The sequence below is a fragment of the Rhodococcus sp. NPDC019647 genome (genome assembly GCF_044389235.1).
GTDB classification, from domain to species: Bacteria; Actinomycetota; Actinomycetes; order Mycobacteriales; family Mycobacteriaceae; genus Rhodococcus_F; species Rhodococcus_F oxybenzonivorans.
The window spans coordinates 1-57,671 of sequence record NZ_JBIRXS010000015.1; the positions used below are offsets into that span (position 1 = coordinate 1).

The 57,671-nt window shown below is 65.3% G+C and carries 51 protein-coding genes and 5 pseudogenes (1 of these 56 running past the window's edge); 21 read left to right on the plus strand and 35 right to left on the minus strand.

What is annotated here, in order from left to right:
• Positions 1–296: 296 nt before the first annotated feature.
• Genes ACH49N_RS23660 through ACH49N_RS23670 form a run of 3 tightly spaced genes read right to left on the minus strand, consistent with a single transcriptional unit; the run spans position 297 to position 4,809 of the window.
• Entirely contained in the window at positions 297–1,028 is a 732-nt protein-coding gene (locus ACH49N_RS23660) for a patatin-like phospholipase family protein (RefSeq protein ID WP_358274857.1), read from the minus strand.
• Positions 1,025–3,505: a ThiF family adenylyltransferase gene (locus ACH49N_RS23665; protein WP_358274859.1), complete on the minus strand. Its 2,481-nt coding sequence runs from the start codon at positions 3,503–3,505 to the stop codon at positions 1,025–1,027. Before ACH49N_RS23665 ends, ACH49N_RS23660 begins: the two co-directional genes overlap by 4 nt.
• Positions 3,502–4,809 (minus strand): hypothetical protein, encoded by a 1,308-nt coding sequence (locus ACH49N_RS23670; RefSeq protein ID WP_317768963.1) that lies wholly within the window; start codon positions 4,807–4,809, stop codon positions 3,502–3,504. The genes ACH49N_RS23665 and ACH49N_RS23670 overlap by 4 nt, the downstream gene beginning before the upstream one ends.
• A gap of 843 nt (positions 4,810–5,652) precedes the next feature.
• Between ACH49N_RS23670 and ACH49N_RS23675 the strand changes: the two genes are divergently transcribed.
• Together ACH49N_RS23675 and ACH49N_RS23680 are read left to right on the plus strand one after the other, a co-directional pair.
• A complete protein-coding gene (locus ACH49N_RS23675; RefSeq protein WP_358274861.1) occupies positions 5,653–6,693 on the plus strand; it encodes an MBL fold metallo-hydrolase in 1,041 nt (346 codons plus the stop codon).
• A gap of 28 nt (positions 6,694–6,721) precedes the next feature.
• On the plus strand, positions 6,722–7,459 hold the full coding sequence (locus ACH49N_RS23680) for a hypothetical protein (RefSeq protein WP_358274862.1): 738 nt from the start codon (positions 6,722–6,724) through the stop codon (positions 7,457–7,459).
• Positions 7,460–7,605: 146 nt separating this feature from the next.
• Here the strand turns inward: ACH49N_RS23680 and ACH49N_RS23685 are convergent, their stop codons facing one another.
• Positions 7,606–8,058: a hypothetical protein gene (locus ACH49N_RS23685; protein ID WP_397504780.1), complete on the minus strand. Its 453-nt coding sequence runs from the start codon at positions 8,056–8,058 to the stop codon at positions 7,606–7,608.
• 154 nt (positions 8,059–8,212) lie between these two features.
• Between ACH49N_RS23685 and ACH49N_RS23690 the strand changes: the two are divergent.
• The 5 genes and pseudogenes from ACH49N_RS23690 to ACH49N_RS23710 form a co-directional block, all read left to right on the plus strand.
• Positions 8,213–8,941: pseudogene (locus ACH49N_RS23690) on the plus strand (IS256 family transposase); the annotation flags it as partial.
• A gap of 143 nt (positions 8,942–9,084) precedes the next feature.
• Entirely contained in the window at positions 9,085–10,137 is a 1,053-nt protein-coding gene (locus ACH49N_RS23695) for a site-specific integrase (protein WP_250776714.1), read from the plus strand.
• 2 nt (positions 10,138–10,139) lie between these two features.
• Positions 10,140–10,457, plus strand: a complete 318-nt coding sequence (locus ACH49N_RS23700; protein ID WP_358274866.1) for a helix-turn-helix transcriptional regulator — start codon at positions 10,140–10,142, stop codon at positions 10,455–10,457.
• Positions 10,458–10,762: 305 nt separating this feature from the next.
• Positions 10,763–12,070 (plus strand): hypothetical protein, encoded by a 1,308-nt coding sequence (locus ACH49N_RS23705; RefSeq protein ID WP_358274868.1) that lies wholly within the window; start codon positions 10,763–10,765, stop codon positions 12,068–12,070.
• 48 nt (positions 12,071–12,118) lie between these two features.
• Positions 12,119–12,781 (plus strand): annotated as a pseudogene (locus tag ACH49N_RS23710) (IS256 family transposase); the annotation flags it as partial.
• A gap of 40 nt (positions 12,782–12,821) precedes the next feature.
• Here ACH49N_RS23710 and fgd read toward each other — a convergent pair.
• The 19 genes and pseudogenes from fgd to ACH49N_RS23805 all read right to left on the minus strand — a co-directional run.
• Positions 12,822–13,717: pseudogene (gene fgd / locus ACH49N_RS23715) on the minus strand (glucose-6-phosphate dehydrogenase (coenzyme-F420)); the annotation flags it as partial.
• Positions 13,717–14,646 carry an LLM class flavin-dependent oxidoreductase gene (locus ACH49N_RS23720; RefSeq protein ID WP_358274870.1) on the minus strand — a complete coding sequence of 310 codons (930 nt, stop codon included), beginning with the start codon at positions 14,644–14,646 and terminating at the stop codon, positions 13,717–13,719. The gene ACH49N_RS23720 and the pseudogene fgd, both read right to left, overlap by 1 nt.
• Positions 14,643–15,290: a PaaI family thioesterase gene (locus ACH49N_RS23725; protein ID WP_358274872.1), complete on the minus strand. Its 648-nt coding sequence runs from the start codon at positions 15,288–15,290 to the stop codon at positions 14,643–14,645. The genes ACH49N_RS23720 and ACH49N_RS23725 overlap by 4 nt, the downstream gene beginning before the upstream one ends.
• A gap of 104 nt (positions 15,291–15,394) precedes the next feature.
• Positions 15,395–16,312, minus strand: coding sequence for an LLM class F420-dependent oxidoreductase (locus ACH49N_RS23730; protein WP_358274874.1), 918 nt, complete (start codon positions 16,310–16,312; stop codon positions 15,395–15,397).
• 16 nt (positions 16,313–16,328) lie between these two features.
• The gene (locus ACH49N_RS23735; protein WP_358274876.1) at positions 16,329–17,504 is read right to left on the minus strand and encodes an acyl-CoA dehydrogenase family protein; all 1,176 of its coding nucleotides are present in this window, start codon (positions 17,502–17,504) and stop codon (positions 16,329–16,331) included.
• Positions 17,505–17,513: 9 nt separating this feature from the next.
• On the minus strand, positions 17,514–18,098 hold the full coding sequence (locus ACH49N_RS23740; RefSeq protein ID WP_358274878.1) for a flavin reductase family protein: 585 nt from the start codon (positions 18,096–18,098) through the stop codon (positions 17,514–17,516).
• A 63-nt stretch (positions 18,099–18,161) separates the two neighbouring features.
• The gene (locus tag ACH49N_RS23745) at positions 18,162–19,235 is read right to left on the minus strand and encodes a 2-oxoacid:ferredoxin oxidoreductase subunit beta (RefSeq protein ID WP_358274880.1); all 1,074 of its coding nucleotides are present in this window, start codon (positions 19,233–19,235) and stop codon (positions 18,162–18,164) included.
• Positions 19,236–19,271: 36 nt separating this feature from the next.
• A complete protein-coding gene (locus tag ACH49N_RS23750) occupies positions 19,272–21,200 on the minus strand; it encodes a 2-oxoacid:acceptor oxidoreductase subunit alpha (protein ID WP_358274882.1) in 1,929 nt (642 codons plus the stop codon).
• Between the two features lie 3 nt (positions 21,201–21,203).
• Positions 21,204–22,148, minus strand: a complete 945-nt coding sequence (locus ACH49N_RS23755; protein ID WP_358274884.1) for an alpha/beta hydrolase — start codon at positions 22,146–22,148, stop codon at positions 21,204–21,206.
• Between the two features lie 133 nt (positions 22,149–22,281).
• On the minus strand, positions 22,282–23,487 hold the full coding sequence (locus ACH49N_RS23760) for a thiolase family protein (RefSeq protein WP_358274886.1): 1,206 nt from the start codon (positions 23,485–23,487) through the stop codon (positions 22,282–22,284).
• A gap of 32 nt (positions 23,488–23,519) precedes the next feature.
• Positions 23,520–24,986 (minus strand): aldehyde dehydrogenase, encoded by a 1,467-nt coding sequence (locus tag ACH49N_RS23765; RefSeq protein ID WP_358275046.1) that lies wholly within the window; start codon positions 24,984–24,986, stop codon positions 23,520–23,522.
• A 55-nt stretch (positions 24,987–25,041) separates the two neighbouring features.
• A complete protein-coding gene (locus tag ACH49N_RS23770) occupies positions 25,042–25,824 on the minus strand; it encodes an enoyl-CoA hydratase/isomerase family protein (RefSeq protein WP_358275048.1) in 783 nt (260 codons plus the stop codon).
• Between the two features lie 99 nt (positions 25,825–25,923).
• Positions 25,924–27,441, minus strand: a pseudogene (locus ACH49N_RS23775) (AMP-binding protein); the annotation flags it as partial.
• Positions 27,442–27,453: 12 nt separating this feature from the next.
• Complete coding sequence (locus ACH49N_RS23780) at positions 27,454–28,995, minus strand: AMP-binding protein (RefSeq protein ID WP_358274888.1); 1,542 nt, start codon at positions 28,993–28,995, stop codon at positions 27,454–27,456.
• 84 nt (positions 28,996–29,079) lie between these two features.
• Positions 29,080–29,601: an aromatic-ring-hydroxylating dioxygenase subunit beta gene (locus tag ACH49N_RS23785; protein WP_358274890.1), complete on the minus strand. Its 522-nt coding sequence runs from the start codon at positions 29,599–29,601 to the stop codon at positions 29,080–29,082.
• Between the two features lie 2 nt (positions 29,602–29,603).
• Entirely contained in the window at positions 29,604–30,899 is a 1,296-nt protein-coding gene (locus ACH49N_RS23790; protein ID WP_358274892.1) for an aromatic ring-hydroxylating dioxygenase subunit alpha, read from the minus strand.
• Positions 30,896–31,408 (minus strand): Zn-ribbon domain-containing OB-fold protein, encoded by a 513-nt coding sequence (locus ACH49N_RS23795; RefSeq protein WP_005573260.1) that lies wholly within the window; start codon positions 31,406–31,408, stop codon positions 30,896–30,898. The genes ACH49N_RS23790 and ACH49N_RS23795 overlap by 4 nt, the downstream gene beginning before the upstream one ends.
• Positions 31,405–32,553: a thiolase family protein gene (locus tag ACH49N_RS23800; RefSeq protein ID WP_358274894.1), complete on the minus strand. Its 1,149-nt coding sequence runs from the start codon at positions 32,551–32,553 to the stop codon at positions 31,405–31,407. Before ACH49N_RS23800 ends, ACH49N_RS23795 begins: the two co-directional genes overlap by 4 nt.
• Entirely contained in the window at positions 32,550–32,849 is a 300-nt protein-coding gene (locus tag ACH49N_RS23805) for a hypothetical protein (protein WP_358274896.1), read from the minus strand. The genes ACH49N_RS23800 and ACH49N_RS23805 overlap by 4 nt, the downstream gene beginning before the upstream one ends.
• A 304-nt stretch (positions 32,850–33,153) precedes the next feature.
• On the opposite strand from ACH49N_RS23805, the gene ACH49N_RS23810 reads away from it, so the two are divergent.
• The 9 genes from ACH49N_RS23810 (at position 33,154) to ACH49N_RS23850 (ending at position 41,691) form a co-directional block, all read left to right on the plus strand.
• On the plus strand, positions 33,154–34,050 hold the full coding sequence (locus tag ACH49N_RS23810) for an alpha/beta hydrolase (RefSeq protein ID WP_358274898.1): 897 nt from the start codon (positions 33,154–33,156) through the stop codon (positions 34,048–34,050).
• Positions 34,051–34,059: 9 nt separating this feature from the next.
• A complete protein-coding gene (gene hpaH / locus ACH49N_RS23815; RefSeq protein WP_358274900.1) occupies positions 34,060–34,890 on the plus strand; it encodes a 2-oxo-hept-4-ene-1,7-dioate hydratase in 831 nt (276 codons plus the stop codon).
• Positions 34,890–35,654, plus strand: coding sequence for an aldolase/citrate lyase family protein (locus ACH49N_RS23820; protein ID WP_358274901.1), 765 nt, complete (start codon positions 34,890–34,892; stop codon positions 35,652–35,654). The genes hpaH and ACH49N_RS23820 overlap by 1 nt, the downstream gene beginning before the upstream one ends.
• A 97-nt stretch (positions 35,655–35,751) precedes the next feature.
• Entirely contained in the window at positions 35,752–36,924 is a 1,173-nt protein-coding gene (locus tag ACH49N_RS23825; RefSeq protein WP_358274903.1) for an acyl-CoA dehydrogenase family protein, read from the plus strand.
• Between the two features lie 15 nt (positions 36,925–36,939).
• Positions 36,940–37,968, plus strand: a complete 1,029-nt coding sequence (locus ACH49N_RS23830) for an acyl-CoA dehydrogenase family protein (RefSeq protein ID WP_358274905.1) — start codon at positions 36,940–36,942, stop codon at positions 37,966–37,968.
• Positions 37,965–39,116 (plus strand): acetyl-CoA acetyltransferase, encoded by a 1,152-nt coding sequence (locus ACH49N_RS23835; RefSeq protein ID WP_358274906.1) that lies wholly within the window; start codon positions 37,965–37,967, stop codon positions 39,114–39,116. Before ACH49N_RS23830 ends, ACH49N_RS23835 begins: the two co-directional genes overlap by 4 nt.
• Positions 39,113–40,708: a class I adenylate-forming enzyme family protein gene (locus ACH49N_RS23840; RefSeq protein WP_358274908.1), complete on the plus strand. Its 1,596-nt coding sequence runs from the start codon at positions 39,113–39,115 to the stop codon at positions 40,706–40,708. Before ACH49N_RS23835 ends, ACH49N_RS23840 begins: the two co-directional genes overlap by 4 nt.
• A complete protein-coding gene (locus tag ACH49N_RS23845; RefSeq protein ID WP_358274910.1) occupies positions 40,705–41,436 on the plus strand; it encodes a tyrosine-protein phosphatase in 732 nt (243 codons plus the stop codon). Before ACH49N_RS23840 ends, ACH49N_RS23845 begins: the two co-directional genes overlap by 4 nt.
• Before the next feature lie 60 nt (positions 41,437–41,496).
• A complete protein-coding gene (locus tag ACH49N_RS23850; protein ID WP_005575118.1) occupies positions 41,497–41,691 on the plus strand; it encodes a ferredoxin in 195 nt (64 codons plus the stop codon).
• A 12-nt stretch (positions 41,692–41,703) separates the two neighbouring features.
• Here the strand turns inward: ACH49N_RS23850 and ACH49N_RS23855 are convergent, their stop codons facing one another.
• The 3 genes from ACH49N_RS23855 to ACH49N_RS23865 are packed head-to-tail and all read right to left on the minus strand — an operon-like array spanning position 41,704 to position 44,375.
• On the minus strand, positions 41,704–42,288 hold the full coding sequence (locus ACH49N_RS23855; RefSeq protein ID WP_358274912.1) for a nuclear transport factor 2 family protein: 585 nt from the start codon (positions 42,286–42,288) through the stop codon (positions 41,704–41,706).
• A 10-nt stretch (positions 42,289–42,298) separates the two neighbouring features.
• The gene (locus ACH49N_RS23860) at positions 42,299–43,327 is read right to left on the minus strand and encodes a DUF2889 domain-containing protein (protein WP_358274914.1); all 1,029 of its coding nucleotides are present in this window, start codon (positions 43,325–43,327) and stop codon (positions 42,299–42,301) included.
• Complete coding sequence (locus ACH49N_RS23865; protein WP_358274916.1) at positions 43,320–44,375, minus strand: TIGR03617 family F420-dependent LLM class oxidoreductase; 1,056 nt, start codon at positions 44,373–44,375, stop codon at positions 43,320–43,322. Before ACH49N_RS23865 ends, ACH49N_RS23860 begins: the two co-directional genes overlap by 8 nt.
• A 141-nt stretch (positions 44,376–44,516) precedes the next feature.
• On the opposite strand from ACH49N_RS23865, the gene ACH49N_RS23870 reads away from it, so the two are divergent.
• The 3 genes and pseudogenes from ACH49N_RS23870 (at position 44,517) to ACH49N_RS23880 (ending at position 48,247) form a co-directional block, all read left to right on the plus strand.
• Positions 44,517–45,278, plus strand: a complete 762-nt coding sequence (locus ACH49N_RS23870; RefSeq protein ID WP_358274918.1) for an FCD domain-containing protein — start codon at positions 44,517–44,519, stop codon at positions 45,276–45,278.
• On the plus strand, positions 45,265–46,089 hold the full coding sequence (locus tag ACH49N_RS23875) for an enoyl-CoA hydratase (RefSeq protein ID WP_358274920.1): 825 nt from the start codon (positions 45,265–45,267) through the stop codon (positions 46,087–46,089). Before ACH49N_RS23870 ends, ACH49N_RS23875 begins: the two co-directional genes overlap by 14 nt.
• Before the next feature lie 27 nt (positions 46,090–46,116).
• A pseudogene (locus tag ACH49N_RS23880) lies at positions 46,117–48,247 on the plus strand (acyl-CoA dehydrogenase).
• Between the two features lie 60 nt (positions 48,248–48,307).
• Here ACH49N_RS23880 and ACH49N_RS23885 read toward each other — a convergent pair.
• Genes ACH49N_RS23885 through ACH49N_RS23900 form a run of 4 tightly spaced genes read right to left on the minus strand, consistent with a single transcriptional unit; the run spans position 48,308 to position 51,818 of the window.
• Positions 48,308–49,231 (minus strand): SDR family NAD(P)-dependent oxidoreductase, encoded by a 924-nt coding sequence (locus tag ACH49N_RS23885; protein WP_358274922.1) that lies wholly within the window; start codon positions 49,229–49,231, stop codon positions 48,308–48,310.
• Between the two features lie 39 nt (positions 49,232–49,270).
• Complete coding sequence (locus ACH49N_RS23890) at positions 49,271–49,711, minus strand: Zn-ribbon domain-containing OB-fold protein (RefSeq protein WP_051033619.1); 441 nt, start codon at positions 49,709–49,711, stop codon at positions 49,271–49,273.
• A 5-nt stretch (positions 49,712–49,716) separates the two neighbouring features.
• Positions 49,717–50,541 carry an enoyl-CoA hydratase-related protein gene (locus tag ACH49N_RS23895; protein WP_358274924.1) on the minus strand — a complete coding sequence of 275 codons (825 nt, stop codon included), beginning with the start codon at positions 50,539–50,541 and terminating at the stop codon, positions 49,717–49,719.
• 23 nt (positions 50,542–50,564) lie between these two features.
• Complete coding sequence (locus tag ACH49N_RS23900; protein WP_358274926.1) at positions 50,565–51,818, minus strand: cytochrome P450; 1,254 nt, start codon at positions 51,816–51,818, stop codon at positions 50,565–50,567.
• A gap of 250 nt (positions 51,819–52,068) precedes the next feature.
• Here ACH49N_RS23900 and ACH49N_RS23905 point away from each other — a divergent pair, with 250 nt between their 5' ends.
• Entirely contained in the window at positions 52,069–52,707 is a 639-nt protein-coding gene (locus ACH49N_RS23905; protein WP_358274928.1) for a cysteine hydrolase, read from the plus strand.
• Positions 52,708–52,725: 18 nt separating this feature from the next.
• On the opposite strand, the gene ACH49N_RS23910 is transcribed toward ACH49N_RS23905, so the two are convergent.
• The 5 genes from ACH49N_RS23910 to ACH49N_RS23930 form a co-directional block, all read right to left on the minus strand.
• On the minus strand, positions 52,726–53,520 hold the full coding sequence (locus ACH49N_RS23910; protein WP_358274930.1) for an SDR family NAD(P)-dependent oxidoreductase: 795 nt from the start codon (positions 53,518–53,520) through the stop codon (positions 52,726–52,728).
• Positions 53,521–53,623: 103 nt separating this feature from the next.
• The gene (locus tag ACH49N_RS23915; protein ID WP_005569386.1) at positions 53,624–53,842 is read right to left on the minus strand and encodes a hypothetical protein; all 219 of its coding nucleotides are present in this window, start codon (positions 53,840–53,842) and stop codon (positions 53,624–53,626) included.
• Positions 53,843–53,854: 12 nt separating this feature from the next.
• Positions 53,855–55,081, minus strand: coding sequence for an amidohydrolase family protein (locus ACH49N_RS23920; RefSeq protein WP_358274931.1), 1,227 nt, complete (start codon positions 55,079–55,081; stop codon positions 53,855–53,857).
• Between the two features lie 221 nt (positions 55,082–55,302).
• On the minus strand, positions 55,303–56,118 hold the full coding sequence (locus ACH49N_RS23925) for an SDR family NAD(P)-dependent oxidoreductase (RefSeq protein ID WP_358274933.1): 816 nt from the start codon (positions 56,116–56,118) through the stop codon (positions 55,303–55,305).
• 173 nt (positions 56,119–56,291) lie between these two features.
• Entirely contained in the window at positions 56,292–56,957 is a 666-nt protein-coding gene (locus ACH49N_RS23930) for a TetR/AcrR family transcriptional regulator (protein WP_009472436.1), read from the minus strand.
• Between the two features lie 45 nt (positions 56,958–57,002).
• Here ACH49N_RS23930 and ACH49N_RS23935 point away from each other — a divergent pair, with 45 nt between their 5' ends.
• Positions 57,003–57,671: the 5' portion of an SDR family oxidoreductase gene (locus tag ACH49N_RS23935; protein ID WP_358275050.1), read on the plus strand. It continues 126 nt past the right edge of the window; only the first 669 of its 795 coding nucleotides appear in the window; the start codon lies at positions 57,003–57,005; its stop codon lies off the right edge, out of view.

Genomic DNA, 57,671 nt, shown 5'->3' on the forward strand with positions numbered 1-57,671 from the left:
CGGACCTGCACCGACACCTCGAACGACTCGACCACCACGACCGAACCCGACAAGCGGCATGACCCCCGACGAATTTATGAACCCAACCACTAAGTATGACGGCAGATTTGCGTCCGCCATGCCCAGATAGCTGTGGACGAAGCCGCGGAGTTGCCCCGTGCGCCCTGCTTCATGGATGCGTGATCGGCCAGCGTTCTGTGCTTTCTCGTAGGTGATGTCGAAACTTCGCGGGAGCCTGCGGACGATGTATCCCGACGAAGACTTGATGGTCCGTCCACGTCCGGCATCGGATGAGATCAGATAGTCAATTCGTATACGTGGTCGGTGTGGTACACCGACCTCCCGGGGAACAGAGGTGACAACCCGAGGTTTTCGTAGACACCACCGTCGGTGAGCACGACCCGCTGCCGATGATTCTCGCCGCCTTGACCCGCGAATGTGAAGGTCCTCGAAATCGGGGGGAAGGCGAGAGGGAATGCCGCTGAAGCGGAGACGGCGTCAGCAACCGTGATGGGGTCGGTGATCCGGCCGTACTTAGAACATGAGCTGACTGCGCTGCCAAAACGGACGGCGTTAGTGGTCTCAAGGTCGGTGGCAGAGATTACGGTGGCCAGGCCCGAGTGTGTGACTTCTTCGATCCGTTTGCGGCCGAAATCTCTCGCTTCGAGTGCCGCGTGCAGGCCGTTGGTCCGGGTGTAGTGCCGCGGACGCCACGTGGCAAGAGAACGCGTGGTGCTTGCTGCGCTCCGGACCAGGCTGATGGGATTCCCCGCTCGCCGTGCGAGTTCCAACTGCAGTCCTTGGTGGAGCAGTTCGGTGACGGAGTCGTCGAACTCGGCGAACGATTCGGGACCGTAGGCCCACATTGCGGCAAGCAGACTTCCGCCACTGATCCCGGAAACCACACGGACGTGGCGGAGCAGGTCGCGGTCGTGCAGGGCGCGCAGGCACCCGAGTCCGAATGCCGTGGCGCGGAAGCCCCCTCCGGACAGGGCCAGTCCGATGCGTGGTTTTGTCCCGGAGCTCATCGACGCCGTCCCAGTAGTCGGTACAAAACACGATGGGATGGATCTGGTGCCGGCATACCGTAGCCCCCTGGAAAGTACTGTGCCGCTGGTGGAATCGGGGGTACCGCAGCGGGACCATCACCGACGAGACGGCGGTGGACGATGCGGGCGTAGATAGTTGGCGGGGTTCCGCGGTCGCGCCACTCGAGCCACGTAGGTTCGTCACCTCCGAGGATCAGCATCAAGGCGCGTCGCCCTGTACCGTCCGGGGCTACGAGGGAGGCCATGCCGGCTTCGTCCGTGGCACTCGGGCATGCCGGACCGAAGGGGTGGGTATGCCACATGCCGGCGAAGCCGACACGGTTGGTGGTCGCCGCGCGGTGGAGGTCGATGATGGCCTGGCTCCCTTCGGTTCCGTGGTCGAAGTGCAGTGCTGACAATCTGCTGTCGGGGGTCGGTCCGGTCGCTACATCAATGGAGAGCGTGCCGGTCGCGTCGTCGAAGAAACCGAGCAACATGCCGCCCGTTTCGATGTGGTCCCCGCGGAGCCGGGCACCTCGACGTACCTCGGCACGCATCTCGGCCAGGGCGCGCTGCGAGATCCGCACCTCGACACCGTCCTCGACCTCGGTGACGATCTGATCGTCGGACCAGGTCAGTCGATCGACGGTGTTCCTGCCCGTCGCCACACTTGGCAATCTTATGACGCTGGCGGCCATAGGACGCCGATCGGACCCGTCGCGGTGATCGGCGAGGATGGTCAGAGCTTCGACGAATAGCATGGACGCGAGCGCCACCACCTGTGCTGACGAACCGATAAACGTCGGGGCCGAACATCCCGGCTCCGGGAAGAACATCTCCGTGCGAGGTGGATCGGGGAAGAAGTCCTCTGCCACATCCGACCACGCCCCCGCGGCCGACCCGAGGATCTCGACTGCCGTGCGGCGAAGGATGTCATGGCCGGCACCAGTCGCACCCGGCATTGCGACGGTGACTAGCCCACGGTTGGCGTCGTGGCCGAACAGTGCGGTGACCACTGGTGGCCAGCCGTTGCGCTGGCGCGCGCGGACATGTTCGAGTGCCGCTCGGACGCCGCCGTCGGCGGTTGCATCGACGACGAGGTCGAACGGGGGCAGATCCGCCTCACCGCTCAGGTAGGTCGTCACGACGTCATCATTGGTGTACTGCACCGACAGGTCATCTCGGATTTCACTGAGTCGGTTGGCCAGTACAAACGACTTGGCATAACCGATGTCGGCGTCGGTGTAGGGCTGGCGGACCAGGATGCCCGGCGATACGGCACTCTTGTCGGCGACCGTTAGAGCGGATACGCCGGCGCGTACGCAATGCTCGGCAATCGGGGCACCGAGTGCGCCGCAACCGAGGACAAGGACCCGTCTCCCATGCAACCAGGTCGCCGCGGTATCTGTGTCACGCCGACGGGTGACCTCGGGGCGGTCTTCGAAAACAACCATCCACATTGCCTTTGCGAAGCTGAGCCAGCTGGTCGCGAGATCGGCGACCTTGCCTTTCAGGGGCTCGGATGAGAGGAGTTCGACGTCGCCGAGCAGTTCGGTGATGTTGGTTCCGAGCTCGTCGAATTTCCACGCCACCAGATGCGCCAGTCGCCCTGTGCCCTCGACCCGCCGGGCCGGGGTACCGAGGATCAGCGCGGCCGGCGCCTTGTGATCCGATCCGGCTCGGTTCGCAACATGAGCGGTGATGAGGGCTGCGATGGTGATCGCGTGCAGCAACTCTTCTCGACTGATTCCGGCCCCGTCGAGGTGCTCGGCGAGAGCTGCTGCTTTGGCCGGGTACTCGAAGCCCAGCTCGTCGCTGATCAAGAACGCCGGTGTCACAAAGTACGGGCGCCCCGACGCGTCGACGGCCTCAAGTTCGTCGGCGAGGACACGGTCACGCACCTGGCCAAGGGTCAGCCATTCCACGACATCGATCCGTTTACCGTGACGGCCGCACCACGCGTACAGGGTGCTGGTGCGCTCCGAACCACCGGCCGCCCATGGGACGCGGGCGCCAAGGTCAGGGTGGATCACGATCCACCCATTGTCGTAGGTCGAGTACGCCACCGGGGGATGTAGCGGCTGACCGTCGGGGTCGAGTGTTCCCTCCGCAGCTCGTTGCAGCCACAGCATCAGTCGAGCGATGAGCCCGCGCATTCCGTCGGCCGGATTCCATTCCACCGACGGTGCGGCGTAGATGCAGAGCTGCGAACTCCATTGGACGTGCGGGGTGCCTGCCCAGCGGGTGTGGGGAACCCGCACGATGGGGGGCTTGTACGGAAAGGTGTCCGGCACGACGAACTCGAACCGCTCACGCGCGCGAATTCGTATCTGCCCGTTGCTGGTCTCGATGCCGTGGGTGTCCAGGGAGACGGTGAACGTCGTCGCACGGGAGCCACGGGACTGGTCGATCAGTTCGATCGCACCGTCACTTGCGGCAGCGAGGGCCGTCAGCTGCGCCGCAGCGAGATCGCTCAACGACCGAATCCAACGGGAGAGTCGGGGGCACTAGCGCCACCCCGGTCGGCGGCGATCGCATCCTGCACTCGTTCCGGCCCGGTCGGCTGCGTCGCCGCGCTGGTCGTTTCCGGCAGTGCCTGCGCCACGGCCACCGCGGCAGCGGTCACAGCGCCCAGACGGCGTCGGCTGGCAGTGTCGGCGGACTTGGCGAACCCGGCGCTGGCTGTGAGTGCGGAGACTGACTCCCGCACAATTCGGGCTCCGGACGCGTCGACACCGAATATGACGGGCGAGGGAGCTTGCTCGTCGCCCCAGGCCATCGTGCAGATAAGCTCGGCGATCTCCTGGTACCGGTCGCGGGCCTTCCGATGCGGCGGGTTCATCCCCGGCTCATCCTTGGGACGGAACGTGTCGCTGCTGCTGACGATAACGACGTCGTCGTGACGGGCGTTGGCGGAGAAGGCGTCTAGCACGTCCTCCTGCAGGACATCCTCACCGTCGACCGGGATGTACATGACCTTCTTCGAGCAGTGGTGCGGCGCGAGCAATAGATCCCACTCCAGCCGCTCCGGGCGCCCTTTGGCGGTGCTGTAGTTGAAGATCTTCATGATGGTGTCGTGCGCGAGGTCGCCGAACAGCAGCATCTTGCCGTTGACACCGCTGTCGGCGGTGAGGGTGATCTGCATCGCCAGCGACGTCTCGTTCCGCTCTGCGGCGCAGTCGTCGACGAACGGGGCGTGGAAGAACACCTCGAATCGGTCGGAGCAGTCATGTTCGTCGAGGATGCTCACCGACTTCCCTGGCCCGGACAGGTACTTGTCTGGCAGTTCGGAGTAGGCGTGTGAGTCGTGGTCGGTGTCGTAGCCGATGACGAGGATCCGATCACCACTGCCTGGTTCTTTGCCAGCCTCGATGGCCTTCTTCGTGGCGGCGACTCGACGCTCGGACTCCTCCTGGAACGCCCTCGCATCGGTGCACGGGTTCGGAGCATCCTTGTCGGCGAACTCCCGCCACATTCTCGGTGTTGCCCAGAGTTCACCGATGCGGACACGGGAAAGCAGTTCTTCGAATCCGAGGCAGTGATCCATATCGGCATGGGTCAGCGCGAACACTGCCAGGTAGGGGGTGCCATCAATGACGGGCAGCGCCTCGACGAGCCGGTCGACGACCGGTACGTGCGGGGTGTCCTCATCCTGGGCCATCACGAGGGCGTGCAGGTCGACCTGCATAACGATCTCGTCGTCGAGCACGATCGTGCTGCTGTCCCCGGTACCAACAGGCCAGAACACCGCACCGCGGTCCGGCAACTCACTGTTCGCCACTGCTCCTCCTTCACCGGCGGCGGCCGGCTGATTCGCCTGGCATTTGCCCGGCTCGGAAAACGATAACCGGTCCGACCGACAGCGAACGGCGGCGTGACCTGCCGTCATCACAGATCCGCGTCCGCCCGCACAGCAGACGACCGAGGCGTGGGTGGCGAGCTGGAAGCCGCACGTTCACTCGCCGGGATGGCCGGCCCTCTTCGAGTCGCCAGCACACTTCCCTGCGTCCGTCGCCTGAAGTGACACGACCACAGGAGGAACGGCGGGGCGGTGACCTCGATAAATGACACGTCCCTGGCGGTCTTGACGCCGTGACAAACTCGGGATCACGCCACTTACTGGGCTGGGGTATTCCCGATTGGCCACAGGTCGGACCTCGCGCACAACTGAAGGTCCGAAACTGGCTACGGCCAGGTGGGGACGACGCCCACCCGCGGTCTCCCGTGCCAGATGCCCTACGCCTGACCGAGGGCAGCGCGAGGTTCAGTCGTACTCTCGCTGGCTGATCCGCTTTCTGGGGACAGCCACGATCGTCGTCCCTTCCCCCGACGGAAAGCGCCCGCGTCAGGGTCTCACCGGTAGTCGAACGCGCCCGTCCGGCGCCCAAGCGGCCGAGTATGAATCACATATGTGTGACACAACATGTAGAGGTTGGTTGCACGGTCGGCCACTAGGTGTAGGGTTTGAAGCACCGAAAGCCCCGGTCCTAGTCCGGGAGTCGGACAGGAGCGGAGCCCGTCGGCGGAACTTGGTCGGTTCGTTGTCAACGTAGCCCCTACCCCCGTGCTGTGCAAAAGATTGCGCAACGCGGTCCGGCAAATCGCCTTCGGTAGGAGTACCGACATGTACCAGATCGATTTCCTCCCCGTCGAAAGCGAGAACGGCGAAGGTAGCAAGAGCGGCGACGCTATCGCCGCCCAGCTCACCCTGAACGACGGCCGGACCGTGGTCGTGGTCATCGACGGCGGTTACGGCGCCACCGGGGAAAGTCTCGTCGAGCACATCCAGGCCTACTACGAGACCAGCTATGTCGACATCGTCGTATCCACCCACCCCGACGCTGACCACATCAACGGGCTCAAGTTCCTGGTCGAGACGCTGTCCGTGGGTGAACTGCTGATTCATCGGCCCCGCAATCACGCTTCGAACGTGGCGGACTTCAGCAACCTCGAAGCGGTCGACAACCTCATCGCTGCTGCCGAGCGCCGCGGCGTCACCGTTTCCGAACCGTTCACCGGTTTGCAGCGGTGGGGTGGGCAGCTGCAGATCCTCGGACCGACGCAGGAGTACTACCGCGAACTGCTCGACCAACATCTTCAGGAGGAGAAGACCGGCGTTGCGGCACATCGTCGTTCTCTGGCCGCGTCTTTGATGACGAAGGGACGTGACTTGCTCGCGTGGGTGCTGCCCTCGCTTCCGCTCGAGACGCTCGGTGAGGACGGGGAGACCGGTCCGCGGAACAACACATCCGCGATCGTCCTGCTCACCGTCGACGACCGGCGCATCCTCTTCACCGGCGATGCCGGCATTCCTGCGTTGTCCGCCGCAGCGGATCAGTACGAAAGCACCATCGGCCCGTTCCAGTCCGTCCCCCTCAACATCTTGCAAGCACCACACCATGGCAGCCGCCGTAATCTCGCGCCCTCCCTGCTCGACCGCATCGTGGGAGCGCCCGGCACCCGCGTCGGAACGTTCCACGCTCCCATCAGCTCCGCAAAGGCATCGCCCAAGCACCCCTCCCCGAAGGTGGTCAACGCTCTCTCCCGGCGCGGCGGCTACGTCGTCGCCACCGAGGGCAGGACGCTGTGTCTGCAGAACGAGGCGAGTCGCCCGGGCTGGTCGACGGTAGCGCCGATGCCACCCCTCGTCGAAGACGAGGACTAGTCCGCCCGGGATAGGGAGGGACACGTCAATGCCATTCGACACCTTCGACTTCCGGGCCCGCACGCTCCCCATGATCGTCGTGTGGTTCCCTGTCGTCCTGACCGCGACATTGATTGCCGCGGCGTCCCCCGCGGTCCATCGGGCGTGGACACTGCTGCCGCTGCCGCTCATCCTCGTTCTCACCGTGCTCGCCGCCCACCTCGGCAGAGACGCCGGGAAAAAGGTCGAGGGCCCGCTGTGGGCATCGTGGGGTGGACCGCCGGCCACATCCCGCCTCCGGTGGGCGACAGCATCGAACCCGATCCTGCACCAGAGCTTGCACGCCAACGTCCAAGCTCTCATCGGGGGCCAGCTCCGACTCCCCACCAAAGAGGAGGAGGCCGCCGACCCGCTCCATGCCGATCAGGTTTACGAGACCGCTGTGCGCACCTTGATCGCCCGCACGAGCAGCAAGGACACCTACCCCAAGCTGAAGAACGATCTGGTGTGGTACAGCTTCCGCCGCAACCTGTACGGGCTTCGCAAGGTCGGGTACATCCTCGACACCCTCCTGGCCCTCGCATCCACCGCCGTCATCGTGACCATCGTTCGTACCCCGTTTGACTACACCCTCGCAGTTCCCATCGTCGGCATCTTCGCGGCAATCGTCTCGGCGGTATTCTTCTACTGCGTCGTCACTGCCGACTGGGTTCGACACAGCGCCGACGCCTATGCGGACGAGCTGGTCAAACACGCGCACATCGTCGCCAGCACCACTGTCGAATAGCGTGCCGTGGCGCAGAAACCCCGGCTTGATGGGGCTCCTCTTTCCGGCGCTGCGCCGTCGGTCTCGGGCTGCTCTAGACGGCCGCGGCGAACGAGTTGAGGGGGCCAAGGGCAGGTATCAGCAGCACTCGTGGCCGCAGGAGCTGGTCAGAGCTCGATGGGGCACTTTCGCCGGATCTCGATGACCGTGCTCATGCCCGCGCACCAGTCCCGGACCTCGGGGCTGATCGCGGCGAGGAGACGGAGCGCGTCGTTGTGCCGGGCGGTGATGTTCACGCCGAGCAGGGGCTCCATGTGCGAGACGCGGTTACGGAGACCATGCAGGCGGCCGGCCCGGTCGGCGACGATGTAACCGTTGGGATCGTTTGTGTTGTGGGGGAAGGCGTGATGAAGCGCCTGCTGCCACAGGATTCGCCGGGCGCGGTAGCTGGTGTCGGTAGTGATCTTTGTGGGAAGCAGTTTCGGCCACACACCGAAGGTGATCTGGGCGAGGATGTCGTCGTGCGTGACCGGCACACCCTTCCGCGGGTGCGCGGCATCCCTGGTGCCGTCGGCTGCCGTGGCATGGTTCGTTGCCGTCCTCCGCGAGTCCCGGGTCAACGAGTTGAGAGGACGTGCCGGATCGAGGAGCCAATCCCGGCCGTGGGTGCCACCCGGCGGGCTGTGGCGCGGCTGGCCTGCGTGGGCGTGTCAGATGGTCTGTGTACGGCGGTTGCGGTGAATCCTTACCCGAGAGGGTGAGAGAGGAGTTCGCATGTCTGTTCTGGCAGATCCCACGAATGACGATTCTCAGGTCGACGATCAAGGCGGTTCCGACGCCGTCCGTGGTCCGGCTCGACGACTGCGCGAGGAGCTGATCGACGAGGAGTTCCTCGATACGTTGATGACGCGGGCGGGTGAACGTGGTGTCGCCTTGACCGGGGAGGGCGGGTTCCTGCCGGAGCTGGTCAAGGCGGTGCTCGAGCGGGGCCTCGACGCCGAGTTGACCTCGCACCTGGGCTACGAGCGGGGCGAGCGATTGTCCGGAGAGGTCGGCAACGCCCGCAACGGCACATCCCCGAAGACGGTGGCCACCGAGGTCGGGGACGTCCCACTGGATGTGCCCCGGGACCGGGCGTCGACCTTCGCCCCGGCACTGGTCCCGAAGGGCCAACGCCGCCTCGGCGGCCTCGACGAGATGATCATCTCTCTCTACGCCGGCGGCATGACCGTGCGTGACATCGGATTTCATTTGGAATCGACCCTGGGAACCGAACTCTCGCACGAGACGATCTCGAAGATCACCGACGCCGTCCTCGACGAGGTCAAGGCCTGGCAGTCCCGGCCGCTCGAAGAGATCTACCCGATCGTGTATCTCGACGCACTGGTGGTGAAAGTCCGTGAGAATCACCAGGTCAGAAGCAAATCCGCGCACATCGCAGTCGGCGTCGACCTCGACGGGATCAAACACGTACTCGGGATCTGGGTGCAGAACACCGAGGGATATGGAACGCGCACAGGTTCCTTTCCGGAGTTTCGTGCTGCTGCCTGAGGTTTTCCCACTGATCGGCGTGTCGTTGATCTTCGAGGTGTAAGCCCGCAAGTTAAGGTACTGCCATGAAACCCCAGGTGTGAGGAAGGTGTGCGGTGGGTGACGGGCGACTGCGGGTGATCCCGGGCGAGGTCACGCCGGTCGTGGCGACGCGAGATCCGCTGCGGTTCCAGGCCGAATGCGTGGAGGCGTTCGTCGCGTCGTGGACCGTGCGTGGGTTCGCGGACTCGACGATCGCGAACGATGTCGGTGTGCTGGAGCGGATGCTCGCGGGGCTGGGTCGGCCGGTGTGGGAGGTGACCGCCGCCGATGTCGACCGGGTGGTGGGCGAGCTGGCCAGCTCGGGCCGGGCGGTGTCGACGCGGCGGAACTATCTGCAAGTGTTCAAGGGGTTTCACCGGTTCCTCGAGGTCCGCAAAGCGGCGGAGATCGAGGCAGCGTTCGGGGTGCGGCTGGCCTGTCCGCTGGACGAGTTCAACGCCGCGCGCCACGTCAGCGACGACGCACCGGCCGCGGAGGCGCCGCCGGCGCCGGAGCGGGTGGCGGCGTTCTTCGAGTTCCTCAAGGCGCGGATTGCGACCGCCCGCAAGTACGGCCCGGCCGCCCGGGACTATGCGTTGTTCCGCACGCTGTATCACGCCGGGCTGCGCGCCGAGGAGGTCGTGATGCTCGACCGCGGTGACGTGCACTTCGGGCGCGGCACGTTCGGCAAGCTGCATGTGCGGTTCGGGAAGGGCGCCAGGGGATCCGGGCCCCGGCCCCGGTGGGTGCCGATGTTGGACGGGCTGGATCTGGTGCTGCGTTGGTATCTCAATGACGTGCGTGGCCGGTTCCCGGACAGCTCGGTACTGCTGTGCGACGAGTCCGGCGGCCGGATGGCCGCGGCCACGATCCGCAACCGGCTGCGGCACCTGATGAGCGTGGAAGGACGGCCGCAAGCGGAGTGGTTCAGCCCGCACGCGATGCGCCGTGCCTGCGCCACCCACAACTACGAGCGCGGTGTGGATCTGGTTGCTATCCAACAACTCCTAGGCCACTGGACGGTGGCGTCGACCATGCGGTACGTGCGCCCGTCTGAAACGTTCATCGAAGACGCCTACCAGCGCGCGATCTCGTCGACCCTGACCGAGTTGACCGGACAGGAGTGAGCATGCAGATCAGGTGGAAACTCCGGATGGCCGCCGCTCAACGCGAGGTCTGGACCGGCACCCAGCTGCAACGGTTGCTCGCGGAGAAGGCCGGATTGGAACTGTCCTCGGCGTCGGTGTCGGCGTTGTTCACCAAACAGCCCAGCCAGCTCAAGCTGACGACCCTGATCGCGCTGTGCACCGCCTTGGAGTGCACACCGAACGACCTGTTCGACATCGATACCACCCCAGTCGCACAACCGATCTCGTCGGACCCGACCAAGGTCGCGGCGAACGACACACAGGCGTCGCGGCGGGGCCGGTCGATGCCGCCGATCTGAGCATGACCCGCCGGATCCGGGACTGCCGCCGCTGCGGTCGCGCGGTCGGCAAACCCGACCGTGACCTGTGTGCACGCTGCCACTGGGCGGCCTCGCACGCTCCGGTCAAATATCGTTGCCCGGGCTGCGGTGCCGACCGGGTCCTGCAGCCGGGCACCGGTCGTTGCGTGCGCTGCTCGCGCACCTGCCGACAGTGTCAGGCCCCGGTGTTGTTCGTCGACCGCGACCTGTGCAAGGAATGTCTCCGACGTCAACGGCGAGACGCCGATCGAGCCGACTGCCCACGCTGCAGCAAACGCAGGATCTTGCGATCCGACACGGGCTGGTGCGGCCCGTGTTCACATCCGGGCCGGCCACCGAATCCGGATGCGGTCTGCATCGACTGCGGTCGGGTCACCCGGCTCTACGGTGCCGGGCGGTGCCGATACTGTTGGGAACGCTCGCCGCACAGGATCGCCGTCCGCGCCACCAATCTCGCCGAAGCACTGGATGATCCGCCAAGCTGGCTGGGCACCTTCGCCGCCTACCTGATCGGCCGCCATCACCCCAGTCGCGCGTGCGCCATGCTCACCCGACTCGGCAAGCACCTGACCGACGATGCCCCGGTGCATCCGCAGGCACTGCTGGCCGCTGTCGCCTCCGATGTGCCGCTCGCGCGGGCCCTCGAGGACTTCCTTACCACGAGCAAGCTGGCTCTGCCGCCGGACCGGGAGGAACGCCGCGCCGCCGTCCGCCGACAGTCCCGCATCGACGCGGTGCCCGCGCCCCTGCAACCGGCGGTAATCGGGTTCGCCGAGCACCTGGTCGCCGGCCGCGACCGTGCCCGCCGGACCGGCACCCAGCCCCGCGGGCACGCCACGCTCGAAGCGCGCTTGACCGCCCTGCGCGACTTCACCGAGTTTCTGACCACCCGCCGCGGCAAAATCGATTGGGCCGTAGTCGATGTCGGCGATGTCGAAGCGTTCCTGCACGCGCATCCCCGCCGGCGCTCCTTCTATCTGACCGGAGTGCGGCAGTTCTGCCGCTACGCGCTGCGCCGACGGTTGCTGCTCATCGACCCCACCGCAGGGGTGCAAGCGCCGCAGACCATGGCATTCCGCGGACCGACGCTTCCCGTCGACCGCCAGCGCGAATTGTTCCGGCGATGGAGCACCGACCCGGACGTGCACCCGCACGAGGCGTTCGTCGGACTGGCCGCCCTGCTGCACGGCGCGACCACCCAGGACCTGCAGCACCTCACCGACGACGACATCGACCATGACCAGTACCGCATCAGGCTGGGGCGTCGACCGCAGCCCACTCCGTTGGACCCGTGGACCTGGACCGCGCTGCAACGCTGCCTGCAGCACCGTCGGAACCTGGGCAGCAGCAACCCCCATGTGCTGATCACCATGCAGACCAAGGCCACCCGCACGGCCGCATCCGACAGCTACGTCAAGCACACCCTGCGCGCGGTCGATCTTCAACCCAGAATCCTGCGCTCCACCCGGCTGGTCGACCTCGTCGGCACGGTCGACGCCAAACTCGTCGCCGCCGCTTACGGCATGACCAACGAGGCCGTCATCGCCTACCTCTCGGACTACGTCGACACCGCCCGCCTGGCGAACCCGTGACAGTTCAGGCGCCACCTCGCACACGTTCGCGCGAACATGTGCGCTTTCGCCACGTTCTGGGCCGGGGTGTGCGCCGAGCTGGCAAACCGCGGCGTCCGGGACGTGCTGATCGCCTGCTGCGACGGGCTCACCGGCCTGCCGGAGGCAATCGAGGCGACCTGGCCGACCTCGACCGTGCAGACCTGCACCGTCCATCTGATCCGGGCGTCGATGCGGTTCGTGGCCTACCAGGACCGCAAGAAGGTCGCCGCCGCCCTCAAGCCGATCTACACCGCGCCCACCGTCGAGTCCGCCGAGACCGCACTGCTCGAGTTCTCCGAGTCCGACTGGGGACGGAAGTACCCGGCCGCGGTCGGGGTGTGGGAGCGGGCCTGGGAACGGTTCATCCCGTTCCTCGGGTTCGCCCCGGCGATACGCCGGATCATCTACACCACCAACTCGATCGAGTCACTGAACTATCAACTCCGCAAGATCATCAAGAACCGCGGACACTTCCCGAACGACCAGGCCGTGGTCAAACTGCTGTGGCTGGCCATCCGCGACATCGAGGCCAAACGGGCCCGCGACCGAGCCAAGGAACGGGGCACCGATCGCAACCACCGCAAGGCACCACCCACTCTCGTCGAGGGCGCCAGAGTCCAAGGCTGGAGCGCCGCGCTCGGCGCTCTCGTCCTCGCCTACCCCGACCGCCTGGCCGGGTACGTCAAATAACCGGATACGCAACGACTTACACAGAAGTATTGACAGGCTCATACGGGCGGATCTGCGCCACCGCCTCATCCGGATCCGACGCCACGATCCACCGCTTCGCCACCTGCTCGATCGGCAACGCATCCGCCGCCTTCTCCATCTCGATCGGATCATCGATGCTGTGCTTCTGCTCCGGCGTCAACGACAACGGCGCCCAGAACCGGGTGTTCTCCAGCGCCAACTCCGGATCCGTGTCATACGAAATCTTGATCTCGATCATCTTGTCGATCTCCGCCACATCACGGTCCGCCTTCGCCGCCCCCTCCGCGACCGCAGGCATCAACTTCTCCGTGTACAACTCCATGCCCTTACCGGACGTGCAGATGAACCCGTCGCCGCTCCGACCGGCATACCGGGCCACCACCGGACCACCGGCCGCAATGTACACCGGAATCCCACCCTCGGGCACGTCGTAGATCGACGCCCCCTTCGTGTTGAAGTACTCACCCTCGAAGTCGACCCGGTCGCCGAGCCACAGCTCACGCATCAACCGGACCGCCTCCCGCAGCCGCGCGAACCGCTCCCCTTGAACTCCGGCCACTGACCCGCAAAGCCTGTCGCGATCTCGTTGAGCGCCTCACCGGTACCCACGCCGAGCATGATCCGCCCCGGGTACAGACACCCCATCGTCGCGAACGCCTGCGCCACCACCGCCGGGTTGTACCGGAACGTCGGCGTCATCACCGACGTCCCCAACTGCAACCGTGACGTGCGCTCCCCGACCGCCGTCATCCACGCCAACGAGAACGGCGCATGACCGCCCTCGTGCCGCCACGGCTGGAAATGATCCGACACCGTCGCCGAATCCATACCGTGTGCCTCCGCCAGAACACCCAGCTCCACCAACTCCCGCGGACCGAACTGCTCCGCGGACGCCTTGTAACCCAACTTCATCATTACGCCTCTACCAATGCTTTGAGTGGTTCCAGAACCTCACCCGCGAAACGCTTGAGGGTGTCTGCGGCGGCGAAGTCGTGGAACCGGAGGACAAATAGTTCCACTCCGCGTTCGCGTTCCTCCTGAATCTGCTCGACCAGTTGCGCGGTAGTGCCGACGAGGGGGGTGCCCCACGCAGATTCCGGCATCCGCCGCGCAGTCAGTGCTGCCACGTGTTCGACGTCCGATTCGTCCGCTGCCACTCCGACGGCGTACTGGGCGGAGATACGAGCTCGACCTTTCAGCTCGGACAGTTCCCCGAGTCTGTTCCGCGCTCCCCCAACGCAGTTCCACCAATCGGCGTACCGGGCGACCAGCGGCATGGTCAGCGTCGGGCCACCGCCACCGATGTGAATTGGAATCCGGCCGTGCACGGGAAGTGGAAGTCCGAACGCGCTGTGCAACTGGAAATGCCGACCCTCGTAGTCGAAGGGATCACCGGTGAACATCAGTTCCAGGATCTCGAGAGTCTCCCCCAACGCTTCCGAGCGCTCACGATTGGATCCGAGCGGAAATCCGAACGCGGTCAATTCAGCTTCGACGGAGCCCCAGCCCAGTCCCAGGTCAAGCCGCCCACCACTGATCTGGTCCAAGGTGGCGGCCATTTTCGCAAGCAGCGCGGGATGCCGGAACGGATTGCATCCGACGAGGTGGCCGAGTCGTATCCGCGACGTCACACCCGCGACTGCCGTCAGCAGAGTCCAGCTTTCGAGCATGTCGCACGGAGGAGCGCCCGGCGCGTAGAGGTGGTCCATCAGCCAAAAGGAATCGAACCCGCACTCTTCCACCACTGTCGCGGTCGCGAGTACGGAGGCCACATCCATCTTGAACTGGGGGACGTAGACGCCGAACTGCAGGTCACGCATCCGGCGGCGTACATCGGCCGTCACGGCTGACCGGGTAGCAGTCGCAGGAACAGCGCTTCCGCGTCGGCCAGCAGTTCGTCGCCGTCGAGGAGCCGTCCCGTGATCCACGTCTTGCGACCGTCTATCCGGTCGATGGATGCATCGACTCGCAGCTTCCTGTGGATGGGAGTGATCTTCCGATAGTTCACCTTCAGGAACGCCGTCCGCGATCCCGGCTGTCCCTTGATACTCACGAAGATCCCGAGCAGATCGTCGAACAGTAGTGGGATGGTGCCGCCGTGGACGGCACCGTTGCCGCCCAATTGGGCGTCGGTGAACTCGACGACCGCGACCATGTCTCGGTCGCGTAATTCCTGGACCGTGTACGGGATCAGCACCGGATGTCCCCGGCCGGTCAGATCGGGCCGGCGCGGGTAGCGTTCGAGTTCGGGCACCCTGAACTCGGTCAGCCGCTCCGCCGCATCCCGGAACTCCCGGTTCAATTGCGCCATGAGTTCGACCGAAGGCGCTGCCGCACACAGTGCGGACTGCAGTTCACGGAATGTATCGACGAGCTCACCGAACTCGCGGCTCCCCGGCATTTCCTCCGCCACGCCTCGCGCCCACTCGCCCGGTTGATAGGGGGCCGTCGTCACGGATTGTTCACTTGGCACAGTTGATTCGGGCACTGTGACTCCTTTGTGTCGCTCCTGATCGTGGGAAGCGGAGACCCGCGCGCTCCATCGGAACGCGCGGGTCCGCCCGATGTGTCGTGCCCGGGCACCGCTGGGGTCTATCTGATGATCAGCCGTTCGCTCATCATCGTGATGTCGCGCGTGAAGTCCTCGATACTTCGACTGGATGGCTCGATCGTGATCCAGGTGACGCCGGCGTCCTCGTAGGCGCTCAACCGACGCGCGAGGGCGTCGCAGAATGCGGTCGAATCGCCGGATCGCTGCAGTTCCTTCTCGAAGGGCACGAACGAGACGTCGATGGACGACTTGCCGGCTTCGGCCCGCTTCTTGTTCTGCGCGGAGATCATCTCGCGGAGGCTGTCGGTGTCTTCCAGCGGCGGAGTTCTCGTGATTTCCGCCATTTGCTCGGACTGCGCCATCGGCATCCAGCCGTCCGCCGATTCGACGACGCGACGTCGGGCCGCCGTGCTGTTGCCCCCGATCCAGATCGGTGGCCCACCGGGCTGCGCCGGCAGCGGGAGCGAGAGGTGGTTGCTGCATCCGAACTCCGGACCGCCGTGATCTTCGCCCACCCAGGTGGCGCGCATCGCGGCGATCGCCTCGTCCAGCAACTTCCCGCGCCGGGCGAAATCTGCTCCCAGCGCTTTGAATTCGGTCTCGAGATAGCCCGCGGCCATGCCGAGGGTGAGCCGTCCACCCGACAGCAGGTCGAGGCTCGCTGCCGATTTGGCCCCGAGGTAGGGGCTGCGATACGCGGCCACCATCACGTAGGTGATGAGTCGGATCCGTGTCGTCGCCTCCGCTGCCATGCTCAATGCGACGAACGGGTCGAAGGCGTGGTGACCCCCGTTGGCCAGCCACTTCTTGTCCGGGTACGGGTGCTCACTCAATGAGAACCCGTCGAACCCGGCGTCCTCGACGAGCTTGGCCACCTGCCCGAGACTGCTGTCGCCGATCCACTGCGGGTAGTGCTTCACCGCACGCATCGGGAACATCAGATTGAATTTCAGATCCATGTCCCTGGGTTCCCCTTCACTTCAGCAGGTCACGGGCTATGACCACCCGTTGGACCTCGGTGGCGCCCTCGCCCAGCCGTTTCACGCGAAGGTCGCGAAACCACCGTTCGAGTGGCAGTTCGTCGGAGAGCCCGAGAGCGCCGTGGATCTGGATGCACCGGTCGATCACCTTGTACGCCACCTCGGTGCCGTACATCTTGGACACGGAGGCGTCGGTGCGCACGTCCTTGCCGAGATCCGCATTCCACGCCGCCTGGTACATCAGCAGTCGCGCGGCCCGTAGCTCGACTTCGCAGTCGACGAGCATCCACTGAACACCCTGCTTGTCGGCGAGTGTGCCGCCGAACACCTCCCGGTCCTTCGCCCACCGGCACGCCATGTCGAGGGCCGTCTGCGCGATGCCGATGGGTCCGGCTGCGTAGATGATCCGGCCGTGCACCAGAAAGTCGGAGGCGAGGGCGAACCCTCTGCCCTCCTCACCGATCAGGTTGTCTACGGGGATGCGCACGTCGTCGAAATGCAGCTCGTACGGGGCGAACGACGCCATCACTCCGATCCGGTGGAACGACATCCCCGGAGTGTCCTTCTCCACGATGAAACAGGAGATTCCGCTCCGGCCTTCCCCGGTCCGGGCGTAGACGACGCCCCAGTCCGCCTTCTCGGCGTGACTGGTCCACATCTTGCTCCCGTTCAGCACGTAGTGGTCGCCGTTGCGGACTGCCTTGAGCTTGATCGCCCGTGCGGGATCCGATCCCCCGGACGCCTCACTGATCGACGTATAGGCCTTGGTTGCCGTGCCGTCGATGATCGGTTGTGCGTACTTGCGGAATTGCTCCTCCGTCGCCTTGTACATCACGTTCGGCGGATTGCCACCGAACGCACCCAACGCCGGGAAGAAAGCACCCATACGGCACTTCGCTGCCTCCTCGGCCACGACGACCTGCCCCAGGACGCTGAGGCCGGCACCACCGAACTCCTCCGGCGTCTGCATCGCCCACAACCCGAGCGACCGCGCCCTCTCCTGCAACGGAATCAGTTGTTCGCGAGGCAGGCCGGCCGCGTCGTGCGGCAGGGTTGCTTCGAGGGGATGCACCTCCGACTCCATGAATCTGCGCACCGTGTCCCGCAGCATACGGAATTCTTCGGGCAGTTCCCAGGCACCGGTGACTGAGGACTGTTCCACAGTGGTCATCGGCCGTTCCTAGACCTTCTGGCCGAAGCGTCGCTCGCGGGCGTTGGCGAGCTGCGGCTCGTGGTTCGCGTCGTACTGGGCGATCCACTCTTCGGGGAGCTTGCCCCAGGCCTCGTTGATCTTCAAGCGCTGGCCGGGATTCAAGATTTCGGCTGCGACGACGTCACCGACGAAGATCGAGCTCTCCTGGACGTCGAGCGTGCCGACGATGCGGGCCTCGACGTAGCTGTGCGCGTCGAGCAGGATCGGGGCTCCGGTGACCCCGGTCTTGGTGCGCAGCTTCGAGAGCTTGTCCCCGTCGCGGCCCGAACTGCCACCGAGCGTCATCAGGATTTCGAGGGACTTTTCGAGCTGATCGTCCTCGGCGCTGAGCATGTGCATGACGAAGATGCCGGAGTTGGCGACCATGTCGTGGGTCTTGTTGTATTTGGTGAGGCTGATGGTGGCGCGCGGAGCCTCGGGAATGATGCTTGCGGAGCCCGCGGACAGCGACATGAGGCCGTTGCCGAACCCACCGTCGACGGTGGTGATGGCGACGGGGAAGGGTCGGAGCCCGGCTAGCACCTTGTTGGCGGCATCGGTATCGACGGTCATGGTGTGTTCCTTCATCTCGGGTCTGTTGGTCGGTGATCGCCGAACCAGCGATAGAGCATGAGCTCAGTCGATGGTCCACGTGTTGTGGCCGTTGAGGGTGGCCTGCAGGTCGGCACCCCCGGTGGATTTCGCCGCCGTCACCTGACTCCGGACTGCGTCGTCGTAGGTGGGGCGTGTCACCGAACGGATGATCCCGGTGACGGTGTAGTTCAGACTCTGATCCGACAGACGCGAGAGCGCGTAGGCGTACTCGGGGTCGTCGGTGTGGGCATCGTGGATCACGATGTCGCGTGGTGCGACATCACCGGTATTCGCCACCTGCAATCCGAAACCTTTTCGTACGACACACAGTTCGCCGTCGTTGCCGAACGTGATTGGCTCACCGTGCCGGAGCGGGATCAATCGCTTCGCCGCTTCCTCCTTACGGAGGGCGTCGAACGAGCCGTCGTTGAAGATGGGGCAGTCCTGCAGGATCTCGACGAATGCGGTCCCGCGGTGGCGGGCGGCAGCCATCAGCACCTCGGTGAGGCCGGCACGGTCCGAATCGAGTGCCCGAGCGACGAAGGTTGCCTCGGCGCCGACCGTGAGGGACATCGTGTTGAACGGCGCGTCGACCGAGCCCATCGGTGTGGACTTGGTGACCTTGCCGACCTCCGAGGTCGGTGAGTACTGCCCCTTGGTGAGGCCGTAGATCCTGTTGTTGAACATGAGGACTCGCATGTTCACGTTGCGGCGAAGGGCGTGGATCAGATGGTTGCCGCCGATCGACATCGCGTCGCCGTCACCGGTGACCACCCAGATCGACAGGTCGGGACGAGTGACCGACAGGCCGGTCGCGAGGGTCGGTGCCCGGCCGTGGATGGAGTGCACGCCGTACGTTTCCAGGTAGTACGGGAAGCGGGAGGAGCAGCCGATGCCCGAGATGAACGCGATGTTCTCCCGCTTGAGTCCCAATTGCGGAAGCATGCTCTTGACGGTTGCCAGGATCACGTAGTCGCCACAACCTGGGCACCAGCGTACTTCCTGGGTGGACGCGAAGTCCTTCGCCTTCATCGGCACCTCCGACTTCGGAACGGTATCGAGGGCACTGAGCCCCAATTCGAATCCACGAAGGTCGGACGGGATGACACTGGTCATGGGAGAGCTCCAATCGAAGAACTGTGGGTCGCAGAGCTAGCGCGTGACCACGGCCGCGCGGGCAGCCGGGGTCTTGGCCGATTCGGAGGCGGCCAGGGTTCCGCCGAACTCCTCGAGGAACGCTTCGTGCAGCTCGTCCGCCCGGAACGCCATCCCCGACACCTTGGTGACGGGCTGGATGTCGGCGTCGAACCGGGCACGCAGCAACATCGACAACTGGCCGAGGTTCATCTCGGGGACCAGGACACGCCGGTACCCGGTCAAGACCTCCGCAAGATTCGCCGGCATGGGATTGAGGTGCCGCAGGTGCGCACGAGCGATCTTGTTGCCACCACGGCGCATTCGCCGGACGGCTTCACCGATCGGCCCGTACGACGAGCCCCAGCCGATCACCAGCACGTCGGCATCACCGTCGGGATCATCCACGACCAGATCGGGAACCTCGATGTCGGCGATCTTCGCCGCCCGAATCCGGGTCATCAGTTCGTGGTTGACGTCGGTGTACGAGATGTCGCCGCTGCCGTTTTCCTTCTCGAGTCCACCGATCCGATGCTCGAGACCGGCGCTACCGGGAACAGCCCAGTCGCGGGCGAGCGTCTGCGGGTCACGGGCGTAGGGCAGGTAGCCGCCGTCGGCGCCACCACCCTGCCCGGTGACGGCGAACGCCGGATCGATCGGAGGTAGGTCGCCGACGTCCGGGATACTCCACGGTTCCGAGCCGTTCGCGATGGCACCGTCGGACAACACGAGAACGGGAGTGCGGTAGGTGACGGCGATTCGCGCGGCCTCGAGGGCGGCATCGAAACAGTCGGCGGGCGACTGCGGCGCAATCACCGCCACCGGGGATTCCCCGTTGCGGCCGTACAGGGCCTGCAGCAGGTCGGACTGTTCGGTTTTCGTCGGCAGCCCGGTCGAGGGTCCACCTCGTTGCACGTCGACGATGACCAACGGCAGTTCCGTCATGACGGCCAGCCCAATCGCCTCGGATTTGAGTGCGAGTCCGGGACCCGACGTGCTCGTCACGCCCAGGGCACCGCCGTAGGACGCACCGAGCGCCGCGCCGATGCCGGAGATCTCGTCCTCTGCCTGGAAGGTGACGACGCCGAAGTGCTTGTGCTTGCTGAGCTCGTGCAGAATGTCCGAGGCCGGCGTGATCGGGTACGTACCGAGGAAGACGTCCATTCCGGACGTCCGGCCTGCTGCCAGCAACCCGTAGGCCAGGGCGGTGTTGCCCGTGACCTGCCGGTAGGTGCCGGCGGGCAGCGTCGCAGGCGCCACCTCGAAGCTCGTGGCGAACGATTCGGTGGTCTCGCCGTAGTTCCACCCGGCCCGCAGTGCCAGGACGTTGGCCTTGGCGATGTCCGGTTTCTTGGCGAACTTGCTGCCCAGAAACTCCTCGATGGCGGCGAGGGGCCGTCCGTACATCCAGGACAGAACTCCGAGTGCGAACATGTTCTTCGACCGCTCGGCGTCCTTCTTGCCCAGCCCGACCGACTCCACCGCACCCAATGTGAGGGTCGCCATGGCGATTTCGTGGACCTGGTAGTCATCGAACTCGGCGGTCCCGAGAGGGTCGCCGTCGTACCCGACCTTCGACAGGTTCCGCTTGGTGAACTCGTCGCTGTTGACGATCAGCGTGCCACCGCGAGGCAGGTCACCGATGTTCGCCTTCAGCGCGGCCGGATTCATCGCGACGAGGACGTCCGGGCGGTCACCCGCCGTGAGGATGTCGTACTCGGCGATCTGGATCTGAAAGCTCGAGACGCCGGGAAGGGTTCCCTGAGGCGCCCGGATCTCGGCGGGGAAGTTCGGCTGCGTCGCGAGGTCGTTGCCGAAGGCGGCTGCTTCCGCGGTGAATTGATCACCGGCCAACTGCATGCCGTCGCCGGAGTCGCCGGCGATACGGATGACGACCTGTTCGAGTTTGGTGACCGGTCCGGTCGCCGTCTGAGTGGTGGATTCCATCTGCTACTGACTTCCCTTCGACGACTCCTGGGCGTGAGCCCGAATCGCCTGGTCTAGGTACCCGAGCAAGCTCGCGGTAAAGATGTCGTTGTCGTCCCCCGCCACCATGTGGCCGGCATCTCTGACGTCGACGACCCGAGCGTGCGGTATCAGTTCGCGCATCTCGGCGACGCCCTCGTCGGATACGACGTCGGATTCCTTGCCTCGTACCAGCAGGACCGGACAGGTGATGTTGCGTGCCGCTCGGCGCGAACGTTCGTAGATGACTGCGCTGACCGGCGTATCGGGATGCGAACCCGCATGGTCGTTGAACATCACACGGGGATCCCAGTGCCAGTGCCATCGACCGTCGCGCAGCCGGAGATTCTTCTTCAGGCCTTCGAGGTTGCCGGACTGGCGGCGGCGTGGGTTGTATGCGGAGATCACCTCGGAGGCTTCCTCCAGGGAGCCGAAGCCGTCGGGTGCGCTCCTCATGAACTGCCGGACCCGCTGTCCGCCCGCCACCTCGACACGTACCGCGATGTCGACGAGCACGAGTGCCTGTGCGAGCTCGGAATCCTCACCGATCGCGATCAACGACACCTTGCCACCGAGAGAGGCGCCGACCAGGGCCACCGGGAGATCGCGGTGTTCATTTCTGACATGCTGGACAATAAACCGGACGTCTTCGATCATGATCGACATGCCGTAGTTGCCTGATTTGTCCCACTCGCTGTCACCGTGGCCGCGGAGGTCGACGGCGTACGCGATCCAGCCGGCCGCCGCCAGGCGTTCACCGGTTCGGCGCCATGAGTGCCTCGTCTGCCCGCCGCCGTGCAGCAGGAGGACGACACCAGCGGGTTTGCCGCTGACGCTAGAGCTTTTCCACCGGTCTGCCGAGAGCTGAAGCCCCGACCCCTGGATGCTCAGCGTTTCCGGAACGTCCGAAGGCTCTACGTCGAGCTCCATCCGAACCGCCTTTCTTTTGGGCTGCGCCGCGCTTGGAGCCACACCGGGAGTTTGTCTCGGCGGCCCGGGCGAGGACTTGAGGTACCCGCCCGGGCCGCCGTTCCTTCACTTTATCTGACAGTTATGTTCATTTCTAGTCTTTCGGGACGGGGACTTCGATCACGACTGCGCCGGCCTGACCGCCACCAGCGCACATCGCCGCGACGCCGTAACCGCCACCCCGTCGACGCAGCTCGTTCATCAGCGTGACGACCATCCGCGCGCCCGAGGCGGCCACCGGGTGACCCAGGCTGCATCCGCTACCGGCGGTGTTCACTATCGATTCGTCGATACCGAGTTTCTTGCACGCGGCAATGGGAACCGACGCGAACGCCTCGTTGATCTCCCACAGGGCCACGTCGGCGATCGAGATTCCGGCCCGGTCGAGCACCTTGGGGATCACGTCGAGCACGGCAAGTCCGGTGCGTGCCGGGTCGACTGCCGTCGCCGCCCAGGACTTGACGGTGGCGAGGGGTGTGAGTCCGGCCTCGGCCACGAGGTCGCTGCCGACGATCGCCACCGCAGCGGCAGCATCGTTGATGCCGCTGGCGTTACCGGCGGTGATGGCGAAGTCCTCGATCTCGGGATGAAGGACCTTCAGGCTCGCCAGCTTCTCCGCGGTCGAACCGCGGCGCGGATGTTCATCGGTGGAAAATTCCACCACCGAGCCATCCGACTGGAGCGCCTGCACCGGGACGATCTCGTCCGCGAAGGCACCGGAATCGATTGCGGCGAGCGCCCGTTCGTGGGACCTGAGTGCCCATGCATCCATTTCCTCGCGGGTGATACCGACCTCACGTGCCGTGTTCCATCCCACCGTGATGGACATGTCCATGTTGGGCGCCTCGGCGGAGTCCGGGTGTGTCGGCGGCATCCACCTGTTGGTGAACTCGTCGGCGGTTCCGGGGGTGCGGAACTTCTGTAGCGGGCCGGTGGAGGTCGACTGAGTGCCGCCGGCGATGATCGCGTGTTCCGCTCCCGAGATCACGGAAGCGGCGGCGTTGCCGATCGCGGTGAGGCTGCCCGCGCAGTGCCGGTTAACGGCCTGTCCGGGCACCTGGAGCATGCCGGTGACCACCGCCGCGTGGCGGGCGATGTCGCCGCCGCCGTAGTTGGACTCGGCGAGGATGACGTCGTCGATCTGCGAAACCTCGAGCCCGGCGCGCTTCTGCACTTCTTCGAGTACGACACGGGCGAGTTCCATGGCGGTGGTGTCGCGCAGAGTGCCCTTGAATGCCGTACCGATGGGAGTACGGGCTCCGGCGACGATGACGGCTTCGATCTTTCCTGATTCTGACACTGTCCAGTCCTTCGATAGTGGGATGCGCGGGGTCAGCCGAGCGTGAAGGGGTCACGGGTGTCGCCGGTCAGCTCGACCCACACGGCCTTGGTCTCGGTGAAGTCCTTGACGGCGTCGATACCGTTCTCGCGGCCGATGCCGCTGGCCCCCATGCCGCCGAAGGGCACGCTCGGGGCGACAGCACGATACGCGTTGATCCAGATCGTGCCGGCACGCAGCTTGCCTGCCACCCGATGCGCACGGTGAACGTCCTTGGTCCACACCGAACCCGCGAGACCGAACTCGGTGCCATTCGCCGCCGCGACGGCCTCGTCCTCATCGGTGAACGTGGAAACGACCAGCACGGGTCCGAACACCTCCTCAGCCACAGCGCGCATGTCCGGTGTGACATCGGTCAGGACGGTGGGCTTGACGAAGTATCCCCCGAGCTCCTCCACGGCTTCTGCACCGTAGGCGATGGTCGCTCCCTGCTCGCGCGCCGACTCGAAGTGCGACAGCACCTTCCGGAACTGCGGCTCGTTGGAGACCGGGCCCATCTCGGTGGCCGGATCCCGGGGGTCGCCGAGGACGATCGTCGATGCCCGGGCCACGATCTTCGACACCAGTTCCTCGGCGACACTCTCGTGCGCCAGCAGGCGCGATCCGGCGAGGCAGGTCTGTCCCGTCGCGGCGAAGATCCCCGAGATCACCCCGTTGGCAGCGGCGTCGAGGTCGGCGTCGGGGAACACGACCTGAGCCGACTTGCCGCCGAGCTCGAGCGTGAACCGGGTCATGTTCTCCAGGGCGGCCTGACCGACTTTGATGCCCGTACCGGTGGAACCGGTGAAGGCCACCTTGTCGACACCGGGATGCGACGCGAGAGCGGCGCCGGTCTCGGGGCCCCATCCGGTGACCACGTTGATGACCCCGGGCGGGAAGCCCGCTTCCTCGAACAGCCGCGCGAAGGCGAGCGTCGATGCGGGTGTGTGGTCACTCGGCTTGACGACGAATGTGCATCCCGCCGCCAGTCCTGCGGCGAGCTTCCAGGTGAGCAGCAGCAGGGGCGAGTTCCACGGTGTGATCGCCCCGACGACGCCGACTGGCTCGTGCTTCGTGTACACGAGGTAGTTGGGCTTGTCCGTCGGAATGACACCGCCCTCGAGCTTGTCAGCCATGCCCGCGTAATAGTAGTAGTACTCGGGCAGGCTCTTAATCTGTCCGGCCATCTCCCGCAACAGCTTTCCTCCGTCGCGGACCTCGAGATCGGCGAGGTTGTCTGCCTCCTGTGCAATGACGTCGCCGAGCTTCCAGATGAGCTTGCCGCGGGCGGTCGCGGTCATCCGGCCCCACGGGCCGTTCAGTGCCTCCCGCGCGGCACGAACCGCACGGTCGACGTCCGACGCGCTACCGTCGGGCACCGTGGCCCAGGGCCTTCTGGTGAACGGGTCGAGACTGTCGTACGTTCTGCCCGACTCGGCTTCCACCTCGGCGCCGCCGATCAGCAGCGGAAACCGGATCACTTGTTCTGTAACGACGCTGCTGCTCACAGCACACTCCTTGTTCGGTGGGGCAGGTTCAGCGGAATCGCGGCTTGCGCTTGTTGGTGCGGGAGTCGACGTCGTCCCTGCCGCTGTTTCCGATCTGGGTATAGGACAGACCGTTGCGCAGTGCCATCGACGGCATCATGTCGAGGGATTCCCAGATGGCGCGAACCGTGCCCTGGATGGCCTCTGGGCGCCGTCCCGCGATCTCGGCCGCGAGTTCGTGGGCGCGATCCCACAACTGCGCGGGTTCGGTCACCTCGGTCACGATTCCGGCCCGCAGAGCGGTGTGCGCCGTGATGCGTTCGTCGCTGCCGAGCAGCGCCCACCGCATGACCTCCCCGAACGGGATTCCGCGCGCCAGCATGCCGATCGGCTCGAGGGCGGAGACCCTGCCGCCGTTGGCATGTGGGTCGAAGAAGGTCGCGTCCTCCGAACAGATCACGATGTCGGACTCGTTGACGAAATACATCGCGCCGCCGGCAGCCATGCCGTTCACCGCGCAGACGACCGGCTTCCACACCTTGTGTTGCCGGGGGCCCAGCAGCACTCCGGGGTCTTCCTGGTTCCACTGGTTCAGGTGGGTCCACCAGGGCGGGGCACTGACATCGACTCCGGTACAGAAGGCTCGCTCCCCCTTGGCACGGACCACTGCGACATGGATGTCGTCGTCGTCCCGCACCCGTGCCCACACATCGGCCATTTCCCGGGTCATTGCCTCGTTGAAGCAGTTCAGTTGGTCCGGTCGGTTGAGGGTGATGGTGGCTATATGATCCGCGATCTCGAATTCGATGGTGTCGAAAACGGTTTCGGTCATGATCGGCTCCACTCGCGTATGTCCCGAAGGCCTCGGTTGCGAACTGTCTTCGGAGGCAAACCGCTTCCGCAGTTCCGGTTTGACGATCTTTCCCATTGCGTTGCGCGGCAGCACGTCGAGCACCTCGACCTGCTCCGGGAACTTACGGATGTTCAGACCGGCCTCGCGAAGGAAATCCTGCAGGTCCTGCAGGGACGGCGGTCGGCCGGGATTCGCCGGTACCACCACGGCACACACCCGCTCGCCGCTGTTCGGGTCCGGTATCCCGATCACAGCGACGTCCGTGACGGCCGGATGGGCGATGACGGCTTCCTCGACTTCACGCGCCGAGATGTTCTCCATCTTGCGGACGATGATGTCCTTGAGGCGGCCGGTGACTGCCAGGCAACCGTCGGCGTCCACATAGCCCAGGTCGCCGGTGCGGAAGAATCCGTTCCGGTCGAGCGTTCCCTCGTCGAGTGCGCTGTCCACGTAGCCCTTGAACAGCTGCGGTCCACGCACCCGGATCTCCCCGATCTCACCAGGCGCCGCGTCGCTTTCGTCGGTCCGAACGATCCGGACCGCACCCCCGCCGGAGGGGAAGCCTTCGAAGACCGCGTGCTGCTCCTCCGTGTCGTCCGGAGTACCCCAGGTGATGTACGGGCATTCGGTCATTCCGTAGCCCGAGATGACGCCGACCCCGCCCAGTGCAGTCTTCGCCGCGGCGTGCTGCGCACGGGGTCGCGGTGATCCCCCCGCGAGGGTGGCGCGTGCGTGGGGAAACAGCGGCACCGCACCCCGTTCGCGGGAGAGGCGAAGGTACTCGTTGGTGAACGGAAGCCCGGAACCCACCAGGGTGACGTTCTGCTCGATCAGCAGATTCGTCGTCTCCTCGGGGACGAAGGTCGCGCTCACGATGAGGGCGTGTCCGACGATCACCGCGTGCAGCAGGTGTGCAATGCCCCCGATGTGGGCGACCGGTGCCAGTGCGGCGCAGCGGTCCTCCGGACGGGCCCGGACGTTGGTGACGAAGGTCGCTGCTGCCGCGAGGAGTCCGCCGTCGGTGTGCTTGACACCCTTGGGAGCTGCGGTGGTACCGGAGGTGTAGAAGATCCACGACACGTCGTCCGGGTCCGCGGGATGTGACGGTGGTGGTAGGACCGCCGGGTCGCCGAGTTCCCAGTCCCCGTCGACGACGAGTACCTCCAGGCCGCGGGCATTTGCGGCCGAGACTCGCTCCGCCATGTCCGCGTAGTCGTAACCGCGGAACATCCGGGGCACGATCAGGAGGCGCGAACCGACCTGCTCGCTGATGAACGCGATCTCCGGGTCACGCAACATCGTGACGAGTGGGTTCTGCACCGCGCCGAGCCGCGACAGGGCCATGGCCAGAGCCATGGTCTCGACCGTGTTCGGCAGTTGCCAGGACACCACGTCCCCGGCTCGAATCCCCCTCGTATAGAGGGTCGCCGCGATTCCTTCCGCCAGTCGCCGGAACGCGTCGAAGGAAAAGGAACGCCGCGTTTCGTCGACCGCGAACTCGGCGGACGGGGTGACGGCAGCTCTCGCCGCCAGCGTCTCCCAGATCGATTCCACCTGCACTCGGCTCGCGTCGACCACGCTCTGGGCGCTGACCATCACTCGCTCTCCCTACTCCGCCGAGACCCGGAGGTCGTCGGCGATGACGCGCTTGAGAATCTTGCCTGCGGGGCCGAGGGGGAAATCGCCGCGGTAGGCGAAGCGCCTGGGCTGCTTGTACCCGGCCAGCTCCGCTCGGCACAGCGCCGTCAGCTCGGCAGTGAGGGCGTCCTCGTCCACGTCACCGCGCGGGACGATCACCGCAACCGGTGTCTCGCCCCACTCCGGGTCGGGAACTCCCACCACCGCCACCATCTCGACCTGTGTGTGGTGTCCGATGACGCGCTCGATCTCTGCCGGGTACACGTTGAATCCGCCCGAGATGATCATGTCGGTCTTGCGCCCGGTGATGTGCAGGTAACGCTCCTCGTCCAGGTAGCCGAGGTCGCCGGACCAGAGACCGGTGGAGCGGAACGCCTCGGCTGTCTGCTCCGGACGGTTCCAGTATCCGACCGCGTTCGCTGCGCTCTCGATCACGATTTCGCCGATCTCACCCGCAGGGAGTTCGTTGCCGTCGACGTCCACGATGCGGATGGAACACATCGGTGTCTCCTGCCCACACGAGGTGAGGATCGAGGTCTTGCCCGCCACCATGTCCCGGTGGTCCTGGGGCGTCAGGATCGTCGCCTGTCCACCACATTCGGTCAGACCGTATCGCTGCTGCATGTCGCAGCCGAGCATGTCCATGGCCTTCTTGGCCAACCCCGGAGGGACGGGAGCCGAACCGTAACTGATTCGGCGCAGGCTGGACATGTCCCGTGCAGATCCCTCCTCCAGGATCCGGAGGGTCCGCTGAAGCATCGTCGGGATGAAGGTGGTGAACGTGACTCCGCTGCGCTCGATCTCGTCGATGACGGCTTGAGGGTCGAATCGACGGTGGATCACCATCGTCTGGCCCAGGTACGTCCAGGACAGAGTGCGCACCATCCCGCCTGCGGTGAAGAAGGGGGTGGTGGCGAGAAAGACGTCCGAACGATCACCTTCGGTGACGAGGGTGGTGTCCACGACCTGGGCGAGCATCCCGCGGTGCGTATTCACAACCCCTTTCGAGCGTCCCGTCGTTCCGCTCGTGTAGAGGATGAACTGGATGTCGTCCGGAGCGAGATCCGCCGGAGTCGGGTCGGTGGATCGGGCACCGCGCAGAGCCGTCTCGTACTCGGCGCCGACGACACTGCCCCCGATCTCGAGAACCGGAGCCAGGTCGTTCAGTTCCGCGCCGAACCGCTCCACCTGGTCCGTGTGGACGATCGCGCCGCGAGCTCCGGAGTCGTCGCGGACGTGCGCGAGTTCGTCGGGAGCAAGGCGGATGTTCACCGGCACGGCGACGAGTCCGGATTTGGCGAGAGCGTATGTGATCTCCGGCCATTCGATGCAGTTGCGGGCGATGACGAGGACCCGGTCACCCTTCGCAAGACCCTGGTCGAGGAGATGGTTCGCCAACCGCCGGGCCCGTTCGTCGACCGTCGTCCACGTGTGGGTTCGATCGCCCTCGACGACGGCAGGCTTGTTCGGGTATCGCCGTGCGTTGTTCCGTGGGATGTCGCCTACTAGCACTGTTCCTCGCAAATTTGATCTGGAAGGCGGCGCCTTCGATGTGGCCGGAAGGCGGCGCCTTCGATGGTGGGGTGCGTTTCTCGGTCAGATGAGGAAAGCGAGTGTGTCGACGGGGCCGCCGGCGCTGATGAGATGGACCGTCTTTCCTGCCAGCTTCAGTCCGTCCGGAGTGCGGCGCACACGGTGGATCACCCGGCCGGCCCAGACCCGCTGGGAGTAGCGGTACTCGAAGAGCGCGAAGTTCGATCCGACGGTGACGGTGTCCTCGTCGGTGTCCAGCACCTCGGAATTGCTCAGCAGCCGGCGCATCACCGACGGCGGGGTCTGAGAATGGCGATTTCCCGTATTGAGCTGCGCCACCCGGCTCTTGATGCGACGCCGGTTGTCGTAGATGTACGACAACCGGGTCTTCGGGTCGTCGTCGGGATGTATGGGGACCCAATAGAGCGCGTCGTCGTCCCACAGCAGTTCCCACTCGGAATACCGGGCCTCGTCCGCGAGGCGCGCCTCGAGGTTGAGGAACGCCACGATGTCGGCGTCGGGCGCGGGCAGCGGGAGGGGTGCACTCTGCAGGGCGGGGGCCGCCGAGTTCTCCACGGTGGTCATGCTCAGATCTCCTGTCCGACGACGCTCGCCCACTGGCGGTAGAAACCGCGCTGTGGGGTCTCGGCGCTCTTGTCGCTGTTGACGATTCCGGTTTCGTCTGTCACATCGGTCTCCAGACCGCGGGACAGTCTCAGCCACTCGGGGTCCCGGGCGGCGAGGCCTGCCTGATTGCGCATGCCGATCTCACCGTCGTCAGCGATCAGGAATCCGGCCGGGCCCATCGCGCCCTCCGAGCGGCGTAGCATCCGCTCGTTCATGCGGTCCTGGCCGGGGAACAGCGCTGCCGTGGTGTAGGCCACCGTCTCGTCGGGACCGATCGGTTCGACGTACATGATGTTCATCTCGGCGAGGAACAGGTTGGGCCAGATCAGGGTGTGCGGAGGGCCCACCACGAGCGAGTCGTGCGTCTTCTCGGGACCGTGGGCCGCCTCCAACGCCGCGACGTACTCGGGCAACTTCTCTCGGGGTGTGCGCCCGTACCAGACGAATTCCTCGTCCAGCTTGCGGTACTCCGCCGAGTAGTCGATCTCCGAGTGTCCGCCGCCCATGTCGCGGACCACGACGTCGACCTTCGACGGAATGTGCGATACCTTGGCGGGCCGGATGGCGTCGTAGACCGATGCATGGGTGAACAGCGCGTGATAGCCGTCAACGTTGTTCTCCACCACCATCTTCCAGTTCGCGTGGTGGAGGTGCTTCATCCAGTTCGACCGGAGGTCGATGGTGCCCGTCGGTGACAGGTTGAGCAGTCGGTCGATTGCCTTCGTCGCGTTACCGAGATGTTCCTGCAGCGAGATGCCGTCCGCAGCGAGGGACGCGAAGAGGAAACCGCCGTAACTGTCCACGCGCGGGGCCTCCGCCATGCTCAGTTCCGAGCGCACCTTCTGGAACGCATCGCCGTAGCCGTTCCGCATCGGAACGGCGGTGAGCGATCCGTCGTTGCTGAAAGTCCATCCGTGGTACGGGCATCGGAAGGAGTTGGCGTTGCCCATCTCCGCGTTGCACAGCTTGTTGGCGCGGTGCGAACAGCGGTTGAGCAGGACCCGGATCTTGCCGTCCTTACCGTGGACCACGACCACCGGGTCGTGGCCGATCCGGCGGGTGAGGTAGTCACCCGGCTCGCTGACCTCGCTCTCGTGCGCTACGTAGACCCATCCTTTCCGGAAGATGGTGTCCATCTCGCGCTGGAAGATCTCGGGCGAGGTGTAGACCGAGCCGTGCACGCGATCGTTCTGCACGATGCGTTCGACATCGAAGTCGTCGGGCGCCGTGGTCGGCGTCGATTCCATGGTGGTCATGAGTGGGCCTCCGTCTCGATTGGGGCTGTGGTCCGGGCGGTCGGCTCAGCCGAACTCGTTGTATTGCCATGTGTCTCGGTGATGCACGCGGCGGGTATCCATACGTCGCCCAGTTGCCGGAAGGCGATGTCGAGGGTGTCGCCGATGCGGGGCGGGCGAGCCGTCGGGTGAAGCGTGGTCATGATCAGGCGGTGCCCCGCGGCCAGTTCGACGTCGAGGATCGCGTAGGGCTCGGCCGTCCGCACCAGGCCCGGCTCGAAGCGGTGCATCGTCGTGGCGGAATGTACGACTCCGGTCGGTTCGACCACCCTCCAGTCGCTCTCGCTCGACCCGCAACCGTCACAGACGTACTGCTCGAGGTCGAGAGGAATTCCGCAGCCGGTGCAGAAGGGCAGGGCAAGTTCGCCGCGGGCGCTCGCCTCGTAGAGGGGCGCGAGAGGGTCGACTGCCACATCCGGCACGAGGCCGGGGTCGAGCAGCCAGTCGGTGTCATCCGTCGTAGTGGTCATGCCGCTCTCTCCAGGATCATGGCGGCATGGTGATCGACTCGGCCACCGATTCCACCGACGAGGGCTGTGCGAGCACCGGGCACCTGGCGCTCGCCTCCCTCGCCACGCAGTTGGATCATCGCCTCGGCGAGGGGCGTCATGCCCTGGAGGTAGAAGCCGGACAACTGGCCGCCACCGGTGTTGACGGGAAGTGCGCCACCCCGGCTCGTTCCGCCGCCTCGTACGAACTCGCCCGCCGGTGTTCCGCCGGTGAGCCCGTATTCCTCGAGGAGTAGGAGCGTGACCACCGAGAACGGGTCGTAGAGCTGGGCGATGTCCAGGTCCGTCCGGGACATGCTCGCCTGGCCCAGCGCGTCGTCCACGGCACGCGCACCCCCGCCGAACCACGACTCTCCCCCGGCCCTGCGATGTCGGACCGGGTGGTCTCGCCCCGTCCCGCGAACCGTGAGACGAACGGGGTTTCCGACCCGAGTGTCACCGGTGACGACCACCGCCACGGCACCGTTCACAGGCCGTGCGCAGTCGAGGCGGCGCAGCGGGTCGGCGATCATCGGGCTGGCCAGGTACCCCTCGTCGTCCAGCGGCTTCGTCACCACTGCATCGGGATTGCCCAGCGCCCACGCCCGCGTGGTCGTGGCGACAGCACACAGGTCGGTGGCTGTGCCTCCGGTGAGGTGCATCCATCTCTGGGTGAGCAATGCGTAGGTGGGCACCGACCCCAGCAGTCCCGATGCCCGTTCGAGTCCCCGCGTCCCGGTATTGCCCCCGCTGTGGGCGTACGTCGATCCCGCGCCCTTGCCTTCCACCAGCGGGGCGTCGGCGAAGACGCAGACGACGGTCCGGGCCGCACCGGCGTGGATGGCGGCCTGTGCCCGCTGGATCATCGCGATCGTAGTCGCGCCCTTGATCTCGACGTGTTCGAGTAGGCGAAGGTCAGAGAACCCGCCCTGCGCCGCGAACATCACTCCTAGGCGGTCGGGCCGTACACCCTGTGAGGACCCGACGAGAAGTCCGTCGACGTCGGCGTGCGTGATTTCGGCGTCGGCCAGAGCCACCCGGGTCGCCTTGCAGGCGAGTTGCAGCGGGGTGTCACCGGGTTTCAGCGACATCGCGGTCATGCCGAGTCCTACCAGGTCCACTGTCACGACACGTCCCTGGTGAGAGGGCGAACCGTCCCCACCGGCCCCAGCGAGCGGTCGCGGCGCTCGTCACGGTAGTTGCCGACGCGCATCCATTCCTCACGGTCTTCGGGGGACGCGAGGCACAGGCTCGCGAGCTCGAGCGGCGAGAGGAAGATGCGATCTCCCGTCTCGGCGTCCTCGACCAGCAATCTGGGACCGTTACCGGTCGTGTCCAGCGACACGCGGACCACGGCGAACTCGTTGGCCAGCTGTGCCAGCTCCCGTCGCTCGACTGCGCGGGTTTCCTCATGTACCGACATTGCCCTCAGCTCTTCTCGTGACCCGCCGGCGACGGACTTCGCCGGCGGTCCGGTGTGTGCTTCGCGTCCGGGGAGGCTTGCCCAAACGACTGAACACCCCTCATAGTCATATCGTATGTGAGTGTCAGAAACAATGGCCGGATATCGAAGCCTGCGATCCAGGATCTTCGGGATTTCCCAGTTCAACCCTATTGAATTCCACTAACCTAAACGTGCACACTGTGCATAATAAGGTCGAAATAAGACACAACCGTCAGATCGATGTCCGGCCACGGCGCCGCCGTCGATCCAGGAAGGCCTGTACATGAGCGAGACAACGATGACCGTCCCGGCCGTCGCCACCGACAACTACCGCAGCATCTGGGGCTTCCTTCGCGAGCTCGACTTCCGCCAAGGATTCGTGGACGTCGACGGTGTGCGGACACGGTTCGCCGAGGCAGGCTCTCCCGACAAGCCGCATGCGATCCTGCTCCACGGAACCGGCGGCCACTGGGAGACGTTCGCCCCAAACCTGGCCGCACTGAGCGAGCAGTACCACTGCGTCGCCATCGACATGGTGGGCAACGGCTTCTCCGAGAAACCCGATCACGACTACGAAATTGCGGTCTACGTGCGGCAGATACTGGCCGTGATGGATCACTTCGGAATGCCGAAGGCGCACTTCATCGGCATGTCACTCGGGGCGTGGGTCTCCGCTGCCGTCGCCGTGCAGCATCCCGACCGCGTTCACAAGCTGATCCTGATGTCGCCGGCCGGGCTGATCGCGACGGCGTCCAACATGGCCCGGATCCGCGCCGAGCGCACTGCCGCGGTCGAGAATCCCACGTGGGAGTCGATTCACAAGGTCTTCGAGCACCTCATTGCCGACGAGGACAACCGCCTACCCGACCTCGTTGCCCTGCGTCAGGCCATCTACCGCCGCGACGACACCCGCGACACGATCGACCACCTGCTGATCCTGCAGGACGCCGCGGCACGCGACCGCAACCTCATCCCCGAGGACCAGTGGAGAAGCATCACGGCACCGACCATGATCGTCGCGTCCGGGAAGGACCACGGCGAGTACCAGAACACCGCGCGCACCGTCGCCAGGCTGATCCCGGACTCCGAGGTCTTCGAGATGCCCGAGGTTCGCCACTGGCCGCATTTCGAGGATCCCGCGAGTTTCAATCCGGCCGCTCTGGCCTTCCTGGGTAAGTGATCGACGACCATGCCTGATTCCGACACACTGAGCCCGGAGGCGATCGCCGACACCGCCCGTCGCCTCTACGAGGCGGAGAAGACTCGGATCCCCATCCGCCAACTCTCACTGCAGTATCCGGAGATGACGATCGACGACGCCTACGCGGTTCAGCGGGCGCTCGTCGACCTGAAGGTGGCCGATGGACTGAGTGTCAAAGGCCGCAAGATCGGGCTCACCTCCAGGGTCATGCAGCGTGCGGTGTCCATCAGCGAACCCGACTACGGCGCGATCTTCGACGACATGTTCTTCGACGACGGCGGGACCGTGCCGGCCGCGCGATTCATCCGGCCGCGCATCGAAGTGGAACTCGCCTTCATTCTCGGCGAGGACCTGAAGGGCCCGGGGGTGACACTGTACGACGTCCTGAGCGCGAGCAAGTACGTCACCCCGGCTCTCGAGATCCTCGATGCCCGCGTGCAGATGAGCGATCCGGAGACCGGCCATCTCCGCACCATCGTCGACACCATCGCGGACAACGCCGCGGACGCGGGAATCGTGCTCGGTGGCCGTGTCGTCAAACCGATGGACGTCGACCTGAGATGGGTGAGTGCGCTGCTGCTGCGCAACGGCTCCATCGAGGAGTCGGGCGTCGCGGCGGCCGTGCTCAATCACCCCGGCAACGGCGTGGCCTGGCTCGCGAACCGGCTTGCACCGCACGGCGTACCCCTGCGGGCCGGCGAGGTGATCCTGGCCGGTTCGTTCACCACACCGATCTTCGCCGAGCCCGGCGACACGTTCGTCGCCGACTACGGCCCCCTGGGCACGGTCTCGTGCGCCTTCGCCAAGGATGCCGGGTGATGGGCAATCGATGGGCGGAACTCCTCCGCGACGACCGCCCCCGGATCGGCATGTGGATCGCGTCCGGCAACGCGTACAGCGCGGAGATCTGCGCCGGCGCGGGGCTCGACTGGCTCATGCTCGATCAGGAGCACGTTCCCAACGACATTCGTTCGACACTCGCGCAGTTGCAGACGCTGGCGGCGTACCCGGTCGAGGTTCTCGTTCGCCCCGCCTCCGGCGACCCCGTGGCGATCAAGCAGCTCCTCGACATCGGGGCAACCAATCTCATCATCCCGATGGTGGAATCGGCGGAGGATGCACGCGCACTCGTGGCGGCCACCCGCTATCCCCCGCTGGGCATCCGCGGCGTAGGTAGCGCCCTTGCCCGCGCATCACGGTGGAGCCGAATTTCTGACTACCTGCCTACCGCAGACGAGAGCCTCACCCTGACCGTCCAGGTCGAGTCGACGGACGGGCTGGACTGCCTGGAGGAGATTCTCGCCGTCGACGGAATCGATGCCGTCTTCATCGGCCCCGCCGACCTCGCGGCCTCGATGGGCTACCTCGGAAAGCCGGAGAGCCCCGAGGTCGTCGAAGTCATCGAGAAGGCAATTTCCGTCATTGCATCGTCCGGCAAAGCCGCCGGTGTCAACGCCTTCAACGAGACCATCGCCCGGCGGTACATGTCGGCCGGCGCTCGCTTCGTCCTCGTCGGCGCCGACGTAACGCTGCTCGCCCGGGGCAGTGAGGCCCTGGCTGGACGGTATTCGAACCGATCCTGACCAAACGGCCTGAACCTCTTTATTCTGACAGTAGTGTCACTTATACTGAAGCGATCGAGTGCGGATCTTCGCGATCCGCCGCTATGGAAGGTCTCCTATGGATTTGGACTTCACACGGGAGCAGGTGGAGTTCCGCGACCAGGTACGTACCTGGCTGGTCGAGAACAAGCCCCGTGATCCGCGCCCGCGGGACGACGCCGGTATTCGCGAGTACGACATGGCCTGGCAGAAGACCCAGTGGGAAGGCGGATGGGCCGGAATCGCCTGGCCGAAAGAGTACGGGGGCGGCGGCCTGACCCTGCTCCAGCAGTTGATCTGGTACGAGGAGTACGCGGCCCAGGGACTGCCCGGAATCGATGCAAGCTTCGTCGGTCTCAACCACGCCGGCCCCACCCTCATCACCCGCGCCACCGAGGAACAGAAGGCGTTCCACCTGCCGAGGATCCTGCAGGGCGATGCCGTCTGGTGCCAGGGTTTCTCGGAGCCGGAGGCCGGTTCCGACCTGGCTTCCCTCAAGACCAAGGCCGTCATCGACGGCGATCATCTCGTGGTGACCGGTCAGAAGATCTGGACCAGTTTCGCCAAGTGCGCGGACTACCAGGAACTGTTGGTACGCACCGACAATGCGGGGTCGAAGCACCAGGGCATCACCTGGGTGATCTGCGACATGCACACACTGGGCATCGACGTCCGCCCCATCGAGACCATCGAGGGCGGCGCCGAATTCTGTGAGGTCTTCTACGACGACGTCCGGATCCCCGTCAGCAATGTCGTCGGCGAAATCGGTTCCGGTTGGAGTGTCGCGATGTCGACGTTGTCGTTCGAGCGCGGAACCGCCTTCACCGCCAACCAGGTTCGCCTGGCAGGGGTCGTCGAGGACCTCATCGAGTTTTCCCGCGACCACGTCGGCCCGGACGGTCGGCGACCGGCCATCGCGGACGACGAGATCTCCCGGCGGCTGGCGCGGGCCCGATCTTCCGTCGCGTCACTGCGGGCGATGACCTACGTGGGGATCTGCCAGAACATGCAATCCGACACACCCGGACCGCGCGGGTCGATGCTGAAACTCCACTACGCCGATCTGGCGAAAGAAGTTGCCGCGCTGGCAATGGACATCGTCGGCGCCGAAGCCCTCCGCGGGACCTCGCGATGGGATCACCACGGTTGGGTCGGAAACTACTTCCACTCCTTCTCTCAGTCCATCGGCGGCGGAACGTCCGAAATCCAACGGAACATCATCGGGGATCGCATCCTCGGCCTTCCGCGCTGACAGAAAGCAGAGATCATGAACCTTCTCCCCTCCGAGGACCAACTCGAACTGGTCTCCGCAGCAGTCGATTTCATCAGAACCCGCATGCCGATCGAGGACATCAGGCGGCGCGCGAGCGAGGAGTCGTCGGTCGATCGGAGCGTGTGGACCGAGGGCGCCGAACTGGGCCTGCTCACGCTGGGGCTCGACGAGGAGCACGGCGGCTCCGGCCGGCCCCTCGACGACGAGGTGCTCCTGTTCGCCGCGCTGGCCGAGCACCTTGCAACAGGTCCCTTCCTCACCTCCACACTGGCCACCCGCGTCAGTGCGGCACACGGCGACCAGGATCTCACCGACCGCATCGGGTCCGGAGACGCCATGGTGGGACTCGGCGAACTGCGCGGAGACGGCGCGATCGATCAGGACGGGTTCAAGGGCTCGTTCGATCTCCTGGACTGCGTCGGCGTCAGCCACGTGCTGCTCGTCGCCCGGCACGGAGCCGCGCTGGTCGAGATATCCGAGTTCACCGACGTCACCCCACTCACATCCATGGACCCGGGAACCCGGCTCGCGACGTCGACCGTCACCGGCGGACGCGTGCAGCACTGGCTGCCCGCCCAGACGGACCCGATCTGGTTGCGCGCCATGGTGCTCACCGCAGCCGGCCTGTCCGGACTCGCCGAGGCGACGCTGCGGCTGTCGACCGAGCACGCGAAGACGCGAATACAGTTCGGCCGCCCGATCGGCGTGAACCAGGCGATCAAGCACGCCTGCGCCGACATGGCGGTAGCGGCCGACGCGGCACTGTCGCAGACCCTGTTCGCTGCGGTGAGTCTGCAGTCGGGGCGCACGGACACGTTGTTCCAGATCCTCTCCGCCAAGTCCGTCGCCGCCCGAGCAGCCGTGGACAACGCGGCGTCCAGCATCCAGGTCCACGGCGGAATGGGCTACACGTACGAGCACAACGCGCACCTCTACCTCAAGCGCGCGCACGTGCTCACCCACCTATTCGACGAACCGGCCGACGTGCTGGCCGAACTTCTGGAGCAGGGAGCACCTCAGTGAGCCGAAGAGTTGCCATCGCCGGTGTCGCGTTGTCGGACGTGGGACGCGTCGACGACAAGAACGCCTACGAACTGATGGGGCAGGCCAGTCGCAGGGCCCTCGCCGACGCGGGACTTCGCCCCGAGGACGTGGACGGGCTCGCCTCCACCGGGCAGGGCACGCTGCCGCCCACCGATGTCGGGGAATATCTCGGCCTGAGGCCTCGCTGGATCGACTCGACATCGGTGGGAGGGGCCTCGTGGGAGGTCATGCTCGCCCATGCCGCGGACGCGATCTCGGCTGGTCACGCGGACGTGGTCCTCCTGACGTACGGCTCGACGGCACGCGCCGACCTGCGCAAGGGACTGCGCACCGCGAACATCAACTGGGGTTCGCGCGGGCCCCTGCAGTGGGACGCGCCCTACGGACACACGCTCGTGTCGAAGTACGCGATGGCGGCCCGCAGGCACATGCACCAGTACGGCACGACGATCGAGCAACTCGCCGAAGTGGCAGTATCCGCACGGTTCAACGCCAAGGACAACGAGGAAGCGTACTACCGCGACCCCATCACCATCGACGACGTGCTGTCCGGCCCCATGATCGCCGATCCGTTCACGAAACTGCACTGCTGCATCCGCTCGGACGGCGGCGCCGCGGCGGTTCTCGTGGCCGAGGACCGGGTGAAGGACCTTCGTTCCGAACCGGTGTGGGTACTGGGAACCGGCGAGGCCACGTCACACATGCTCACCAGCCAGTGGGAAGACATGACCGTCGGGCCGGCATCGATCACCGGGCCGCTGGCGTTCGAACGCGCGGGGTTGAAGCCCACGGACGTGGACATCGCCGAGGTCTACGATGCGTTCAGCTACATGCTGATGCTCACCATGGAAGACCTCGGTTTCTGCGAGAAGGGTGAGGGCGGCGCCTTCGTCGAGAAGGGCACGCTGCGACTCGGCGGCGAACTCCCCACGAACACCGACGGTGGCGGACTGTCCGCCTGCCATCCCGGTCAGCGCGGACTATTCCTGATCGTCGAGGCGGCCAGGCAGCTTCGCGGTGAATGCGGCCCGCGGCAGGTGGAGAACGCGAGGATCGCCTGCGTCAGCGGCACCGGTGGTTGGTTCTGCTCGAGCGGCACTGTGCTCCTCGGATCAGAAGCACCATGACCGTGTCTGCGACGGTCGGCGGTCCAGCCGCTCCCTCCGCGGTAGCCGGGCCACCGCTGGTGGGGGAATTCGCCAACACCCGGGCGTTGCTCGACGCGGCGGCGCAGGTACACGGCGAGCGGGACGCCTACGTCGAACAGGACGGCACGCGAATCGGGTTCGCACAGTGGATCGGCCGGGCCCGCCGCCTCGCCACACATCTGGCAGAGCGCGGGGTACGCAAGGGCGACGTTGTCGCACTGATGATGCCTTCGGGCATCGACTATGCGGTCTGCTATTGCGCCGCAGCGTTTCTGGGCGCCGTCACCACCGGCTTGAATCCGCGGCTCGGCCCACGCGAGACCGACTCGATCCTGCTCGGCGTCACGCCGGCCCTCGTCATCCGCGACACCGACGCGGGCCTGCCCGAAGTTCCCGAGGGGATCGCCGTCCTGCCCCGTTCGGAACTCGCCGCTGCCGAGAGACGCGCGACCGACGCCCTACCCGATGTGGTTCTCACCCGCAGCGACCCTGTCTCGATCATCTTCACGAGTGGAACGACCGGCCTCCCCAAGGGGGCATGGTTCGATTCCGACAACCTCGCAGCGTCCGCGATGGCGTCCGGCATCATGAGCGCACCCTACGACCGCCGACTGTCGTCGACGCCGTTCCCCCACGCCGGTTTCATGTCGAAACTCTGGGACCAACTGATCTGGGGAACGACTGTCGTCATCTCCCCCGTTCCGTGGTCGGCCGCAAAAATGTTCGCGGTGCTGAGGAACGAGCGGATCACGGTCGGTGGTGGAGTCCCCACCCAGTGGGCAAAGCTGCTCGACGAACCCGGCGTGAACCGTGAATCCCTGCGGCACCTTCGTGTCGGCGTCGTCGCAAGCGCGCCCGCCTCGCCCGAACTGGTCGAGAAGACCGCCGCCCTGATCGGCGTTCCCCTCGTCGTTCGATACGCCATGACCGAATCTCCCACCGTCTGTGGCACCGAGCCCACGGATCCGCCCTCGGTGCAGTTCCGGACTGTCGGCCGCCCGCAGACCGGGATGGCGGTGCGCGTCACCGACGAGGACGGGGCCGAGCTGCCCATCGGGGAGATCGGACGCATTCGCGTGAAGGGCGGCTGCGTGATGCGGGGCTACTGGAACGCACCCACGCGCACAACCGAAGCCTTCGACCCTGAAGGCTACTTCGTCACCGGCGACCTGGGCATGCTGACCGAAGAGGGCAACGTGGTCCTGGCCGGCCGGACCGGAGACCTCTACATTCGCGGAGGCTTCAACGTCCACCCCGTCGAGGTCGAACAGGTGCTCGCCGAGCACCCGGAGGTCCGGGACGCAGCGGTGATCGGCTACTCCGCTCCGGTGATCGGGGAGATAGGAGTCGCGTTCGTCGTTCCCATGTCTCCCACCAGGACACCGTCGTTGCCGGAACTCCGCGCGTGGATCACCACGCGACTCGCGGACTACAAAGCACCCGATCACCTCGTGGTCGTCGACGAGATTCCGCTGACCGCCATGTCGAAGACCGACCGGGTCCGGCTGCGGGAATTCGTCGACGCGCACCCGCCGACCCGGGGAAACACACAGATGGGACCTCGGGCGTGATCGACGAACACGAAACGATTCTGCCCGAGACCGTGACCACCGACCGCCTCGCAAACCTGCGCGACGTCGGCGGTCTGCGTCTCACCGACGGCGGTACCACCCGCACCGGAATCCTCTATCGCAGCGATGCACCGTACTCCGGGGACTCGCTACCCGAACATGTGGCACCGTGGCCACCCGTCGCGGTCGTGGATCTGCGCTCGTCCGCCGAACGCGATCGCGCAGTTTTCGAATGGACGCAACCGACGGCCTCCCATCACCGGCCTCTGCACGACGCTGCGGCACCGAACGACCGACGTCCACCGGATCTCACCGCACTGTACTTGCAGATCCTCGATACCGTGCCCGACCGCGTGGCGGGTCTGCTCGCGCTCGTGACCAGGTCGGACGGCCCGGTTCTCGTGCACTGCGCGGCGGGCAAGGACCGCACCGGCGTCGTGGTCGCCTCGCTTCTTCTCGGTGCAGGAGTCGAGCCCTCCGAAGTGATCGCAGACTATCTCTTGACGGCCGGAAACATGAACGACCTCCGCCGGCGGTGGACGGCCCGGTCCCACGCGGGTGAACATCGTCCCGTCGTGGACGAGAAGTGGTTGCTCACACCGGAAGAAGCCATCACCGCAGTCATCGACCGACTACAGGGGTGGCGCACGGGTCCGGACGGCTGGCTCGTCGATCACGGTGCCGACCGAGACGACCTGCGGGCGTGGCGGCACCGACTTCGTGCCTGATGTCACCCCGCGCCGGACAGTCCCTCACCCGACTCACACACACTGACGAAAGGCAACGCCATGAAGGTCCACATCGAACTCGAGCAATGCGAAGGCCACGGTATGTGCGCCGCCACCGAACCGGATCTCTATGAACTCGACGACGACGGATTCGCCGCCACCACCGATTTCGACGTGGCGGAGTCACAGATCGGGCAGGCCGAGTCCGGCGCCTCGGCCTGCCCGATGAGTGCAATCAAACTGCTGCGCAGCTGAATCGGTGTGAGGTCAGCTGTTGCGAGTCCCGAAGTCGATATCGGCCCTTCCGGAGATGGGGGTGAAACCGTCTCTGTCCATCCAGGACGGGTGCGCCACATGCCCCTCCGCCGGACGTGCCCAATCGACCCAGTCACCCCAATCACGTCGACTGAGTGGGGAATCCGGCATCGGAAATTTCGACGACGCCTCGCGGAACTCGGCGGCGAACTTTTTCATCTCGTACATCACCCACCAGTCCTCCTGCGCGGACCATCTTCCCCGTCCCGCATACGTGAGTACCTGCAGCGAGTCGAACCCGAGAGCCGGTGCACCCGGTTCCGGATTGTCTGCCCGGTTGACCACCTTGTACACCACCCGATCGTCGTCGATCGTGTACCAGACGAGCGGGTTGTACACATACGGGGCAGCACCCATGGTGCCTTCGAGATAGCGCGAGATCTCCGAGGGCCCGGTGAACATGCCGTAGAAGTGGTCTCGGTAGACACCATCGTCGGTGAACAGCTGCGCCATCGCGTCCCAGTTCTCCACAATGGGGCCCACAGTGAAGTAGTGCCGGAAGGCGCCCTCCACTTCGCTACGGTCATATCTGGACATGTGTTGCCTTTCAGACGTACGCGGAAGAATTGTCGGGGCCGGGGAGAAGTACCGCGAGCGGGGAGAGGTCACCGAGCGATCGCAGTAGGTCGTTCAGGTGGGTGCAGGATCCGATACCGTGGAAATCCGAGCCGACCATGCCCTCGATCTCTGTGACCTTGCGCCCGACGAGGCGTTGCGCGCCGGCCACCGCACCAGGGCATTCCGGCCAGGGCAGGACACGCGGAGTGACAGTCAACCGCCGCACCGTCAAAGTGCGTGAGTCGAGAAGAACGTCGGTCCCGTACTCGTGCACCACGGTTTCGATCCCGGCGGCGTTCATGTAGGTGTCGCGGAACATCGCGTCCACCGACAGTTCCGCGTCATCGCCCACACTCACGTCGATCCGCCGAATGCGTCGCATCGAGCCCGGCCCGAGTTCACTCATCGGGTGCCAGCCAGCGCCCACCCCGACGAGGTCCGGCGCCTGCGGGCCGTCGACGAGGGGAGGTGCTCCGTCTCGCGCGACGCCTGTCATCATCGTTCCCCCGGCTGCGAACCCGGCACAGTAGTCGGCCCGTGCGAGGGCACCGCGACCACCGAGGCGCAATTGCTCCTCTGCGGAGAGTTCCCGGGTCAGTGCATATCCCGAGATGACAGTCGCCACCGGGACGTCGTCCAGTAGTCGCGCGATTACGCTGCCCTGACGGTGAGATGCGAGGCAACCCTTCGCCGCTTTGCGGAACCCGGACGCTGCGGAGAGACCGATCAGTGGTGTGAGGTCGGCCGCCGCGGTGCCGTCGGCGATGTCCGTGACGGTGCGCCCTCGGCCCAGGTCGACGTCGACGTCGACGGCACCCCCGCCTGCTCGCGACCACTCCCCCGCCTTGTCCGTCACGACATCGACTCCGGCCCCACGGAGTTGGAGAAGGTCGGAGCGGCACCGAGAGCGCTCGATGTCCACAGACGTCGTGCGACGGACCGAACACGGCCGGCGCGCAGGCGTGCTGGTCGACGGTGCGTGGATACCGCGCTTCGGGATCAGAAGATTCTCACTCATGTACTTCATTGATATCTTGTGCCTCAGTGTTTTTCAAGACCGAGCGCCAACCCTCGAGACCGTCGCTCGAACGTGCGGCGACGCTGATGTGATCGGACACCGTTCCCCACCGCGCGACGAGCGCTTCCGCGACCTCCTCAACGGAGCCCACGCTCGCGAACGCTGCGAGAACGTCGTCGTCGATCAGGCTTCGCATGACGTCCCACTCCCCCGCTTTCGACAGTGCATACAACTTCTCGTGGAGTCCGGCCCATCCGTGCAGATCGAGCACGCCCCGATAGGCGGGCGTGGATCCGTAGAAGGCGATCTGTCCGCGCACGTGGTCGCGGGCTGCCGCGATCTCGTCCGCGGTGGCACCGCACGCCACCATTGGGGTGACCCCGATGGTGAAATCCTCCCGGGGTCGGCCCGAACACGACAATCCATCTTTCACACTGGGTAGTACGACCTCGGCAAGGTAGCGGTCGGTGACGAAGGAATGCACGAGAAGCCCGTCGGCGACCTCTCCTGCCACGCGTGACATCGCCTCACCGACACCGGCGAGCTGGACCGGCGGGCGCCCGAACGGATTCGGTCCGGGATCGAACATCGGTGTCATCAGAGTGTGCTGATAGAACTCCCCGTCGAAATTCAACGGCGAACCGGTCTCCCACGCGTCCCAGATGGCGTGCAGGGCCTGAACGTATTCGCGCATCCGCGCCGCGGGGCGCGACCACGGCATGCTGAACCGCCGGGTGATGTGCGGCTTCACCTGACTCCCGAGACCGAGCCGGAGCCGTCCGTGTGAGAGCGCCTGCACGTCGTTGGCCGCGACCGCGGTCACCATCGGTGTTCTCGCGAACGCGACGTAAATACTCGTCCCGAGCGTCATCGTCGACGTCGTCTGCGAGGCCGCGGCCAGGAGAAGCAAGGGATCATGGCTGGTTTCACCGAGGAAGAGGCCGCCGAACCCGACGGCCTCGGCGCGGTGTGCGATCTCGGCGGCGCGTCCGCTTCCCGGGTCGACGACCACATCGAACGACGGACGCCCGCAGACTTCGGATTTCATGTCACTCCAGACAGGAGACGGTAGCTCCACTCGGACCGAGCAATGGATTAGGTCGACGCAATTGGGAGAGTTTCACCTCTTCCCTCTAGGGATTAGAGCAGATACCTTCTATTCAGTCCACGGAATTGCACAGGAGGGTTCATGGCACGATCAGTAGACGAGACTGCGTCCCCCAGTGACGGGCCACCGCGTCCGCGAGCCGCGGATGTGGCGCGGGCGATCGAAGACGAGATCGTCGCGGCCGGGTGGCGGGTGGGTGAGGCACTTGGATCCGAGGCCAGACTGATGGCACGGTTCGATGTGGGACGTTCGGTAATCCGGGAAGCGTGCCGGATTCTGGAGAGCCGGCACGTCGCGAAGCCGCGCCGCGGGCCGGGCGGCGGCCTCGTCGTGACCGCACCCGAGCGGTCCGCTGTGCTCGACCACGCCTCGCTGTACCTCGAGTACGCGGGTTTTGCCGCCGCCGACCTGTTCGAGACGATGGAGACGTTGGAGACCGCCGCCGCCGCGCAGTTGTCCGCAACGATCGATCCCGCAGGAATCGACAGACTCCGTCAGGTGCTGGCCGACGAAACCCGCTCGGACGACCTGCGCGCGCATGCTGTCACCGTGCACACCGAGATCGCCCGCCTGACAGGTAATCCCGTGCTCGAGTTGTTCATGCACATCGGCAACAACCTTGCCCGCATCCACGGCGTCAGCCCGACAGAGGCGGAACGTCGGTGGATCCACGAGCGGAACGTCGAACTGGTCGACGCGATCATCGAGGGGGACGCTCTGGCCGCGCAGCGCAACGTGCGCCGACGCATCCGTGCCATGACGCGGCGACAGGCCGTGTCGTCGGACAGGACACCCACATTCACCGATACCGAAGCAAAGGCCGCGAGCGATGACCGACAGTAGCAACATGATCCCCCGGAAACCCGAGGACAGCGGCAATCTGGTCGTCGTCGAGCAACGCGGCAGCGCGCGCATGCTCACACTCAACCGGCCGAGGGTGCGCAACGCGTTGAGCAGAGCCCTCAGCACCGAACTGGTGCACGCCCTCCGCGCGGCGGACGCCGATCCCACCGTCACGGTTGTCCTGCTCACCGGCGCCGGCGGAGCCTTCTGCTCCGGCGTCGACCTGAAGGATCTCGCCGAGAGCGGCTTCGACGGCGCAGAAACGACGGACGGCAATTGCATTACCCAGGTCGCCGACCTGGTGACACCCGTCATCGGTCTCGTCAGCGGCCCCGCGGTGACAGGAGGGTTCGAGCTGGCTCTCGCCTGCGACTTCCTGATCGCGGGCGAGTCCGCCCGATTCGCCGATACCCATTGCCGGGTGGGCATCGTCCCAGGTGGAGGTCTGACGGCTCGACTCGCGGAGGCGGTTGGAGTTCGTCGTGCCCGCCAGATGAGTTCCACCGGCAGCTATATCGACGCCCGTAACGCGCTGTCCTGGGGTCTGGTGAACGAGATCGTCGACGACCGCGAGCTGGCCGACCGTGGGTGGGCCGTGGCCGAGGCATACTCGGCGGCCGACAAGCCCACACTCGACGCGGTGTGGAGACTGTACGACGCGGCGTCGGCCGACGGTATCGCCGATGCCGTCTACCGCGAAGCCGCCCTGAACCGCTCCTGGTCGGCCGACGCGTCCGCCGTCGCAGGGCGCACAGCGGACGTCGTCGCTCACGGACGTAGCCAGGCACGCAATTCCTCACCCGCCGAATAGGATCGGCCGAATCGAAAGGAGCCACACATGGCTCTGGCCATCACCGACGAACACCGCCAACTCGCCGACGCCGCCACGGCCTTCCTGTCCCGTCACGGTTCGTTGGCCTCCGCCCGGGAGTCACTGGACACATCGAACAAGTCCCTTCCGCCGTTCTGGGATGCGATGGCCGAACTCGGGTGGATGGGACTGCACCTGCCCGACAATTACGGAGGTTCCGGGTACGGCATCGCCGAATTGTGTGTCCTCCTCGAAGCGACGGGGCACGGTCTGGTGCCCGGTCCGTTCCTGCCCACCGTGCTGGCGTCCGCGATTCTGTGCGACCACGGAACCGACGAACTGAGGCGAAGGCTCGTCCCTGGACTCGCCGACGGTTCCCTGGTCGCGGGATTCGGTTCGGGTGGCACCTGGGTTGTCGACCACCACGGACTCGATGGCCGCTCCGAGGGGGTTCTCGCCCCTGGCTACGCCGACGTTCTGCTCCTTCTCTCGCACGAGGACGTCCTCGTCGTCGACGCCGACGCGGAGGGTCTGGCCGTGGAGATCCTGCCCGGACTCGATCCCACACGGCAGATCGGGCGTGTGACCGCACGGAATGTCCCCTTGTCGGCGGTCACCGTACTGCCGGGTGCAGCGTCGGCGGCCCGGACGCGGCTGCGCACGCTGGCATCGGCCGAAGCCGTCGGCAGTGCCCTGGCGTGCGTCGAGATGTCGAAGCGGTACGCCCTCGAGCGAGTTCAGTTCGGCGCCCGATCGGCACATTCCAGGCCGTGAAGCACCACCTTGCGAACATGCTGCTCGACGCCGAACTCACCGTGGCCGCCACCTGGGATGCTGCCCGCATCACCGCCCCCGACCGAGCCGGCCTCGCGGCGGCCGTCGCCGCGACATACGCGCGCCGCGCCCAAATCCACTGCGCTCGGACGAACATCCAGTTGCACGGCGGTATCGGATTCACGTGGGACCACGATGCTCATCTGTACTTGCGTCGAGCCGAATCCCTCCAGTCATTCGTCGCCGAATGTGGAGTGCGGCACACGCAGTCGCGGAGGGGTACCGCGCCGACCCGACGCCCCGCCTCACTCTCGACCTTCCGCCCGAGGCGCAGGATTACCGGACGGCGGCGCGAGCGGCCCGCGATCAATGGCAATCGCTCCCCGAAGATCGACAGCGCGCGTTCCTGGTCGACAGCGGATACCTCGTGCCGCACTGGAAGAAGCCGTGGGGTCTGGCCGCCGACCCGGTCCAACAGCTCGTCATCGAAGAGGAGTTCCGGACCACACCGGTTCCCGACCTGTCGATCACTGGATGGATTGCTCTCACCATCTCGGAGTTGGGTACCCCCGACCAGCAGCGACGGTGGGTGAAGTCGGTGCTGCTCGGCGAGACGCAATGGTGCCAGCTCTTCAGCGAGCCCGGGGCAGGCTCCGACGCCGCCGCAATCCGCACATCGGCCGTCCGGGTCGGGGGCGGGTGGCGCGTCACCGGGCAGAAGATCTGGACGAGTCTCGCCCACGAATCCGATCGGGGAATCGCGACCGTCCGTACCGACCCTCGGGCACCAAAGCACGCGGGCATCACGATGATGGCCGTCGATCTCGCAGCGGAGGGTGTCGACGTGCGCCCCATCCGCGAACTCAACGGTCAGTCCGGCTTCAACGAGGTATTTCTCGCCAACGTCTTCGTTCCGGATTCCGACGTTCTCGGCGAGGTAGGAGCAGGGTGGAAGGTCGCGCGAGCGACGTTCGGCAACGAGAGAGTGTCGATCGGAGCCGGTGCGGGATCCGTTCCTCTCGCCGCGATCGATCTTCTCGCGCTGGCCGCGAACGAGGACCTCCGCGAGGTCGGTGAACTGCTGGCCGAAGGCCACGCGCTCCGACTGCTCAACCTCCGACAGGCCTCACGCGCTGTCCAGGGGGCGGACCCCGGCCCGGAAGCAGCCCTGTCCAAGCTTGTCAAAGCCGAACACTCCCAGAAGATCACGGACCTCGCTATGCGTCTGGGCGGGTTGGCCGCAACGACCGGCGAGCTTCCGGTGGTAGAGGAGTCGTATCTGTTCGCCCGCTGCCTTACGATCGCCGGGGGCAGCTCCGAGGTGATGCGCAATCACATCGCCGAACGCATCCTGGGGCTTCCCCGCGACCCGATACTGACCTGAAACACGGGAACGGCCTCGGTCCCGAGGGACCGAGGCCGTTCATCAGCGTCGACTCTGCGGCTATCCGCCCAATCGCAGTCCTGCGGCCCGGGTCCGGAACACGTCCGTGCCCATGACTGCGCCGAGCTTGTTCGCATCCCAGCGCTTCCCTCCGTTGGAGACCGTGGAGACCGGTGTCCAGCCCTGGAGCCACTGAATGTTCTCGCCGAGTGCCTTGATGACCTGCCCGCTCACATGCCCCGCCTCCGGGCTGGCGAGCCACGCGACCACGGGTGAGCCGAGAGACGGATCCTTCGGATCGAACTCGTCCTCGCCGCGCTCGTCCGGTTCGATCGGGGCGTCTGCGCCGGCCATGGTGGCGGACATCCGAGTGCGGCCACCGGGGCTGATCGCGTTGACCGTCGCACCGATCGACGCGAGCTCGAGGCTGAGCGTCTGGGTCAGACCGACGATGGCAGCCTTGGCGGCACCGTAGTTCGATTGTCCGAAGTGTCCGAGCAGGCCGGCACCGGACGTGGTGTTGATGATCCGGCCGTAGACCTTGGAACCCGACGCCTTGGATTCCTCCCGCCACTTGCGGGCCACCGCGCGGCTGGTCAGCCAGCTCCCTCGCACATGCACACGCATGACGAGATCGAAATCGTCCGCGCTCATGTTCCAGATCGCCCGGTCACGGACGATGCCCGCGTTGTTGACCACGATGTCGAGCCGTCCGAGCTCCGAATACGCACGTTCGACCAGCCAGTCGACCTGTTCTTCGTCGCCGACGTCGCTGAAATCGGAAATTGCCTCGCCGCCGCGATCTTTGATGATCTGCACGACCTCGTCGGCGACCTTTCCCGTGCCCTCCCCGTCGATCGAGGTCCCGAGGTCGTTGACGATCACCGTCGCGCCGTGCTTGGCAAGTTCCAGGGCGTGCCCACGACCGATGCCGTGACCTGAACCCGTGACCAGTGCAACCTTACCGTCGAGCAATCCGCTCATTGTGTGTGTCTCCTTGCAATTGTCGAATGGCCCGTGCGTCTACACACCGGCAGGACGGAACACCGTGGCATCGATGTCTTCGGTGATCGCCCGAAAGTCCACCTGCACGGGCATCCCCACTTCGAGATCGGAGGGTTCGCAACCTTCGATATTGGTCATCAGTCGCGGCCCTTCCTCGAGTTCCACGATCGCCGCGACGTAGGGCAGCCTGCCTTTGAACGGATGCAGATCGTTCACGTACACGGTGGAATAGGTGTAGAGGGTTCCTCGCCCGCTCGCCTCCACCTGGACCACGTCCTCACTCCAGCAGGACGGGCAGAACGGGCGTGGATAATGATGGACTTTCCCGCAGGCGTTACATTGTGCGATGAGGAGACGGCCCTCCTTCGCTGCGGCCCAGTACGGGCGACTCTCGTTCTCGATGGTCGGGATGTCGGCGCGCGGCTTCTCGGCCGGGGCTGCGGCAGTCTTGTCAGTCATGCCGGTCACCACCCCACGAACTCCGCGGAGCGCTTCTCCACGAACGCACGTACGCCCTCGCTCGCATCGTGCGAGTAGGACTGGATCTCCTGCGCCATGGCCTCCTCGGTGAAGGCGCCGGCGCGATCACCGTCCGGCGAGTCGTTGAAGAGTCGTTTCGTCAGCGCGATCGCACTGGTCGGCGCAGCAGCCAGTCGACCGACGAAATCGTCCACCGCCGTATCCAGTTCGTCCACCGGAACGACGCGGTTGACCAGGCCCAGAGACAGTGCCTCCCGAGCCGGAAGCTTCTCGCCGAAGAAGACCATCTCCTTGGCCTTCTGCATGCCGATCCTGCGCGGCAGCAGGTACGCGCCGCCGCCGTCCACCACCAACCCGCGCTTGACGAAGGACTCTGCGAAGTAGGCCTGCTCGGTCGCGATCACCAGGTCCGACGCGTAGGCGAGGTGCGCCCCGATGCCTGCAGCGGCACCCTGTACGACGGTGACAACCGGCTTGCCGCAATCGAGCACGGACGCCACCAGTCGTTGCGCTCCGTTCATGATCGTGCGCATCGGACCGGTCACCCGTTTGACGTTCTTCGCATGCCCGTCAGCGAGTTTCACCACGTCTGCCCCTGCACAGAAGTGTCGTCCGTTCGCTTTCAGCAGGACCACTCGGACATCGGTATTCACATCCGCTTCGGCGAACAACTCGATCAGCAGGTCGCGGTCGTCCGGCCTGATGGCGTTGGCCGCATCCGGTCGGTTCAAGGTGATCGTCATGACCCCTTGTTCCACCCGGTGCAGAACGGATGTGCCGAGGTCCCGCTCGGCGATCGTCTCGGTCACTGATGTCTCCTCGCGAATTGTCGTCACTTGACTGTGTAGTGCGCGTCGAGATGTTTGATGCCGTTCAGAAAGTTCGACCGCAGCACCGCAGGCTCCCCTACCGCCCGAATGTCGGGGTACCGCCGGAACAGTTCCCTGAACGCGACGTCGAGTTCGAGTCGCGCGAGGTGTGCACCCAGGCAGAAATGCGGCCCGGGAGCACCGAACGCGAGATGTGGATTGGGGTTACGGGAAATATCGAACTTGAACGGATCCACGAACACGGACTCGTCACGATTGGCGGAGTTGTACCACAACACCACCTTGTCGCCCTGAGAAAACACCTGCTCTCCCAGCCGGACACCGTCTCGCGTCACCGTGCGGCGCATGTGCACGACGGGACTGGCCCACCGCAGCAACTCCTCGATGGCTGCCGGCGCCAGGCGGTCGTAGTCCGCCATCCATTTGTCGCGCTGGTCCGGATTTCTCGTGAGTACGAAAAGGCCGTGCGTGATGACGTTGCGGGTCGTCTCGTTGCCCGCGCCCACGAGCAGAATGAAGAACTTGGCCATCTCCTGGGGAGTGAGATTTTCGCTCTCCGCCGCCACGAGTTTGGTGATCAGGTCGTCCTTGGGATGTGCAATGCGCTCTTCGGACAGCGATCGCAATAGGTCGATGAGCCCTTCGCTGGCCGCGGTCACGGCCTTGCCGATACCGGCCGCGGATTGATCCTCGATGTACTCGGCATCGCTCGCACCGAGAATGGTGTTGGTGGCCTCGAGAATGAACTTCTCGTGCTCACGAGGTATACCCAGGAGATTGTCGATGATACGGAGCGGCAGCAACGCCGCGAAGTCGCTGACGAAGTCGCACTCCCCCGATGACGGCATCTCGTCGAGGATCTCCCGGACGGTGGCCTCGACCTCGCTCCGGATACCCGCGAGGCTCTTGTTCGTGAAACCGCGCGAGACGATCTTGCGCATGCGGGCATGCTCGGGGTTGTCCATGTCGATGATCGAACCGCGATACTCGCGGAGCTTCTGCGGCTGATCGAAGATCTGAGTGCCCTCACCCGAGCAGAAGTCCTCGGGCCGGCGGCTGACCTCGAGCACGTCCGCGTGACGGGTCAGGGCCCAGAAGCCTCTCGCACCGTCACCCGCCCGACCCGGCAGCGGGACGAAAGCACGCGGATTGTCGCGGCGCAGGCCTGCGAACAACGCATCACGTTCTGCCGCCCCGTTCTGCCACCACGTGAGGTCGTTCAGTCGAGTGGACGCGACCTCGTCGGTTTCAATCATTGGCACCGCCTCGATTCTTCGTAAGTGGGGACCCGCGCCGCACGGCACCTTCGGCCGACGGTCGAGTCGGACTGGGATGGTCGCGCACCCCACTCTGTGACCCGGGTTACTCGCTCACCAATTCTGGCATTAGTGTCACCAATTGGCAACCACGACCACCAGCACATTTATCCACATCGTTCGACTATCACGGAGTCACAACTGGCTATATCGTCACTTAGAGTCCCATCCATACCCGAACGGAGTCGACGTGTCGTTCCAGTCCTCACAACCATCTCGAGCCCTTCCCCGGCCGATCAGTTCAGCGGCGCTGGTCATCAGTGAATGTCAGCACGGAATCCTGGAACCCGAGAGGTCGGTCTCGCCGGGACTGGCTCACGAGGTCGCCCGACGCGGCGTGGTGCCACGCACAGCGCAGCTTGCGCACGCTTTCCGCGCCCGCGGTCTGCCAGTGTTCCACTGCGTCATCGAACATCGCGAGGACCAGAAGGGGATGCTGCCCAATTCGTATCTCGGGACGATGGCACTGCGGAGCCGCGGGATGAGCACGGGCAGTATCGATGTCGAGATCCCGCACGAACTGGGCCCCGAACCGGGCGACATCGTGAGCAGTCGAGCCACTGGGCTGACGGCGTTCTACGGAACGAACCTCGACGCGATGCTGCGGTTGCAGAAGGTGGAAACCCTGGTGCTGGCAGGTGTTTCCACGAACGTCGCACTTCCGGGACTTGCCCTCGAAGCCGTGAATCGCGGCTACCACGTCATGCTTGCAGAGGACTGCACGGCGGGTTCGTCGGAAGAGGTGCACACCTTCATGGTGGCGAATCTGCTCACCGTGTTGACAAGGGTCAGTTCGGCAGCGGACGTGATCGACCGGCTACCGAACTGACCTGCCAGGAGAGAAGGTTCAGCCCGCCACCGAGGCCAGATTCTCGGCATCGGTGGCGGCGTCACCGTTGATCGAGAATCCGCCGTCGATCGTCACCAACGCGCCGGTGGAAAACGCCGCCTCGTTCGAGACCAACCAGGTTGCGGCATGAGCGATATCCATCGGATTTCCGATACGAGTCAAGCGTCCACCACCGGTGTGATGACCCGAGTCACCCCGCGAGGACACCACCCGTCCCACGAGGATGCAGTTGGCCCGAATACCGTCGGCACTGCCCTCCACCGCCAGTGATCGGGTCAGGCTGTTCACTCCGGCCTTTGCGGCACCATACGCCCCGAAGCCCTTGAAGCCGGCGAGAGACTGTCCCGAGGAGATGTTGAGAATCGAGGCACCCTCCGCACGCGCAAGGTGGGGCCACGCGTACTTCGATGCCCAGAACACGTTGCCCGTCAACGTTCCCGTCATGATTCGCTGCCACTCGTCCGTGGAGTACTCGTGCAGCGGCTTGACCGTACTCGCGACCGCATCGGTGGGCGCAGCGTTGTTCACCAGTGTCGTGAGAGTGCCGAAATGCGCTGCGGTAGCTGCCACCACGTCGCGCACACTGTCCTCCGACGTGACGTCGAGCGGGAAGAACTCCGCTTCACCACCGGCGTCCCGGATTCGGTCGACCACTTTCCGGCCGCGGTCCGCGGTGCGGCCGGTGACCGCCACCTTCGCCCCCTCCGATGCGAAGAGTTCCGCGATCGAACGGCCGATACCTCTGGTCGAGCCGGTGACCAACGCCACCTTTCCTTCGAGTCGTGCTCCCATGCCCGTGCTCCCTTTTACCGTGTGTGTGTCGTGTCGAAGTCTCGAACGCGCGCCCGAGACGCAGAAGGCCGTTCCGGTGGAACCGGAACGGCCTGAGCGCGATCTACAGAGAATCGCGAAGATTCTCCATGGCCGCCAGGCGGCGAGTGACCATGTCCAGAGCGGAGGCATGATTCGGGTCTTCGCCGGACTGGGATTTCAACTCGGTGAGCCGGTTGCGTGTCGTCTCGATCTCGTCGTCGAGGCGTTCACCGGCTTCGTCGCGGGTCAGGAGATCCTGGTCGGTCCAGTCTGCCGCGTCGATGTCCTTCTCGTGGGCCATGATCAGATCCCGTCACTTTCTGTCGATGCGGGGGAAGTTGTAGAGCCTGCGGGCGTTCAGTTCGACGATCTTGTGCGCTTCGTCATCGGGAACATCCTGGAGCAGTTTCGTGGTGTACTGCCGGCTGTTGGGCCAGTTCGAATCCGAATGCGGGTAGTCGCACTCCCACATGATGTTGTCGATACCGATCTGGTGGCGCCGGGCGACACCCTCGAAGTCGTCGATGAAGCAGCCGTACATGTGCTCGCGGAACAGATCCGACGGACGCACTTCCTTGTTCACGTTCTGGTACCAGCGGTGCTTCTCCCACGTCAGATCGATCCGCTCGAGCAGGTACGGCATCCACCCGATACCACCCTCGGACAGCGCAACCTTCAGATTCGGGAACTTGTAGAACACCGGCGAGAACAACAGATCCGCGGTCGCATCCATCGAGTTGGTGCCGAACAACGAGATCATCACGGCCATCGGCGCCTCCGGAGAGGTGATCGGCGCCTTACCCGAGGAGCCGAAGTGCATGCACAGCGGCATCTTCGTCTCCTCCGCGGCACGGAAGACCGGATCCCAGAAATCGGTGTAGAACGACGGCAACCCGAGCCCGACGGTGTTCTCGGGGAACGTGATCGCCTTCGCCCCCTTCTCCGCGCACCGGTAGATCTCCTTCGCCGCCTCCTGCGGATCCCACAGCGGCAGAATGATCATCGGGATGAACCGGTCCGGGTATGCAGCGCACCATTCGTCGAGGTGAAAGTCGTTCCACGCCTTCACCGAGAGCAGTGCAAGTTCCTTGTCCTCGGCTTCGAGGAAGACGGTGCCGGAGAACCGCGGGAAGGACGGGAAGCACAACGCAGCCTGCACGCCGTCGATATCCATGTCCGCCACCCGCGCCTTCGGGTCGTAACACCCCGGCAGCATGTCGGAGTACCGGGTGGGATCCATCCCGTATTCCTGCGGCTTCTTGCCCGCCACTGCGTTGAGGCCGATGTTCGGATAGATCCGGCCCTCGTACGACCACACCTGGGCGAGCTTCTTCTCCCTCGGGGCGGAGTCTCCCTGGCGGGCGGCATCGAGGAGAGCGGCCGACAAACCCTCGTCGCCGTGGCTCTGGCTCATGTCCTTCTCGACGATCCGCGGGCCCTGCTCGTGGAACTTCTTGGGCAGGCGATCGGTCCACAGGTTCGGGGGCTCGATCAAATGGTCGTCTACGGAGATCAATTGCATATGGTCTTGAAGCGGCACTGCTACTCCTACTCGAACAATGGCACGATCCGGGTAGCGCGTCAGTCCCTGCCCGCGGTCTATGCCGATTATCTGACGCTTCGTACGCTAGTGATCGCCATCACAAGTGTCAAGATATCCCGCGATATCTGGATTCTATTCGCAGCTCCGACCCACACCGGCGCTTCGTACACGAATCCGTCAGAGAGGACTTTCCATCAGTATCTGACGGTCTGTACTCGTTATTGGTTGTACGGGAATGCGGCATACGCGTCCTCGATGCCACGGTGCCGGGCGCGGACGGATTCGAGCGTCTCGGGATGGCTGACGATGTATCGCTCGCCCCGCTTGATCGCCTCCACGACCAGGCGACCGACGACGTCCGCGCCCATTGCTGCAACCGGTACCCGTGTCGATGCACCCGAACCGCCCGCGCCGCGGGGAACCGCGCCCGGACGGTTCCGCTCACTTGCCGCGATATTGGACCGCACCATTGCGGGAAGCAGTACCCCCACACCGACGTGCGAGCCTCTCGCGTCGAGTTCCATACCCACGGTCTCCGTCAACGCGACGACGCCGAATTTCGACACGGCATAGGCGCCGAGGCCGGCTGCGGTGCGCAGACCGGCGATGGACGCGGTGTTGACGATGTATCCGCGTTGCGAGGTCTGTTCGATCACGGGTAGAAACGACTTCATCCCGTGGATCACGCCCCACAGGTTGACGTCCAGCACCCAACGGAAGTCGTCCAGCGTCAACTCGTCGAACGGTGCTACGCGCGCGATTCCGGCGTTGTTGACAGCAATATCGATGCGCCCGTGCCGACGAACCACCTCGTCTGCCACTCGCTGAACGTCGTCGGCACTACTCACGTCAGCGAGCACGGTGTCGACGCCTAGAGCGGCGCCTGCTCGCGTCAGGGCGGCGGCCTCGACATCGGCCACCACCACCGTCGAACCCTCGGCGATCAACTCTTCGGCGATCGCGAAGCCGATACCCGAAGCCCCTCCGGTGACGATGGAGATGGTTCCGTCGAGACAAGGGATGCCAGTCGACATGTCTGAGCCTTCGTGGAGTTCGGCCGCGACCGTCGCTGCATTGTCAATGCGCTGGAGCAACGACACGTTCGGCCGGTGAATGGAGGACACCGGATGGGAGCTCACACGTCACCACTGGGTGTCGTCCCAACCTCGGCGATCAGGCGTCACTTGTCAACCGGCCGAACGTCTGTCTATCCGTCTCGGTTGTTCGCATTCAGCCCGCCGAGGACGAACCGCCCGATCCATTCGATCTCGTCGGGAGAGGGTGCGGTTGATTTCCAGAGATGCCGGCGCATCGCCCCGAGCACCAGGTCGGAGATGCAGGCACCGTCGAGGACCGGGTCGGATCCGAGTGCCTGCAACGGGGCAGCGAGCAGACTTGTCACCGGCTTCAGCAGTTCGTCCTGACCCCCGTCCTCCTGAGTCGACGAGCCGGCCTTCTCGAGGTGCTCGAGCACGGAACGGCTGGTCTGCGCAGCGTCGCTGTGACTGACTTGCCGTAGGACTCCGCGCGTCCACACGAGAATCTGCTCGCGCGGTTCGTCGACACCGGCCATGCGTGCGGTGATGTAGTCGGCCACCCGATGGACACCCTTCTCGAGGACGGCGAGAATCAGATCGTCCTTGCTCGGAAAGGATCGATACAGAGTCTGATTCGAAATTCCCGCGGCTGCGACGATCGCCGACACGGAAGGCATTGCAGGCGCGGACTTCTCGATCAGCTCCAGCGTCACCTCGAGCAGACGCTCGATCTCGTCCTCGGCCGATTGGCGCTGACGTGCGGTTCGTCGGGCAGCCGCCTGCGCGGCGCGACTGACCCCTGCCCGTGACTGCGACTCTGATGTATCGTTCTGCATATCGAGTAATCCGATTCTGTTTTGAGGAGACGTATGGCTTCCAGTATGGACGACACCCCTGTTCACACGAAGGGAGACCTTCCGTCGCCATTCGACTTGTTCAGCCTCGAGGGCAAGGTCGCGCTGGTCACCGGTGGTAGTCGCGGAATGGGCCGGGAAATGAGTGTGGCGTTCGCACGGGCAGGGGCGGACGTCGTCGTCGCGAGCCGAAATCTCGAGAAGTGCGAGGAAGTCGCGGACGAGATCAGGTCGACGACCGGGCGGGATGTCCTCGCCTACAGCTGCCACATGGGCCGCTGGGACGAGATCGAAGGCTTGGTCGAGGCCACGTACGCGAAGTTCGGCAAGGTGGACGTGCTGGTGAACAACGCCGGGATGTCGCCCGTGTACGACAAGGTCACCGACGTCACCGAGAAGATGTACGACAGCGTCCTCAATCTCAACCTCAAGGGCCCCTTCCGACTGACCCAGCTGGTGGGAACCCGCATGAAGGAACGCGGCTCGGGCAGCATCATCAACGTCAGCAGCACCGGATCGCTGCGGCCGATGGGCTCGATCATTCCCTACGCCGCTGCCAAGAACGGCCTCAACGCCATGACCGAGGGGTATGCCGAACTGCTCGGACCCGAGGTCCGGGTGAACACATTGATGCCCGGCCAGTATCTGACCGACATCGCCGCCGCCTGGGACATGGAGCACACGAACAGGATGGCC

What these genes read in the sequence shown, in the direction of transcription:
- ACH49N_RS23660 (WP_358274857.1), bottom strand. Translation starts at nt 1,028, where the DNA reads ATGAGCTCCGGGACAAAACCACGCATCGGACTGGCCCTGTCCGGAGGG.
- ACH49N_RS23675 (WP_358274861.1), top strand. Translation starts at nt 5,653, where the DNA reads ATGTACCAGATCGATTTCCTCCCCGTCGAAAGCGAGAACGGCGAAGGT.
- ACH49N_RS23680 (WP_358274862.1), top strand. Translation starts at nt 6,722, where the DNA reads ATGCCATTCGACACCTTCGACTTCCGGGCCCGCACGCTCCCCATGATC.
- ACH49N_RS23700 (WP_358274866.1), top strand. Translation starts at nt 10,140, where the DNA reads ATGCAGATCAGGTGGAAACTCCGGATGGCCGCCGCTCAACGCGAGGTC.
- ACH49N_RS23730 (WP_358274874.1), bottom strand. Translation starts at nt 16,312, where the DNA reads ATGGATCTGAAATTCAATCTGATGTTCCCGATGCGTGCGGTGAAGCAC.
- ACH49N_RS23735 (WP_358274876.1), bottom strand. Translation starts at nt 17,504, where the DNA reads ATGACCACTGTGGAACAGTCCTCAGTCACCGGTGCCTGGGAACTGCCC.
- ACH49N_RS23740 (WP_358274878.1), bottom strand. Translation starts at nt 18,098, where the DNA reads ATGACCGTCGATACCGATGCCGCCAACAAGGTGCTAGCCGGGCTCCGA.
- ACH49N_RS23745 (WP_358274880.1), bottom strand. Translation starts at nt 19,235, where the DNA reads ATGACCAGTGTCATCCCGTCCGACCTTCGTGGATTCGAATTGGGGCTC.
- ACH49N_RS23750 (WP_358274882.1), bottom strand. Translation starts at nt 21,200, where the DNA reads ATGGAATCCACCACTCAGACGGCGACCGGACCGGTCACCAAACTCGAA.
- ACH49N_RS23755 (WP_358274884.1), bottom strand. Translation starts at nt 22,148, where the DNA reads ATGGAGCTCGACGTAGAGCCTTCGGACGTTCCGGAAACGCTGAGCATC.
- ACH49N_RS23770 (WP_358275048.1), bottom strand. Translation starts at nt 25,824, where the DNA reads ATGACCGAAACCGTTTTCGACACCATCGAATTCGAGATCGCGGATCAT.
- ACH49N_RS23785 (WP_358274890.1), bottom strand. Translation starts at nt 29,601, where the DNA reads ATGACCACCGTGGAGAACTCGGCGGCCCCCGCCCTGCAGAGTGCACCC.
- ACH49N_RS23790 (WP_358274892.1), bottom strand. Translation starts at nt 30,899, where the DNA reads ATGACCACCATGGAATCGACGCCGACCACGGCGCCCGACGACTTCGAT.
- ACH49N_RS23795 (WP_005573260.1), bottom strand. Translation starts at nt 31,408, where the DNA reads ATGACCACTACGACGGATGACACCGACTGGCTGCTCGACCCCGGCCTC.
- ACH49N_RS23805 (WP_358274896.1), bottom strand. Translation starts at nt 32,849, where the DNA reads ATGTCGGTACATGAGGAAACCCGCGCAGTCGAGCGACGGGAGCTGGCA.
- ACH49N_RS23810 (WP_358274898.1), top strand. Translation starts at nt 33,154, where the DNA reads ATGAGCGAGACAACGATGACCGTCCCGGCCGTCGCCACCGACAACTAC.
- hpaH (WP_358274900.1), top strand. Translation starts at nt 34,060, where the DNA reads ATGCCTGATTCCGACACACTGAGCCCGGAGGCGATCGCCGACACCGCC.
- ACH49N_RS23820 (WP_358274901.1), top strand. Translation starts at nt 34,890, where the DNA reads ATGGGCAATCGATGGGCGGAACTCCTCCGCGACGACCGCCCCCGGATC.
- ACH49N_RS23825 (WP_358274903.1), top strand. Translation starts at nt 35,752, where the DNA reads ATGGATTTGGACTTCACACGGGAGCAGGTGGAGTTCCGCGACCAGGTA.
- ACH49N_RS23830 (WP_358274905.1), top strand. Translation starts at nt 36,940, where the DNA reads ATGAACCTTCTCCCCTCCGAGGACCAACTCGAACTGGTCTCCGCAGCA.
- ACH49N_RS23840 (WP_358274908.1), top strand. Translation starts at nt 39,113, where the DNA reads ATGACCGTGTCTGCGACGGTCGGCGGTCCAGCCGCTCCCTCCGCGGTA.
- ACH49N_RS23850 (WP_005575118.1), top strand. Translation starts at nt 41,497, where the DNA reads ATGAAGGTCCACATCGAACTCGAGCAATGCGAAGGCCACGGTATGTGC.
- ACH49N_RS23855 (WP_358274912.1), bottom strand. Translation starts at nt 42,288, where the DNA reads ATGTCCAGATATGACCGTAGCGAAGTGGAGGGCGCCTTCCGGCACTAC.
- ACH49N_RS23860 (WP_358274914.1), bottom strand. Translation starts at nt 43,327, where the DNA reads ATGAGTGAGAATCTTCTGATCCCGAAGCGCGGTATCCACGCACCGTCG.
- ACH49N_RS23865 (WP_358274916.1), bottom strand. Translation starts at nt 44,375, where the DNA reads ATGAAATCCGAAGTCTGCGGGCGTCCGTCGTTCGATGTGGTCGTCGAC.
- ACH49N_RS23870 (WP_358274918.1), top strand. Translation starts at nt 44,517, where the DNA reads ATGGCACGATCAGTAGACGAGACTGCGTCCCCCAGTGACGGGCCACCG.
- ACH49N_RS23875 (WP_358274920.1), top strand. Translation starts at nt 45,265, where the DNA reads ATGACCGACAGTAGCAACATGATCCCCCGGAAACCCGAGGACAGCGGC.
- ACH49N_RS23885 (WP_358274922.1), bottom strand. Translation starts at nt 49,231, where the DNA reads ATGAGCGGATTGCTCGACGGTAAGGTTGCACTGGTCACGGGTTCAGGT.
- ACH49N_RS23890 (WP_051033619.1), bottom strand. Translation starts at nt 49,711, where the DNA reads ATGACTGACAAGACTGCCGCAGCCCCGGCCGAGAAGCCGCGCGCCGAC.
- ACH49N_RS23900 (WP_358274926.1), bottom strand. Translation starts at nt 51,818, where the DNA reads ATGATTGAAACCGACGAGGTCGCGTCCACTCGACTGAACGACCTCACG.
- ACH49N_RS23910 (WP_358274930.1), bottom strand. Translation starts at nt 53,520, where the DNA reads ATGGGAGCACGACTCGAAGGAAAGGTGGCGTTGGTCACCGGCTCGACC.
- ACH49N_RS23915 (WP_005569386.1), bottom strand. Translation starts at nt 53,842, where the DNA reads ATGGCCCACGAGAAGGACATCGACGCGGCAGACTGGACCGACCAGGAT.
- ACH49N_RS23925 (WP_358274933.1), bottom strand. Translation starts at nt 56,118, where the DNA reads ATGTCGACTGGCATCCCTTGTCTCGACGGAACCATCTCCATCGTCACC.
- ACH49N_RS23930 (WP_009472436.1), bottom strand. Translation starts at nt 56,957, where the DNA reads ATGCAGAACGATACATCAGAGTCGCAGTCACGGGCAGGGGTCAGTCGC.